Source organism: Methanosarcina sp. KYL-1, from assembly GCF_024372725.1.
Lineage (GTDB): Archaea > Halobacteriota > Methanosarcinia > Methanosarcinales > Methanosarcinaceae > Methanosarcina.
On record NZ_VOUA01000001.1, the window covers coordinates 113108 to 170778 of the forward strand.

The window sequence follows — 57671 nt, forward strand, 5'->3', positions numbered from 1 at the left end:
AAGGCGATTAAAAGCTTGAATGGGGATATTTAGCCTGAGTGGGATATTTATACCGGTAAAACGGGTCCTAAAACCCTTAGGAAAAGGTGATGATTGCTTGAATGGGAATAAAAGAAGGGTTTTGCAGTGGGCAAAACCTTTCAGTTCCCTTCTACAAGGTCTTCGATGCTGTGCTCCATATAAGGGGCATTGCTCCGGTTGATCAGTTCCTTGCAGACTTCGGTTGGCTCCCCGTCAATAACAAGGGCACCGTTTTCGATTAGCACTGCCCTGTGGGCGACTTCCCTGACAAAGTCCATGTGGTGGCTGACGAGGACGATTGTCGTGTTGAATTGTTCATTAATCCTTTTTAATGAGTTGGTAACATCCCTGAGGGTTACCGGGTCAAGGTCTCCGAATGGCTCGTCCAGCAGGAGGTACTGGGGGGAAGTTGCAAGGCTTAAGGCAATAAATGCCCTGACGTGCTCGCCTCCGCTGATCTGGTAGGGGGTCTTGTCCAGCACTTCCAGGGATAGGTCCAGGGCTTCAAATACGGGTTTTGCGTAGCTGTCCACGTCCGTTACCGGGATTGAGGGGAAGAGCTCGGAGTAAATCGTTTCCGGGAGGTTCATCTCCCTTAAGAAGGTGTCCCTTTCTTCCGATGGCATATCCGGCAGCCTGTATATGCTATCCAGGGTCTCGTCCGAAATGCCGATCTCTTTAGCCTTATCTCTTGCGTACTCAATTGCGCCTTTCCTTTTCATGCTCAGCCTGAAGCGGATCTGGTCCCTTACCGTGGAGTTCGGGGACATGGAGAACTCCTGGTTCATGATGCTCATGATCCTGCGCAGTTCCATGCGCTTCCTGCTGTACTGGGTTACGTCAACCCATTCCTCTCCGCAGAGGTATTCAACAGTACCGCTCTTCGGCCTGACCAGCCCTTCCATAAGCTTCATAAGTGTGGTCTTTCCGGCGCCTGAAGAACCTATGAAGGCGAGTATTTCCCCCCTGTGGACATCTAAAGAGAAATCCTTGATGTTCAGGACTTCTCCCATCCTGATGATGGAGTAGCGCTTTGAGATGCTCCTTGTCCTGATGCAGACCTCTTTATTTGCAGGTTCCGGAAGTCCTTCTTTTGGTTTCATGTCCTTCAGGAAGTTCCTCAGGACTTCCGTGGGCTTTCCTTCGGCTGCTATTTTCCCGTTTTCCAGGAAAATCAGCCTGTCGGCAAGGTACGCGTGGATTTCCGGGAGATGGGAGACCACGATGATCGGGATGTTCAGTTTCCCTCTTAAGCTCTTTATCACGTCAAGGACTTCCTGCTTGGTGTCCGGCCCTGTCATGGTTACGGGCTCGTCCAGGAGCAGGATTCTGGGCTTTGCGGCAAGCTGTCTTGCAATTACTACCCTCTGCTTTTCCCCGCCGCTCAGGAGGTTGGTGGAATGGAGGGCCTTGTGCTCCAGTCCCACGAGCTTCAGGTATTCCATTGCTTCTTCAAATAAATCGTCATAATCGCTGGTGTCATTGTATGGGAGGGCCTCATGCCCCATCTTCAGGTAATTGAGTTTCCTTATTATATTTTCAATTGCCGGGCCGTTCCAGAGCCCGAAATTCCGCTGGAGGTGGATTGCGGTCGCATTTTTCAGAAACCTTTCCCCTTCTTTCCCGGAGTCAGGGGCCACAACTTCCCCGTCCACTTCTATGGTCCCTTCCTGGAAGGGTTCTACCCCTCTGATGATGCGGAGCAGCGTTGATTTCCCGCTTCCGCTCCGGCCCGTGATCCCGAGGATTTCCCCATCTTCCACCGTGAGGTCGATATGGTCCAGTACTCTTATGTTTTCGGAACGCACCTCATAATCTTTTACCAGATTGGAAATTCTGAGCATAATCATACCTCTTAGTGTTGGTTGTAAGTTAATGTAGGTTGTAAGTTAACGCTGAGTCCCGGACGAATTCTGCAGGGTTATATATCATTTTGATTGACATTCTTTCAATCGAAGTTCTTTCAATCGAAGTTCTTTCAATCGAAGCTCTTTTCTTCCTGACGCATTTGCCTGTTCTGAACAGTCTCATTTTCCGGGTCCGTCCGCGTTAGTAGAATGTGATACTAAAATAGGAGTCAAGTATTACCTTTAAAACTATTTATTACAATCGGCTGCCGTAAATTGCTGCCAGTACATGCTTTAATATTTCAGGAGTTTAAGTAAGTATGGAAATAAGGAGCCTGGACAAAGAAAAGCTGGAAAAAATACTGACTAATAAATAAGATTTGATCTCTTTTAGTTCTCTTTTCCAAAATCAGGACAAGAAAGGGCTTAGAGCCCCGCCCTTTCAACCATTAATTCTGCCACATGTTTTGCATTTTTGAAAGGGAAATCCTTTTCAGTAATCAGGCTTTTCGCCTCTGCTGCGGTGACTTCAACATCCCCTATCCTGCATGTGGTGTCCAGCCCCTCGGGTAAGGCAGCAATCAACTCCTCAAGCGAATTTATGGGAAACTTTGCATCTTTGAGTATTGCAAGGATCTGTTCGTAGACTTCTTCCCTTACGTCCATTCCATCTTTCCCCTCAGATTTTTCCGGTTTTTACTTTTGCGTTTTCATGCTCTGGAAACATTGTTCCTTAAACTTTATTTGCCGTTCTTCGTTAAGCTCGTTATTTGGGTCCTCGTTGGTTTCATCATTGTTCACTTTATAGGTACCGCACTATACTAATTCTATTGTGGAACTGCACAAAAACTTTTAAAGTCATCCTATGTCATCTGGAGAGCGTTTTTTCATTTTTGGGGAAGCACCGTCAGGCAAGCTGGCGGGGGCACTTTTTAATGTTTGGATTGAAACGCGGTTTCCGTGATCCGGGGAGGTATTTCTCTGCCCAGGTTGGCAGGATGGCTACAGCTTTACCTGGTGTGGGTAATAAGGATTATGAATGTTCTACTTTCGGGTATTAGGAAAAATATCACTCGATTAGGTAAGGTGCAGGGCTTAATCTTAAGCTACTTTCCATCGTAATCTGGAAAAAAGAAGGCATAAGCTCTCGAAAAACAGTAACTAAAAAGTAAATAGGTCTTTTAAATACGGAAATTTAATAAAATTATTTAAAAGAACTGTAGGTTAAATAAACTCTTTTCTAACTTGAAGAGCAGGCAACACACCCTTAAACTGTCTTCTCAGGTGTTCAGCTTTTGATGGCTGATACCAGTTCTGCCACTTTTGCAGTTACGTCTTTTACTTCTTCAACAACCGTCCCCGTGACGATCATGTCCGCGCCTGCGGCAGCACAGAGTTTTGCGGTTTCCGGGTCCCGGATTCCGCCGCCTACTATCAGCTTGTTGTCTCCAAGGGCTCTTTTGACAGCTCCGATCATCTGCGGGCTGATCGGTGTATGGGCTCCGGACCCTGCCTCAAGGTAGGTGTAGTGCATGCCAAGGTACTTGCCTGCAAGGGCATATGCCACAGCAATTTCCGGTTTCTGCCTGGGGATCAGTTTTGCGTCCCCTACCCAGCCCACGGTGCCCCCTGGTTCGATCACGAGGTAAGCCATGGAAATAGGCTCGATTCCACTCCTGTATACAAGCGGAGCTCCGAGCACCTGGTTTGTGATGACGTACCCTATGTCCCTGGAGTTAAGGAGGCTCATGAAAAAGACAGCATCTGCATACTGGCTGAGCCCGGCCGAACTTCCCGGGAAAAGGATGGTAGGGACGTCTACCTTTTCCTTGATTTTTATGACGGTCTCGTCCAGGAGGGTCCCGGAAGCTCCTGTTGAGCCTCCGATCATGATGGCGTCAGTACCGCCCTTAGCCGCTGCAAGGGCGATTTCTGCGGCCCGCTCCGGCGCCTGGGACGCCGGGTCGATAAGGGTAAGATGAACTTTTCCGTCTCTTTCAATAATCTTCTGAAGGTGTGCTTCCACCTGCAAAAAAGATCATGCTCCCTTGGATTCCTTGGATTTCACGCGGAGGGCTGTGTAGCCGCATTTCCTGCAGCGGGTTGCCCTTACGGCGTTTCTGGCGTTGCATTTCATGCAGATCTTTTTGTTTAAGATCCTTTCTTCTGCTTCTGGAAATCTAGCCATTTTTGTCACCTGCTATTATTTTTTTGTTCTAGATAAGGTATATAGCCCGCTTAATAGTTGTTAAGGCATATAATGTTTTTCATAGATTGGAGTGCGGAAATGCTGGTGAATTTTCCTGTTTTTACGTGCTATTGGAATGAAAATTAAGCTGTTTCTCCTCTCCTGATAACTCAAAGTTTATTTATTGGTTATGCTGTTTATTTCCCCCTGCACTTTATGCTGAATTGAAGATTAAAGTAAATGATAGAGTTAACATTGAAATCACTTAAAGCTGAAATTCACTTAAGGTTATAACTTGTTTCAGGTAAAAACACACTGTTTAAAGTTTGCTGACGGTGAAAATAACTGTTAAAACCTGCTAAGGCGAAAAGTGATTCAAAACTTTCTTTAATTTCCTTTACTCCAGAATTGGTGATTGATGTGGCGATTCATCCTATAGAATACCGGTACGGTACACCGGAAATGAAGTATGTATGGAGCCAGGATAACCGGCTTTCAAAGATCCTGCAGACCGAGGCAGCCCTTGCCCGGGCCGAAGCTGATATGGGGCTGATCCCTGCGGAAGCAGCTGAAATCATATCCGAAAGCATTGCTTCTGTCAAGGCTGAAAGGGTTAACGAAATTGAGGACGAGATCCACCATGACATGATGGCGGTGGTCCTTGCGATTTCCGAGCAGTGCAGGGACGATGCAGGGAAGTGGGTACATTTCGGGGCCACTTCAAACGACATCCTTGACACTGCAACCGCACTCCAGATCAAGGACGCAATCGGGATCTTTGAAGATAAGCTGAAAAACCTGCTTAAAGTCCTGGTAAACCAGGCGGAGGCCCACAAAAACACGGTCTGCTGCGGCAGGACCCACGGGCAGATAGGGGTCCCCACAACTTACGGGCTCAGGTTTGCGATCTGGGCGTCCGAGATATCAAGGCACCTTGAGCGCCTGTACCAGCTGGCTCCCAGGGCCACGGTGGGGCAGATGACCGGGGCTGTCGGTACTCAGGCCGCATTTGGTAAATCCGGGATTCTGGTCCAGAAACTTACCATGCAGCACCTGGGAATCGGAGCTGTTGATGTTTCCAACCAGATCATCCAGAGAGACAGGCATGCCGAGTTCGTGATGTGGATGGCAAATACGGTTACGACACTGGACAAGATCGGAATCGAGATAAGGTCCCTCCAGCGCAGTGAGATTGCGGAAATCGAGGAAAGTTTCGGGAAAAAGCAGGTTGGTTCCTCCACAATGCCGCACAAGCGAAACCCCATTAAGTCCGAGCAGATCTGCGGGCTTGCAAGGATTGTTAGGGCAATGGTCGAGCCCGAACTTCTTAATAATACTCTCTGGGACGAAAGGGATCTGACAAACTCGTCCTGTGAAAGGGTGGTCTTCCCCGAGACCTGCGTGCTCACGGACCACATCCTGAAGCTCGGGATCAGTGTGCTTGAAAACCTCAGGTTCTACCCGGAAAACATTCGCAGGAACCTGGAACTGCTCCGGGGCCTGAATATGGGAGAAGCTATAATGATTGAGCTTGCAAAAAGAGGAGTAGGCCGCCAGGAAGCCCATGAACTCGTCCGGGCCTCCGCAATGAAAGCCCATGAAACCGGCCAGCACTTCAAAAACGTGCTCCTTGAGACTCCCGAGGTTTCGAGATACCTCAGTGTTGGAGATATTGAAAATCTTGTAAACCCGGACCGGTATATCGGGACTGCCGTGGAACAGGTCGAGGCCCTTGTTTTGAAGCTTCGGGAAACTTATTCCCTCTGACCTTTCCTTCTTTTTCTTTTTTTACCGGCCTTTCCGTATCCTGTCCTGAATATATGAAACTTCTCAATCAAAATATTTGTAACTGACTGTCCTGAAGATATGAGTGTTTCAAAAAAGTATTTCTAATAAAGTGTTTCACACTTTTATGTTCATCAATGTCTAAGTAAATGTCTCAAATTTTTATGTTCCTCAATGATTTTATTTATTCATAAACGGTTTCATGTCATCATTTTATTTATTCATATACGGTCTATATTATCGATTCATTCTTTTTATAAAATGTGATAAATATAAATGTTTATATGCAATGAAATCCATTTCTGACAAACTTTCTCAAAATAGGGTGTATCGAGGCATCTAAAAAAAGGCGTTGCGTAACTTAAAAGGTCTATTTGGGCTATATGTGGTAGATGATTTACGGTGTGAAAGTGGATTAGATGCCTCATTAACCCCTATGTAGAGGTTGTTTATAAATTTTGTGCTTGTCTTTTGCAAGTCATTACAATACAATTCTTTCTCCCCGTGTTCATTTTCTTACTATCGAGCTTCTGGTTTTTTCAGTCTCCTTTTTCTTTTTACGGAAACCTTTTTCCTTCTCTACTTTTTCTCTAAGTCCAGGTGTCTTCTTCTTATTTTTTCTCCTTTTTCTATGTTATTATTCCTGAATTCTTTTCTTTTTATTCCCTGGGGTGATGCCCTGACCGTAGAAACTCGATTATTTCCCGCATAAATGAAAAAAAGTTCTTTTTTGTTTATTGGGTCCCCGGTGTTTTCTGGGAGTTCAATGGGCGTTTTTGTACATAATTGCATCCTGCTGGCAAGGGAATCCTGGGTGTGCCAGTGGACTGCAGTTTTATTTTTTTAAATAAATATAAATCTTTATATATGATGATTCTATTTTCAAAAAAGCACTGTTTAGTAAATTGTATTGAGGCATCTTAAAAAGGCGTTGCGTAACTTAAAAGGTCTATTTGGGCTATATGTGGTAGATGATTTAAGGTGTGAAAGTGGACTAGATGCCTCAATAATCCTTAATGATTAAGTTGTTTATATAATTTGTGTTCAATATGTGCACAACCGTCCAAAACTCCTTTTCCGTTCTTATATATTGTCTTAATTGAATAATAATTGTCGATTTTTAATGTTGTTTTTTCTTTTTTCTGGAGCATTCCTTGCTTCATTTCCATTTAGGAACCGGTTAAGGATGCTTATTTTCAAGAGATTCCGGGCTACGGGCTCTTTTTTCTCTTTTCCTCATCAGAGTTAGGACTTGCCGAAATGTTTTTATATATCCTTTGAATTGCCCTGGGCCCGCTTGCTGCCTGGCCCCGAAAACAGGTCCTGCTTTTCATGGGTCGATGAGCTTCCAGACGCAGCAATCTGGTTTTATCGCTGCGTCCGGGCCCTTTATGCCGTATGTATTGGAGCGGCTGCCCATATCTTGAGTCATTCCTTCCTTTCCGACTCGGAGTTCTTCGGGCGGAGGGCTGTTCAAAGATTTCCAGTGTTCAAAGACTTCCGGTTTTCGGATATTTTTATTGTTCGAAGACTTTCAGGTTTGCCCAGTTGAATTTGTCTGGCGGGCAGGCCCTTATACATTTCTGGCAGTGTGCTCCTTCGCAGAGGTCGGTGCTTATCATAACCATATTGTTCTCGTCAATGCTGATGGCGTCATTGGGGCAAACTTTTATGCATTTCCGACACTCAGGGCAGTCCTCGACAACCATGCTCATGTAAGTCCCGACCCTTTCGAGCACATGCAGGCCTTCTTCTCCCAGCACCGGGATATCTCTTTCAACCCTTTTGTCGATTACAGGACTGCTGATCGGGTCGTCAAGGGCCGGCAGCCCTTTCTTTTTGAGATATTTCTTGAACATTTTGAAGGGCATTCCTTCTTCCCAGTACGCAAGTTCGAGAACATACGCGTCGCGGAATTCGGGGGCAGTTGCAAACATTATGTGAGTGCCTATTATTTCATTTGCAATATCCTGGAGTTCCCATAGCCTCTTCTCGGAAAGCAGGATCTCGCGGGCAACGGCAAGGGAGGTGTTTCCCAGCTGGCAAATCCTTCCTGTTGAATACGGGATAAGCCCGATTTTCTGGGCCTTTGCAGCGTCCATATAGGTTCCTGCGGCCCCTGCCATGTAGGCAGTGTCAATGTCCGAAAGTTCTATTCCCGCAGTTGAACAGAGCGTTATATGCCCTGCCCTAATCGCCCCTATGGCTTTTCCGGCTTCTTTCAGGTCATGTTCCGAGAAGAGGATGTTGTTCTGCAGGTGGATGAGCCCGTCAGGGGTTTTGACCTTCGGGAGTTCTACCAGCCCGTGAGCAATTGCTTTTTCTATCAGGGCTATAACTCCGGTACCTGTAATTCCTTTGGCTTTGATCTGCCCTTCTTCAAGCACTTCCCCGGTAGCAGGGTCCATAAGGTCTCCGGGGGTGGCTTTCATCTCTTGGCTCAGCACATAGTTTCGAAGAGCTCCGTCTTCGAATTCAAAGTCAGAGATGGTGTAAGGTGAAGCAAGGTTTCCGTGCTTGATCTGCTGTCCCTCGAGGGCTGGCCCGGCAGCTGCAGAGCCCGTATAAATAATATCCTTCACTTTAAGTGCCATCTCGGCATTTGTACCGTAGTCCGTTGCAATCGAAATTTCGTCTTTTTCAAGCATTCCGGATTTTATTATCAGGGCCAGGGCATCGGCTCCTACCTCGTGCTTTATTGCCGGGGGCACCACAACCTCACAGTCGAACTCCTCTAGCCCTGGAATTTCACTGCTTGGCACTATCCTTGCATTCCTTTCCTGTTCCTGGATATTGTACTTCTTTTTCTTCCGCTCCCCCGCATATGCCAGGTCCTCAATGGTAATTCCCTGAAAGATAGATAGCTGTATCGGGTTTCCGCAGATCGCAATCCTCTCAAGTTCCCCGCTTTCTACTCCCAGGGTCTGGAACAGGTTCTTTACGGCATTTACTGAAAGCCCGTGGGCAAGGTCCTGACCATAGTGGATTGCGAAGTCCATGTGGTCCATTACATTTGCTCCCGGAAGTGGGTTCCTGAGCGTGATCACCGTTCTTCTGATTTCTTCGGTCTCAAGGTCAATTTTCTGGGCTCTATACCCACTTGTTCCCAGGTCAATTGCAACTCCGTATCTCATTCAAACTCCCCTTTCTTGATTTCCGGCTTGCCTGGACTCGGCGTCCATTCGGTTTTGTCGGGCCCAGGTAGCTTTCTCAGATCTTTATATTATTTTTTAAGTCCTTGGATTTTTATATGATTATACTTTGAAAACCGGCATATAAATAAATAGGGGCATTTATCTGCCTTTTTATATATTTTTATACTACTGCGCGAGCCCTTTTCTGAAAATAAAGATTTTAAAGATATTTTTGTTTAATCCAGCTTTTTTTGTATCTATATTTCTTTAAAAATGGCTTTTTATGCTTTTTTTTCCTGCAGTTGGAGGAGGGTGGAATCTGTCAGATATATGGAAAAAATAAATATCGGCAGGGATACTTTTATAAATTACTAGTGTGTTGTATAGCTGATGAGCTAGTCCGGGTAGCCCGGCGTTACCTGTAACCCGAAATCGCCGATATGCGGGGGACGAAGCCAATGGAAGGTGCGACAGAGAGGTTCCAGCCTGGGATCTCAACTGAGAAGCCCCGTCCTGCTTGGATGATGCTGACATGAGGGCTTGCTGGAGAGCAGGTCCTCATCCTTAACTGCGGAAACCGGTCGAGGCCCGGAAGGGAGCAGACTTACCGTGGGCAGTCGTCGCTTGTGGGGTCGCGGGGTGGAGAAGAGGTGCCAGTCTACTGGGATTTCCGAGATGCATCAACCTGCAGCGTGCTCATCAATAAACATTTCAGGCCTGCATCTTTATAAAAATCTCTGGATGTGGGTAAAAGAAGCAGTTAACACAAACCCTTTTCTCCGGAAAAGGTTAAATATGTGAAATGCATTTAAGGGATCGCGTTTCTAGCATTTCGATGTGACGAGATAGCCAAGCCCGGTATGGCGCGGGATTGCTAATCCCGTGATGCCCTGCATCCCGGGGGTTCGAGTCCCCCTCTCGTCGCTTCTTTTTTTTCAATTTTTCAAGTAGTCTGGCTTACGGTTTGTAGGTTTTCAATTCTTCATTTTTACAAAAATTATTTTTATTTAACTAATTTTTAGGGGATGTTCGGGGTTCAAGATCGAACTGAGCCCCGGGCTTTTTCCTCTTATATGGTGTCGTTTTTCTCCTATTATCGTGCAGGAGCATCTTCTATTGCCGGATTTTTTGCATAACAGGACCTTTACGCTCAAATACATAAATCTGATTTCCATAAGTCGGCGGACCTGGCTTATTTTTCTGCCTTCTGAAGCTGCATTATAGTATGAGAATGTGCCTCAAATCTGTCTATTTTTAACAATCTCTATTTATTTTTACACATTTCTCAAAAATACTTATATAGATTTTTCTTCATAATGTCAATCTGTTCGTTTAGAAATCTAAAATTTCGTTCTGTATGGGGGATGTAATGTGCAATATAAATATCCAGTTCTTTTTATAGTGGTACTTACCGTAGTTGCAGCTATGGGATTGTCGGCGGGTGCGGAAAGTGCGGATGAGTCAAATCCCCTGCAGGGTCTTGAGGAAACTTTTTCTGAATCCAATGGGACCTTTGGGGCCTCAGGAATTGGCGGTTCCAATGGTTCAGCCAGTTCTGCTAGTTCCAATGGTTCAGTCAGTTCTGCTAGTTCCAATGGTTCAGTCAGTTCTGCTGGTTCCGTAGGTTCCAATGGTTCCTATAATGACGAAGGCTCTATTGGTTCTGATGGTTCAGATAGTTTCTTTGATTCTGGGGGTTCTGAAGGTTCCGGTATTTCTGAAAGTTCCGATGAGTTTGAAGAAGATCATGGGGGCCAGCAGGGCTCCAGCGGAATGGCTAACTCAGGTGGAAAGGGCGGTTCTTTGTTGAAAGGGGGGCCCAGGTGGAGTTTCTCAGGCTTGAGCAACGGACCCTGGTGGAAATACTTACAATCTTTCAGTTCGGACCTTTCTTTCGGGGCCGGAAACTCCGGTCAGAAAGGAGGCCCTGGCAGTAAGGGCGGTTCCGGTGGTTCCGATAGTTCCGGTGGAAGTGATGACTCTGGAAGTTGTAGCGGTTCCGATGGTTCTGATGGTTCCGATGGTTCTGGCGGAAAAGGTGGAAAAGGAGGAAATGGCGGAAGCGGTGGTTCTGACGGCTCCGGCGGTTGTGGCGGTTCTGAAGAGTCCGAGAGTTCCGGCGAGGGCGGAGAATCCAGCGAACATGGGAAAGGTGCAACAGCAACCATTTCTGCTTACGATGAAGCCGGAAACCTTATAGATAGCTTCGAGGGTGAACCCGCTAACTGGGGAGAATACCAGCAGTTGTTTGCCAGTTCAGGCACTCCTTCTAAAATCAGCTCTGTACGCCTCTCTGCTAATTCTCGTAAGGGGAAAGTAAGGTATGATGACCTCACGTTCAAGTGTGGTTCCGGGAATACAAAGGAGATTTCCTTCGATGAAGATGAGCTGGTTTCCGGTACTGCTATTAAGGGCCATTATAATTGGGTGAACTTCTCAAATGAAGCAAAAGTCTATTCCTCGGAAGGTGCTCGATCGGGCAATAACTTTTTGAGAAACCACCCGAAAGAGGGCCAGGCTATTGTAATCAATTTTAAAAATACGGTTTCTGAGGTAAGTATCTGGTACACCTTCCAGCAGGGATCGAATAAACCTTCCGGTGAAGGTGGTTCCGGTGGTCCCGGTGGTCCCGGTGGTGAAGGCGGTTCCGGCGGTGAAGGCGGTTCCGGCGGCGATGAAGGTGGATGCGGTGGTTCTGATGGTGAAGGCGGTTCCGGTGGTCCCGGCGGTGAAGGTGGTTCCGGTGGTCCCGGCGGTGAAGGCGGTTCCGAAAACTCTTCTCCCGAGCCTATGATCATCCAGCCGGTTTCAGGCAGTTTGGTCAGTGGTGTTGTTAAGGTAGAGGCAGAAGAAAAGGAGGCTCATGATCTCGAATCTGCTGTTTTTGAATACTCTGCGGACGAAGGGGTCAACTGGGTGAATATCGGTACGGATACCGATGGATCCGATTTTTGGGGAGTGCAGTGGGATACTTCCTCAGTCTCCAATGGAAACCGTCTGCTGCGTGTGACGATGATAGATAAATCCGGGAGAGAAGGAACAGCTCAGGTTGAAGTAATGGTAAAAAATGCCTTATCTGGTCCTAATGTCAAGGTCCTAAGTCCGCGCAATGGGGAAACTGTTCGCCTTTTAAAGGTTGCCATGGCATCGGCGGACCCGGAGGTTACAAAAGTCATTTTCCAGGGTTCAATTGACGGTGTTACCTGGGTTGACCTGGCCACGGACTCATATAAAAAAGACGGATGGTGGGCTTCTATTAATTTCAGCAAATTGCCAGATGGGGCATATTACTTCAGAGCTGCGGGGGTGACATCCGAGGGGGATACAGGTTATTCTCAGACGGTCAGGGTTAATGTGTTAAATAAATGAAATGCGGGTTAAGGCAGCAAAGGCAATTCCCTTTGCTTTTCCTTTTTTGTCTTTTCTTGTTTCTGATGTTTTTGCAGTTTTTTGATTTTTTGTTCCAGGGGTTTCCTAACCTCTTGCCCATGCTTGAGGTGTTTTTTCATGTTTTTGGGGATTTTTTTCTTGATCAATCAGGTAAATTTTAGGGTGGAATCTTCCTCTGGATTTTTAAGCGATTTAGGAGGATTTGTGGAATTTCTTCATATCGAGGTATTTTTTGAAGTTTGGCATGTAATATTTTATATAAGATTTCACATTATACGTGTATATAAAAATTCGACAGCAACTTTCGTTCTTTAAGAGCGTACATTGCTCAACTTTTATATACTTCATTTGGATATTATTCTCCTCTCAAAGGGAGATTCTACTGTGAGCGGGCCACATAGTCTTTCTCACTCTTCAGGCGTTATTTAATCACATTCGTGGTTTAAAAAATTCAATCTTACAAGGAAAAGGTTGCAGCAGAGAAATGGACCGTATCTCATCAGGTATAAACGAACTGGACGAAAGGCTGGGTGGCGGATACCCGGCGGGCAGGGTTCTCCTTGTTACCGGAGGCACAGGGACCGGAAAGTCCATCTTCGGGCTTCATTTCCTGCACCGGGCCTGCAGGGACGGCAAGAAATGCGTGCTCATCGCAACCGAAGAGCTCCCTGAAGATATCATTCAACAGTCCGAAATGCTGGGGATCGGGCTTTCAAGATATTATGAACATGGGCAGCTAGTTATTGAAAAGGCTTTCCAGAACCGTTCCGAGAAAGTCCAGACTTCCAAATTCGGCTTCACTCCCGAAGGTCTGGAGATTGAATTGCCGACACTTGTCGATTATGTGCCCGATGGGACCGATGTTGTGGTTATTGACAATATCGGGGTCTTCACTTTACGCCTCTCTATTCAGGATTTCAGGGACCAGTTTGACGCCCTTAACTTTGTCCTGAGCACCAAAGAAGGATGTACTGCCATGTTCATCATGGACGATACCGCATGCAAGATGACCCAGAACCTTGCAGAGTACTCGGCCAGCGCCTCTCTTCGCCTTATGGTGACGGAAAACCCCTATACCGGCAATATGGAACGTTTTCTCAAGATCCCTAAAATGCGAAGGACTTTTATCGGTTTGGACATGATCCGGTTTGAAATAACTTTGCAGGGAGTTAAACTGCTTTAAACATTAACCTGCTTTAAGTCATGCTTCAATTGCATTTTTTTCCTTAGGGCTATTCATTTTTCTTCAGTTTCCCTTTTTTCTTCACTCTACTATTTTTGTTCTTACATTCACTTTCTTTCCACTTGATTTCTTTATTTCGACATCTCTTTCTCCATGCCACTAATTCTTTCAATAGTTTACACTCTAAGAAAGTTAAACTATTTATGCGATTATGGATATAAACCTTAAAAAATAATTCTAATCTTATTTCCCTTATATCCCTTATAATCGGATAATAAGAGTTTTTGATTCAGGTACAAAAGGAATAAATATTATGAAATGAAGAATGTTTAATCAAAAAATGTTGTAACAGTTGTACGATCAGATTTTGCGATCTATTTGCATATTTCTGAAGTGTGAGGGGTACAGGTAACTGGCGGAAACAATTTTAATGGGTATTAAAAACGGAAATTTTTTGAAAGACTCTGAAGCCTCATATCGGATACCTTATGGAAATGCTGCCGGAAAACGTTTCCGGGAGAATAATTCCAATAGTGCAAAGTAAGGACGAAATATTTCCTGAACAGGGAGCTTCGTGCATGCTTCATGAATAAATTAGAGTGGATAAAATTGGGTGGGGATGTCTCTAAAAACGGAAAGACCTGTGAGGATGAAGGTTTCAGGGACTGAAAGGCAGACCTGGCTGATGAGGAACTCAAGGCTGAAAACTGGATGGGAAATTCATGCTTGACAATTTAAATAATTCGGAGTTTTCTCCGGAGCTACAAACCGGGGAGCATTTTGTAAAAGATCCGGAATCGGAAACTTCTGAAGTCTGGGAAAAGGACGGGGAAAAGGGGGATATCTTTTTAGGGGAAGAAGGGGGCCTGGATGCAGATCCGGAAACAGGCCTGGATATGAACCCGGATGCGGACTCGGAAACAGATCCTGATGCGGAATTGTCTCCTTCTGAAGGTCCGGGTCATGAAAAGAAAGTCAATATTATTCTGGAAACCGAAAGCACAGGCATTTTTCCTCCGAAAGAGGAAATCGAGAGTAAAAAACTAAGGGACCTTGGGGGGGGTACGGAGGAGCCAGAAGTTTCTCTGCCCGAAAATGGGATACAGAATATTGCTAGCTCTGCTGAACTTAAAAAAGTTTCCTTAAAAACTGATAAAAAGAAAAAAGCCGGTTTTTCGGGAAATATGAAGGGACTGATTTATGATATTGCCGGAATAAAGTCGGGGGAAAAACTGGGAGACAAGGTGAAGGAATTCCTGAAAGATGTGAAAACTCCGGAGGGTGCAAAACAGAAGTTTGCCGAAATCATGCGGAAACTGAATGAAGAAGAAATCAGGATCCTTCCCCCTTACGATCCGGAAACCTATGGTCCCCTTCTCGAATACGAAATTCCGGCAGGGTTCATCGAAGTCGAACGTTACTGGGTGGAGGAACCTTACGCTTTTGTGAGCATAATCGAAAACATGGAGATGAAGTTTTACTATACTGTGGAACCCACTCTCTCCGCGTACGAGAAGTCCATCCTCGAGCGGGTGCGGGACAATCTGGAAGACACCCTGACCCAGGAAGACATGAATTCCGGAAGTGAAAAGGAAATCATCCTCACAAATAAGGCTTTGCGCCTTCTTGACCAGTATTACAGCACCCTTGAACTGCCTTCTCTCCACAAGATAATGTATTTCCTCAAGAGGAATTTCATCGGGTACGAACGGATCAACCCTCTTATCCTTGACCCTAACATCGAAGATATTTCCTGCTCAGGGGTTGAGATCCCCATTTACCTCTACCACCGGAAACACAACAACATCGTGACAAACATCCTTTTTGGGGAAAAGGAACTCGATTCCCTTGTTGTCAAACTCTGCCAGAGGAGCGGAAAGCACATCTCCATCGGAGAACCAATCGTAGACGCCACCCTTCCGGATGGGTCGAGAATCCAGGCAACCCTGGGCAGGGAAGTGACCACAAGGGGCAGTTCCTACACGATCCGGAAGTTTAAGGGAGACCCCATAACTCCCATCGACCTGCTCAAATACGGGACCTGCAGCATTGAAATGATGGCTTACTACTGGATTGCCATCGAAAACAACATAAGCGTGCTCCTGGCAGGCGGAACGGCTTCCGGTAAGACTTCTCTTATGAATGCAATTTCCCTTTTCATCCCGAGGCTTTCTAAGATCGTGTCCATCGAAGATACCAGGGAAATCATGCTCCACCATGAAAACTGGATTGCAGGAGCAACCCGCAAGTCCTTTACCGTGGGCGGTACCGGGGAAGTGTCCATGTATGAGCTCCTGAAGGCAGCTCTTAGGCAGCGCCCTGAATACATCATCGTGGGAGAAGTGCGAGGAAAAGAAGCCCTTACCCTCTTCCAGGCTATGTCTACGGGGCATACTACATATTCCACCATGCATGCGAGCGACGTGCAGACTGTGGTAAACAGGCTTGAAAACGAGCCCATCAATGTCCCGCATGTGATGATGCAGGCCCTCGGGGTAATAGCCATCCAGATGCAGACCTATGTAGACGAGGTCAGGGTCCGCAGGACCAAGACCATTGTGGAAATTACCGGGCTCGACGCAAGGACAGGAAGCCTCAGGATCAATGAACTTTACCGCTGGGAACCCCAGTATGACAATTTCAAGCGCGCGGGTGACTCTTACGTGCTTAACGAGATCATGAGGGCAAGGGGATGGAACCCGGACAAGCTCTTTATCGAGTTCAAGAACCGGGAAAAGATCCTTGCATACATGGCTGAAAGGCAGATTCGGGATTATGTCAGTGTCTCTCTGATAGTGCATATGTACGCTACGAATCCGCAGCTTGTGATGGAAGCGGTTGGAAACGATACCCTGCGAAATATGGTCCAGCATCACAGTTTATGAGGGAGCGCCATGAACGCTATAGATACGCTTGCTTTCAGGATTTTCGGAGACAAAATTCTTGAAAATGAAGAAAAGTTTTCCATGTTCAGGATAAAGCTCCGCCAGGCCCAGATCCCTCTCCCCGTGGAGCAGTATGTGTCGACTGCGGTTTTAATTTCCCTGCTTGCGGGAATTTTCGGGGGTCTTTTTGGTTTACTTGTGGGAAGGCAGATTTTCCGGGGCATTACTCCTGAAATTATTGTTTCAACTCTGGGTATCTCCAGGAGAGTGACCCGGGCAGTTGATACCCCGGGTTTTGTTGAAGCGCACCTCCCTCTTCTTCTCACACTGGTAGGAGGGGTCCTGCTCTTTACAATGATTGCTGCCCTAACCTATGGGCTAATAATGGCTTACCCTCCCATGAAAGCCGACAACAGGAAAAGGGCAATTAACGAAAATATGCCGCATGCAACTGCTTTCCTCTATGTTCTTCAGAGGGGAGGCGGGATGACGATCTTCGATATCATAAAGTCGCTTGGTGGGTATTCTCACCTTTACGGGACAACTTCCAGGGAGTTCGGGAACATTGTCCGGGATATCGAGTATTTCGGAAAAGACCTGAAGGACGCCCTCTGGGATGCAGCCGACAGGACCCCTTCCGAACATTTCAAGGACCTGGTTGACGGGATGATATCTATTGTATCAAGCGGAGGGGACATTACCCTCTACCTGAAGAACAAAACCGACCTTTACAAGTCCAATGCAAATAAAGAACATAAGCGCTTCCTCGAAACCCTCGGGCTCCTTGCGGAGGTTTACATCACCGTGTTTGTCGTGGGTCCCCTTTTCCTGATGGTGATCCTTGTTGTGATGAACATGATCGACAACAGCGGCCCAACAAACCTCTACCTCCTTGTATACGGGGCAGTTCCCTTCGGGACAGCTATTTTCCTTATATTCCTGGACATGCTCACAGGGGACTCCGAAAAGATGCCGGAGGAAAAAATCTTCAGGATCAGGCCTGATTCGTTCAGCGACGTCAGGGTAAGACCCGAAACTGAAGAAGACCTTGAGCTGATAAAGAAAATTGATTTTTTTGAAAAGGTCTCAAGGGTCAAAAAAATACTTTTTCATCCGATCAGGGCCATGCTCGACAGGCCTGTATATGCTTTTGTAGTGGGTGCTCCGGTGGCCCTTGGCTATTTCGTTTCCTCATTCCTGGATAACGGGCCTTACTACGGAGGCTTCGTCGAAACTGCACAGGTCCTTGACGACTATATTTTCTTCAGCCTTCTCCTCCTTTTCATTCCCTTTATCATCTTCCATGAACTGGAAGTCCGGAAAATCAAACAGATAGAGGACCAGGTGCCCGAGTTCCTCAAGAGGCTTGCAAGTATCAACGGGACCGGGATCTTACTGGCCGATGCTATTGCCATAACCGCCCAGTCAAACATGGGAAGGCTGAAGCCCGAAATCAAAAGGACGGTCGAGGACATCCGCTGGAATTCCAACCTTGTGGAGGCCCTGAAACGCTTTGAGGCCAGGATCCGGACCAACATGACCCGGCGCAGCATGACCCTTATCGCCAAGGCTAGCGAGTCCACCGGAGATATCCACCAGGTTATCAGCACAGTTGCAGACGACGCCGACATCGAGAAAAACCTGAATAAAGAGCGTTCTGCCGAGATGTTTATCTATGTTTTCATCATCTTTGTAACGTTCTGTGTCTTCCTGATTATCGTGTACGTGCTCGCCGCCTTCTTCCTCCCCGCCCTTGACGGGTCCAGTAACCCGGCAATGTCCATGGGCGGTTTTAACCTGGCGGAGTACACTATGCTCTTCTTCCATGCAGCCCTTCTCCAGGGCTTCGGTTCAGGGCTTGTGGCCGGGAAAATGGGTTCGGGAAATGTGTCTTCAGGGCTCAAGCACTCCCTTGCCATGATGGCGGTATCATATGTACTGTTCATCGTGTTTATCTGAGTATTCGGTTTCCGGGGTTTAAAAAATTAGTTTAAAACCCCGGGTCCCTTTTCTTTTTCAGGTTTTTCCGGTTTTATTCAGGTCCTTGAAACCTTCATTTCTTTATCCCTTTGTTCCGTTTCTTTTATAAGGTGTATGTCCGATCTTATAAATATGGAAAAAGATGCAAAAATGAAAAAGATACTTCCGGGTATCCTTATCCTGGCAGTAGTCCTTTCTTCCTTTTTTGTTCTGGATTTCAAGGCAGCAAAGAGCGAGACCAGGACAAATTCCATGATTAGTGCCCATTCCACACACGAACCTGAAATTGATTTTCCGGGCAGGATTTATCTTTATGTCGAAGGCGATGAGGCCCTTTCAGAGCCCCTCGGGGAGTATCTCCGGGCCGAACTGGAAAAAGCAGGAATGGAAGTGTCAGTTTCCCGGACCTTTGAGGAAAAGTATGATTCTCAGGCCCTTCTGGTGAATATTGCGGAACCTGAGGGGCTGTATACGCCCGTTTATGCTTCTTCAAGCCTTAACCTGATGTTTTTCTATACTTCCACCGGAGAAGACACTCTTTATTTCGAAAAATTCAAGGAGGGAAACGTGACCGTAGACTTTAGGGGTTCCCGGAAAGGAGAAAAGCTAATTGACGGGGAACTGGAACTTCAGGATTCTACCAGGGGCCTGGTCTCGCTAAAAGCTTACAGGGAACACCTTGCTTCCGAGGCTGCAAAGAAGACAGTAGAGCAACTTCAAGAGCAAATAAGAGATATTCCTTAAATATATCATGTAAGTCCTCTTACCTGCCGGGACTCTATCCGTGCCTCTATCCTTCCGTCTTCCATGACGTTTATATCAATTAGAATTTTAATTCATATTCGATGGCATCGGAAATTCTCAGGGACCTTTTGATAATATTCGGGCTTTCCATTCCGGTTGTTTTTACGTTTTCCAGGTTGAGGATAGCTCCTCTTGTGGGTTTTTTGCTTGCGGGCATCCTTGCCGGGCCTTTTGGCCTCGGGCTTATCTCCGAGGGGGAAGAAATTGAACTGCTGGCTGAAATAGGAGTAGTGCTCCTTCTTTTTACTATCGGGATAGAGTTTTCCTTAAAAGAGCTCCTGAAGCTCCGGAGAATAGTACTTCTTGGGGGAGGGCTCCAGCTTTCCATTACTGCCATAGCTGTTGCTTTTTTCTTCTTCTGGCTGGGAAATTCCTGGGAGAATTCGGTTTTTATGGGGCTTTTAGTCGCGCTCAGCAGCACGGCAATTGTCCTTAAGCTCCTGCAGGAAAGAGGTGAAATTTACAGTGCCCACGGGAGGACTTCTCTCGGGATCCTTATTTTCCAGGACGTGGCTGCAGTCCTGATTATCATTTTTATCCCTCTCCTTGCCGGGACTCCCGGGGAGGATACGGTTTTTTTTGAACTCATCCTCAAAGGAGCGGGGCTTATCGTCCTTACCCTTTTCAGCGCCAGGTATGCGGTGCCTTTCCTTATGTACCAGATAGCCAGGACGCGTAACAGTGAACTCTTCCTTCTGAGTGTTGTGGTTATCGGGCTTTCCGTTGCCTGGCTGACCTCCATGGCCGGGCTTTCCCTTGCCCTTGGGGCTTTCCTGGCCGGGTTGATCATCTCGGAATCCGAATATTCGGTCCAGGCCCTGGGCAATGTAATCCCTTTCAGGGACATGTTCATGAGCATTTTCTTTATTTCCATAGGGATGCTGCTTGACCTGGACATCCTGAGAGAGCACTTATTACTTATCCTGGCTGCCACCTTTACCGTCCTTTGCATCAAGGTTCTGGTAAATGCTCTGTGCACTTTCCTCATCGGCTTTCCCCTTAACACAATGGTCCTTGTGGGCTTTTCTCTCTCCCAGGTAGGAGAGTTTTCCCTGATTCTCGCTGGCGTGGGGTTTGCAAGCGGGCTTATGTCTTCTGCAATCTATCAGGAATTCCTTGACGTGGCCGTGCTTTCCATGGTGCTTACCCCGTTTATCATGGGTGTGGGGTACCGCACTGCGGCTTTTGCCCAGAACCTTCCACTCCCTCGGATTTTGAAATCTGGCTGGTATGGGAAATTTCACGAACCGCCGGAAAAAGGGCCTGAAAACCACCTTATCATAGTGGGTTACGGGGTCAACGGGAGAAATGTCGCAACCGCTGCCAGGGCAGCTATGATTCCCTACCGTGTAATCGATATCAACCCGGAAACCGTGAGGCAGGAAAAACTGAAAGGGACTCCCATTTTCTACGGGGATGCTGCCCAAAAAGACGTGCTCGAACATGCCGGGATCAGGGCTGCAAAATCAGTCGTAGTGACTGCAGGCGACCCTGTCAGTGCTAGGAGGATTATTGAAGCGGCCAGGAGGCTGAACCCTTCCGCCCACATCATTGCAAGAACGCATTTCCTCAGTGAACTTGACCAGCTTTATTCTATCGGGGCAAACGAAGTCATCTCGGATGAGTTTGAAAGTTCCATAGAACTCTTTGCCAGGGTGCTTCACAGCTACCTGGTCCCGGGAAACGAGATCGACTTACTGAGTACAGAACTCCGGGCAGATAATTACCGGATCCTTCGCAGTCCTGAAATTCGTCGGAAAATGGTCTGTGAACTCGCCCTTGACTTTGCCGATGTGGAGGTCCAGAGCATGAGGGTTGTAAAAAATTCGAAGGCCTCAGGAAAAACCCTGGGGGAACTTGAAATCCGGAAACAATACGGGGTTACGGTACTTGCAATCTCCCGGAGCCATAAGCTTATATCCGAAATGAGGGCAGAAACCGAACTTTATCCCGATGACCTTCTGCTCCTGATCGGCTCCCCTGAAAGAATTGAAGAAATCAAAGGCCTGTTTGCAGAAGAGATGACTTTTGAAGGCGAGAAAACTGTTACAGAAGAGGAGACTGTTTAAGGAGAGCTTTAACAGGTCGCCGGTATATCAGAGTCTTTTATAAATATCGAGTCAACAGAAAAATTAAATTTATTAATTAGCCGTCAATATTAGTTTCATCTCTCATAAGATTATTACATATAAATTCTTCTATTCTATTCAAAATTTGGGGTTTATATACCTTGCATTCTAGGGGTAAATTCCGGAAACCTTGACCGCCTTAATTTGGTGAAAACACTAAACGAAGGCCGATTCTGCATGTGTCGATATATAGGATCAGTAAACCCCATTATTTTCTTGACAGTTGTTTTATTAACAGAGTCTAAAAATATATATAATATCTTTCTAAAAAATCAAAACATATTTATCCCCTCTTACTATCTCAAATAACGGATATCGATGAAATCTAAATTAAGCCACTATTTTTCGTCTGTAACCTTGCTGTCAGGCTTTCTTCTGGCGTTAGCAGGTATCGCTTATGCCCTATCTGTAAATCTTACTCGAAGATCTGACCCGGGAGAGATAGCCATTACCTACAGTTTCATCGGTTTAGGGTTATCCCTCATCCTTACGGGCATTAACCTGATGATCAAGCACCCAAAAGAATACCACTACTATGTGGTGGGAGCAGGCCTCGTGCTTAACTTACTCGGGCTGGGGGCTGTTCTTCTGATCTATCCAAGAGGTGGGTGGGTGTATCCCAATGTTACTTACATTGTTGTCACCTATGCCGCCGGGGTCTGCCTGCTCGCAGGAAATGCCTTCGCAAACACGGTTTTGAACCAGATTGAAGAGAGGGCAAGGCAGCTTTTCGAGAATGAGTCTGAAGACACAAAAAAACATAGTGAAGATGATATCGAAAAAGAGGTCCAGAGGACCATTGACCGAGCTTTTACAGAAGAGGACAGTTTTTCGAGATTCAGTCTTGGGTTAAACGAATCTAATTATGATTTCGTTCTCGGAAAGGCGTTTTTGGAATCGGAAGAGAAAAAAACTGTTGTTCAGGATAATATTTCTGAAGTTGAAAGCTTAAGACTTGCAAGGAGCGGAAAGCTGGAAGTCTGTGACGATGGGCTCGATTCGACATCACTGTTACTTGCCCAGGCCATAAGCACGGACTCCGGAAGCAGAAAAACCAAAGGGATATTTGACAATAAAATGAAGTTGTTCAAGAGGCACAAAAATGGCTAAAGGACTTGACGTAGGAACAATGAACATTATCAGTGCAACCAAAGGGGAAGGTTCAATCTCCTTCGCACAGCAGAGAAATGCATTCCTTGAGATGGAAGCTAACGACCTGACGCAGCACATGCTTGATAATGCAAAAGTGCTGTACACTCAGAGAGGCAGCAACCTGAATGTGCTCGGGGAGGATGCATTTAAATTCTCCAATGTGTTTAACAAATCCATCAGGAGACCCATGAAGCAGGGGATCATCAGCCCTGATGAAAAGGAGTCCATCCCGATGATCAAGGTCATCATCGAGAGGGTTATCGGAGCCCCTGAAAAGAAGGACGAGGTTCTGTTTGTTTCCGTCCCTGCAAACCCTGTGGACAACAAGCTCAATGTGCTTTACCACAGCAAGACTGTGGAAGCCCTTGCAAAGAAACTCGGGTACAACACATTCACGATTGACGAAGGGCTTTCCGTTGTGTATTCCGAACTAAGCGACTCCAACTTCACCGGTGTCGGTGTCAGTATCGGGGCAGGGATGACAAACGTAACCGTTGCTTACATGGCCACTCCAATCGTTTCCTTTAGCATTGCCCGTGGAGGAGACTGGATTGACGAGCAGGTCTCAGTTGCAACCGGCATGGCAAAAGAGAGGATTACCGCAATCAAGGAATCGGACTTCTCCATCGGCTCCGAATACGAGCTCGGAAGCGTCCAGGGTGCCCTTGCCGTTTACTATGATGCCCTTTTAACATATGTCCTCCAGCACCTCAAGCGCAAGCTCTCGGAAACCGCTCCTCCCGATGCCGAATTCCAGGTGGCAATTGCAGGCGGAAGCACCAGGGCTAAAGGTTTTGTGGAGATGTTTGAAAAGAGGCTGAAGGAAACCAACCTGCCCATCAGGATTTCCAGTGTCAAGAAGGCCAGGTTCGTAAGCCCCTCAGGTTCGGACTCCAGAGACCCCCTCTACGCCATTGCCAGGGGATGCCTTATCGCAGCCCTCACAAAAGAGGCAAGCCTGTATCCGGAAGCCCAGGTCCAAACCTCAGCAATGACAGAGGCCGTAGGCGCTGAAGAAGAGGACTGAACAACCAGGCCTGACTAAATGCATCCGAAGGAGGGTAAAACCCCTTCTTCAACTCCTTTTTCAATCCTCTTTTTCAATCCTCTTTTTCAACCCTCTGTCCTCTTTTCTGTCCCCTCTGTTTCTTCTCTCAGGGCAGGCTTCAGGACCTTGTGTATATAAACATCTCCGCACACCTTGCATTTTTTCTCCCATTTTTCGAAAATTCTCGTCTTTTGTCTTTTTTTCCAAGTAAAATTTGCTTTCCCGGATGTCCGTACGCAATTAAACCTGAAAATAAAGTGGATATAAAAACCACCCTATTCTCCCGGGAAAACGGCAGCCTGCATGGTAGGCTGCCTGGAATGCAGTTAAGTAAACCTTCTCCGGGCCTGAGGGCGGCGGCGCATTCCGAAAATCAAATTTAGTTTTTAAACAAATTTATAAGGAATGAAGAGGATACTTAAAATAACTGGCACCTGCGGATTTAATGACGGTGCTTTTTAGAATAACATGTAATATACAGGAGTAAAAACGTGATGCAGTCATTTATAGTGGAACATTATCTTAACAAGGCCGTAGATGTCTACTGTGGCGGACCTGACGTATTCAAGGGAACAATAGAGGCCTGTGCCGATAATGTCCTTACCCTTAACAAGGAAGGAAAGCTTACCCATATAGCTATTGACAGGATTATAGCCATGTGGGCTCAGTGATCTCAAAAGCAAAAAACGCCTACAGATGCTGAGAGCGCAGATATAGTTCTGAGAGCCGAAAACGGATCGGAAACGGGTACATTGAAGAAATATTTTGAGGTGTAAAGCAATGCAGTCCTTTATAGTTGAACACCATCTCGGTGAAAACATTGATGTCTACTGCGGCGGGCCTGACATTTTCACCGGAAAAGTCGAAGCCTGTGCAGACAACGTGCTCACTCTTGCAAAAGATGGAAAGTACACCCACATTGCCATCGATAAGATCATAGCCCTCTGGCGTTCATGATCCTACCGGAATGTGTTAGAATGTGTTAAGACCTGAAGCAAGTGGTGAAAAGATTGCTTAAACGGAAATTCCTTGCAGGCAGCAGATGAATATTTTGTGCTTGCAACCGGAAATTTCTTACGCAATAGAAAAATTCAGTAAAATGGAAAAGTCTTGAAGTCCTATGCTTCGTTCTTTTCCACCGGTTTTCAAATTTGGGCCCAAGGCCCTCATAAAAACCTTTTTTCGTTAAACTTCTTTCCGTTTAAACCATTTTTTTCGTTAAAACCTTTTCAGTCATTTCTGTGAGCTGTCGCGTGGGAGGCGATAAACTCTCTCATGATTTTTGCCCCTAGCATGGCCGTTTGCCCGGAATCGTATTCAGGGGCTATTTCCATGATGTCAAAAGCCATTGAGAAGGGGGCAAGGGTCCGGACTGCTGTCCTGACATCCCGGGCGCTCAGGCCGAAAGGTTCGGGGGTGCCGAGGCCGGGGGCGTAAGCCGGGTCTATGGCGTCCATGTCCAGGGAGAGATAGAGCTGGCTGCAGTCCAGCCATTCGAGCGCTTCTTTGAGGACTTCGACAATGCCTATGGCTTCCACATCATCGGCGGTGTAGTATTTCAGCTTATTTTCCCTGGCAAAGACCCATTCTTCCTCCGGTCCGCTCCTGATCCCGATCGAGACCAGGTTTTTAGTGATCTCGGAGAGGATGTTTCTGGACACGCAGGCGTGGTTATTTTTTAAGCCCCTGTACCCGTCCCTGAGGTCGAAGTGCGCGTCTAAGACCAGGACTCCGAAGTCGTCTCCTGCAAGCTCCGCACAGGCCTTGACCGTAGCGAAGGTCAGGGAGTGTTCGCCTCCCAGCATGATGGGGAGCTTCCCGTCGTCCAGAAGCTCTTTTGCTGCTTCGTAGAGGTCCCTCAGGGTCTCATCAACCGAGGCTGAAGTCTCCAGGTTTCCTGCGTCATGGATGGGCAGGTCTACGAGGTCGATGTCGAAGACGGGGTTGTAGCTCTCAAAATTTGCAGAGGCCTGTCGCATGGCATCCGGGGCCCAGCGGCTGCCTGCCCTGTACGAGGATGTGTTGTCAAAGGGTACGCCGAAAATCACGTAGCGTGCAGCCTCATAATCCGAAAGGGCATCTATAAATGAATTAGGTAAAAACATGCTCTGACCTGATTTGAATTAATTTAAATAAAAAAGAGGGGGCTCAGGCTGTTAACCTGAAGCTTTTTATCAGTCTGTTCGGGACTTTATGTCCTTATGTCGAGCTTTATCTTGCCGAGGGCTGTGATGTAGGAAACTTCTTCTCCTTCTTTGACCCTGTCTTTGTATTCATCAGGGATTGTGATTTCAAAGGTTGAGAAATCTCCCATGTCCATAAGCTGGGCAACGTCTCCGGTGATTGAGATGATTTGTGCGCTCTTCCTTTCCACAATGGGGACGTAGACCTTGTTTGCAACCGAGCCGATGTATGAACGCTTCTGGTTGTCAAAGAGGCCGATAGCTTCGACCCTGGCCTTTGCAGCTCCGTGTTTCCCGGGCTTGGACTTGGAAATGCTCTTTATGACGCATGCTTCATCGTCAATGATGACGTATTTCCCTTCTTTAAGCTCCTTAACTTCTACCTGCTGTTTCATAACGATTCTCCCTTACGTTTTAAAGACGTATATCAATAAGCTGTAAATGCCAGTTCCTGATTCCCGGGCAGGGGGCCCGGTTCCATCTGGCGGAGTAGTATTAGAAGGCTGTTTTAATTTTTAAGCCTGCCTCTTCTTTTATCCATATCTTGCTTAAGTTCTTTTATATATACGCCGCTTAAGCGCTCTTTATATATACGTTGCCTGAATGCTTTTTATATATACGCTGCTTAAGTGCTTTCTATATAAGTATTTTATACAATTCTCTGTATGAAAAACTGTAAAGCAATTACTGGACCTTGGGTTGCCTGCAGACTCCATCTACAGATCGAGAACTAATACGATTAATTATTCTAGACTATATAATGCTTATGCGAGATTCTGGCTTTTAGCCCGTTTTTTTGAACAAAATCCGGAGCTTTTCGGGGAATTTCAGGCCCATCTCTTTGTTTCAGGGCAGAATTTCTAGCTCCTGCAGCTTTTTTGTAGAGGGTGCCCCTTCCTCGTCCCAGCCCCTGAAATGATAGTATTCCGAAAGGGCGGCTTCGAATTCCTGCCTGGAAATCCCTCCTTTATTTGCCTCACCGCTGTTTTCAAAGAGCCTGCCCGGAAGGGTGTCGTCTCTCCCTGTGAAGCCTGCTCTCAGGTTATAAATTCTCTCGAGGTTCCAGATCCGCTCTCCCGTTTTAAGAAGTCCCGCAGGAGACACCTTCATCCCTGCACCTGCAAGCAGGAGGGAAGAGCAGAGTTCCTCGTTCAGGGCAAAGATCGAAAACGGGCAGAGAACAAGAGAATCAAAAGCTGCGGCCATGTTTTCGAAGACCTGCAGGATGCCGGCTTTTCCTTTCAGGCCCATGCGGTCAAGGCCAAGGGGTTTTCCGAGCACCTCGGGCCCTACCATAAAGGCTGTCAGGTAGTCTCCCCCGTGTGGTGAGGTCGCATAAGCAAGGGCCTGCCCCCTGATTCCCCGGGGGTCGAAACCTGCAAGTTCGAGGCCTTTTACGTCCATGCTGAGTTCCTCTCTCCCGCGGCTTGAAAGGTATTTCCGTGCCCCGTTTCCAGGCACGTTCCCTTCCCCTATTCCCATAAGGAAAGCCTCTATTTCTCCTGCTTCTAACTTTCTTGCTTCCAGTTCGGCATAAGCCCCGAGCACGGAACCTGCAGAAACCGGGTCGAGCCCGTAGTCCGTGCAAATCCGGTTTGCCCTGAGCACGGAAGCGAAATCCGGGTTTTCCAGGTTCAGCCCGAAGGCCCAGAGGGCATCGTAGTCCGGGACCATCTGCCCGGTATCCTTTATCCTCTGCTTGCAGCCCAGGGGACAGGCCGGACAGCTTTCTTTTTCAAGTTCAAAAGTAGTTTTGATATACTCTCCCGAGAGTTTTCCTGCGGCTTTGCTTCCTCTTTTCGAGAAATTCCTGCAGGGAATGAGGCCGAAGTAATCGAGAAGTTTCACAAGCACGGGAGTACCGTAGTTTCCAAGTCCTTTGGAGAGTACGGGGTTTGCATCAAAAAGCTTCAGGACCTTTGTTTCAAACTCTACAAACCTTTCCGGGTCTGCGGGCTTTAGTTTTTTTTCCCCTTTTACAAGCACGGCTTTTAATAGTTTTGAACCTGCAACAGCCCCCAGCCCTCCTCTTCCGGTATGAGCCGAATCAATAACAAAGGAAGAGATAAGTGCCTGTTTTTCCCCTGCCCTGCCAATGCAGGCAACGCTCCCTTTCTCACGCAGGGCAGCGGTGCATTCCTCCGTATTTTTGCCCCATAGCCTGTCTGCAGGTTTGATTTCTGCATTTCTTCCCTTCAGTTCCACATAGGAAGGCTCTTTTGCTTTTCCGGTGATCACCAGGGCATCTATCCCTGCCCTTTTCATTTCCCCCCCGAAGCCTCCCCCTGCGTTCCAGCTGAACACGGTACCCGTGAGGGGAGATTTCGACGTAAGGACCACTCCTCCCGCCATGGGGGCAAGCCCGGTAAGGGGGCCCACTGTGAAAACCAGGGGGTTTTCGGGGCCAAGGGGGTCCGTGCCAGGGTCTGAAAGCTCGAAAAGCATTTTTACTCCAAGCCCCCTGCCGCCCAGGTATCTGCGAATTAACGTTTCGTCGGTCCCGGTTACGTTAACTGATTCGGAACTCAGGTCCACATATACGGTTTTTCCTGTCCAGCCAGTCATATTGGATTCCCGGTTTTTTTATTTCTTTTCCCTTATTCTGATTTCTTTTCTCTTATTCTGATTTCTTTTCTCTTATTCTGATTTCTTTTCCCTTATTCTGATTTTTTATCATTGTCCTGTTTTTGCCTGTTTACTCTTCGGTTTCACTCCAATATACCCTTCCAGCTTAAAAGCGTGTTTCAAACCCCGGAGTTGCTTTTTGTGGATGTGGGAAAATATTTTCGAGTAAATTTTACTTTGTAAGTATATTTATTGAGCTCGCATTTAAGGCATTGAAGCTTTAAATATTAGGGTATGACGCTTAAGAAACCTTACATCGTTTCGGTCTATGCCCTTATCCGGAATGAGAAAGGAGAATTTCTGCTGCTCAGGCGTTCGGAATATTCCCGAACGAATCCGGGGAAATGGGACCTTCCGGGGGGAAAGGTTGGCCTCCGTGAGCCTCTTGAAGAAGCAGTTGTCCGGGAGGTCTGGGAGGAAACCGGGATTTCAATCGTTCTCGGTGGGATAGCAGGGGAGGTCACGTTTGAGCTTCCTGCAAAAAAAGTGATTGCTGTTGTGTATGACGGGGGATATGTTATGTCAGATATACAGTTGAGTTCCGAGCACAAAGAGTACGCCTGGACTTCGCTTGAAAAAATTCTGGAAATGAAATCCCTTCCTCTTTACTTCAGGGATTTTTTCAAAGAATTCTCCCTGGAAAGTGTGGAAACTTCCGGAGCTCCGGTTTAACCTTTTCTCTCCATTTTAACTTTTTCGCCTGCAGTTCCATCCACTTATCCGGAACTTTCGCTGTCCTCAGATTTTTCTTTCTCTGGAGATTTTTGCTTTCCTCAGGTTTTCTTTTTCCGGAGATTTTTTCCCCTCAGGTTTTTTCTTCTTCATTTAGGTATCTGTCTTCAAGGGCTTTCCTTTTCTTTTTGCTGAGCTTCCAGCTTATGCCGATGAACAGGAGAACAATCATGGACGCAAAAGCTGCTATGCGCAGCAAAGGCCCGTATCTGCTCAGGAGAAGAGGGTTTACGTCTTCCCTTAGTTCGTATTCCGGGTACATGATGTCTCCCGGGTCACCGCTATGCCCGAGCCCCAGGGCGTGCCCGAGTTCATGCTTTGAGATTGCGAGCATTGTTGCGTCCCCGTACTGGCGCCAGACCTTGCCCTGGTAGTTGCCCACTTCCAGGACGATGTCCACCCTCTCAAAACGGTCGTTGACAACATATGGTCTTGCGTAACCTGCAACTCCCGGGGGGGCTCCTTCGATTTTCTCAAGGTTTTCGACCCACCTGATACGGATATCCGCTTCTTCTGAGTCCGTGAGTTCAAATACAGGCGTATATTCCAGATTTCCGTTGCCTCCCTCCTCCCAGTATGTCAGGGCTTTTTCCACCTGTTCGTAATAGGTCGGGCTGTAGTGGGGGGGTACATTTTTATTGTCAACATAAACAGTGATTGGGGTATGGTCCCAGGGATCCCCGAAGGGCCTTTCGGAGTCCAGGGCGGATGCTGCAGGGTTTACAGGTAAAAATAGAATCATAAGCAGCATTGCAGCAATTAAATTCTTTCCGGACATAATATTTCTGTTTATACAGATGAGTCTACGCAATAAATAATTGATTGAACAATAATTGATTGAACAATAATTGATTGAACAATAATTGATTGAACAATAATTGATTGAACAATAATTGATTGAACAGCAAAGCTGGCTGCAGCAATTTCAAAAAAGAACTTTTGAAGGCAGCTTATTGTCCTGTAAGCTTATTTCAGGTTGGCTCCGGAGATGTTACAGATGTCGCAGTTCGGGTCGCAGCACTGGCCCTTTTCGTCCTCTTTTTCGTCATCCGGAAACTCGGAAGCTAGAGCTCTCGTGCTTTCGGCAAGCACTGCTGCATTTGAAAGGGAAGCCCCTATCATGATGGCATAAAAGATGCTCTCTTTTGGGATATCCTTTCGTTTTGCTATCCTTATGTGCATCTTAAGGCAGTGGTCGCAGCGGAGGGCGGAAGCCACACCTATGGAAATGAGCTCCACGGTCTCTGGGTCGAGGTTCTTGAATTCCCTCATGATGGAGTTATCATAAAGGGTTTTCGGGATGAAGATCTCCGGGAGGTCCTTCATGAAGTTCATGATGTACGGGATTTCACCGTACTGTTTCCGGACATCCTCCAGGAGTTCCGGAACGGCTTTATCGGGGTCCTTTTTTAAAATTTCCACAATTTCTTCAAGTTCCATAAGAAACCACCAGCATATTTTAAGTGTGGAAACCGGATTTTTGATGCCGTTTGCCGGCCTGGGCTTTACAATTTAAAAGGATCAGATTAAAGCAAAATCCAGGTAAAAATGTAAAGTGGAGAAAATCCGGGTCAGATCGCAAAACCAACGTCTGATTTAGATTTGATTTTTATCAATATATAATTTTTCATTTTTGACCTGGAAATGTTTGCAAGCTCGGAAAGGACCACTCCTTCGTCAAATTCCAGTTTTTCAATTTTTTCGTGGTATCTGTCATAAGGCAGTTTGACCCTGAGCCCGTCCAGTTGCAGGGTAATCGGAGCCGGAGAGAGCACCCTGTTAATTTCAGGGACCTGGTTTTCAATCTCTTTCATAATCCTGGCCGGAATCACGGCAAGCGGGTCTTTTGCCAGCTGTTTGCGCACTCCGTCCACGATCTTTGCAACCCCTTCATTGAGCTTGTCCAGGGCGTCTACTTCTTCTTTCCTTCTCAATCTGTGGGAGACCCTCCCGATGTTTCCTACATAAAGGTCTGCTCCCGAGACTTCTTCGGTTTTCAGGTCAGGTCCGCCTGTGACCACGATGGGGATCTCGATGCCCTCAAAGAGCTTGGGCTTTTTGTTTATTATGCAGTCGCTGAAGGACCCGAAGGTAAAAACAGCAATGTCATGTTCGTTGATTAGCCTCCTTTCGTAGTCCATGGACAGGGAGACCCTGCGTCCCATTCCCCTGGCAAGCCCGATCATGTTGGTGTTTGCCCCCGGGTGGCGGAGGTATTCTGCAACGTCGCAGGCCGAATGAGGGAGGTGGTGCGAGGCAAGGGTCGGAGAAACTACTGCAATTTCAACCCCGGTCAGGGGAGCCTCTATCAGGATGCCGAGCAGTTCCGCTGCAAGTTCTTTTACCAGCCCCACGTCCTTTTCAGGGATAAGCATAATCATGTTGACTTCGGTGCCAGTTACGACTTTCTGGATTATGTACCCTCCAAGGTCTTCCAGCAATTCGATCAGAAGCCCGTGCTTATAGACCCCTCCGGTGTAAAGGTAGGGTAGGAGTACGGCGGTCATTTTGTTTTCCCTCCTTCCAGCAGTTCTTTGAGCATTGCTCCTGCCTCTTCGATCCATTCCTGCTTCATGGCTTCCTCGGAGGCCACAAAGACAAAATGGTTGCCTTTAAATAGGTGATAGCGGACCCTGAACCCCTCTGGCGTTACCCTGATAGCAAAGTCTACGAGGTTTTCGTGAAGGGTGTGCCTGGGGTCGGCAACTACCATCTTTTCGATGAACTCCGCTTCTTGCAGGGGCCTGTCCGTGCTTATAGCCACAGTCCAGCGGTCCGGCTGCCTTATGTTTGCTTTCCCGTAACGTTCCCAGAGTTTTATGAGCAGGTCGGAGAGATACTGTTCTTTCTTGATTGAAATTATTATCTCACTGGCAACAGGCTTTGCTTCCACATCGGCCATTTCGATTGTAGACAGCTTCGTGCCTACTTCCCTGAGGACGATTGCCATCTGGAAGAGAGAGTCTTCCGGCCGCAGCACCACCTTGATTCTCCCGATGGCCGGGGCAAGCTTGAGACTGGAGATGTTATCCTCGATGATTTTCTTGTAAAACTCTGTTTCCGAATCGATTGCAGACTCAACAATAAAGGTCTCAAGCGCTTCCATTTCAGCTCACTCCTCCACATATCCTGAAGCAAGCAGAGCTGCCCCTACCGCTCCTATCAGGTGTGAGTTTCTGGGCACAAGGACCTTGATCTTCAGGAGTTCTTCCAGGGCTTTTGGGACTCCTTCGATAAGGGAGGACCCGCCCACGAGGATCAGGGGCTCTTTTACGTCTACTTCCTGAAGCTGCTGCTCAAAGATCTGTTCGACCACACTGTAACAGGCTGCCGCTGCTACGTCTTCCGGAGCAGACCCCTTGGCAAGGGAGTTTACCAGGGACTGGATCCCGAAGACTATGCAGTAACTGTTCATGGTTACCTTTTCCTGCATGCCTTTGACTGCCAGGGCCCCGAGTTCCGTGATTTCCACACCAAGGCGCTTTGAGATCATCTCAAAGAAACGCCCGGAAGCTCCTGCGCAGATCCCTCCCATGGTAAACATGCCAGGAATCCCGTCTTCAACGGAGATTGCTTTGTTGTCCATCCCGCCGATGTCAATGACCGTGGCCGGGCCTTTCTGGCGGTCTGCCAGGTAGACAGCTCCTTTGGAGTTGACCGTGATCTCTTCCTGAATAAGCTGGGCATTGAAGTGTTTTCCTATCAGGAAGCGCCCGTACCCGGTGGTTCCGAGGGCCTGGACTTCTTCCCTGGAGACCCCGGCTTCTTTGAGGGCTCTTGAATACGCTTCTTCAGCGCTTTCAAGCACCTTTATGGTGGGGACCCAGCCTGTGCCTATGATCCTGTTATCCTTCATGACCACTGCTTTTGTGGTGGTGGATCCCGAATCGATTCCCGCGGTCAGCCCGGTCTGTACTTCCCTTGCAAGGAGGTGCCTGCGCCTGGCAACGGTAGTCAGGGCTTCCAGGCGGGTGAGTAGGGTTCCCGCACTGGTTCTTTCGGTGAAGGAATAGCTGATTACAGGGATGTTCGAGTGTTTGTGGATATACCTTCTTACCTCGTTTCGGACAATGGCACCTTCGGCGCAGCGGAAACAGGTAGTTATAAAGACCCCGTCCACATGGGTTATGCCTTCAACAACGGCTTTTGCCCGGGCCATCATGAGCCTAAGGTCCCCGCTTGCAACCTCGAGCCCGAATTCCTTGCCGATGTTGTCAATAGACGCAATATCTATTTCGGGGAACACGAATTTCGCATTTACCCTGGCTGCAGCTTCCTCAAACTCAGGCTGGACCCCGGAATACTCGGAGCCGCAGGAAACCAGCGCGATTTTGACTATTCCGGCTTCTTCAGCGCTCATTGTTCTTCCTCCTGCCCTTCAGCCTTTTCTTCCTCTACCTTTTCCTCGCCTTTCTTTTCTCCAACTTTATCTTTTTCCTTCGGGAGTGACTCGAGGAAAGCTGCAATTTTGTACACAAACTCCCTTGCGTCCTCTTCGGATTCCGGGTATACGACCTCAAGGGTCGGGACTTCCTTCTCACGGACAAGGTATTTCATAAGTTCGTTTGTGCGGTTGCAGCCCACGCAGCCGAAGTTTGTGGGGGGATTTTCGACAATGATCGCAGCTTCCGTTTCTTCAATCAGGGGGCCTATGAGGGCCATCCTGCCCCGGACCCCGGGAGGCACTTCCACTGCAGCATAGCGAAGCCCGATTTTCGGGTCTTCGGGGGTGATATTGACCGGGGGAGAGTCCAGGCTGATGTTCGTAACTTTTTCACGTACCTGGTTCATCACAGCAAGGGGTTTGTGCCCGTAGCGTTCCACCAGGTCAGCCAGGATAAGGCTGTTTACAGGGTAAATGAAAACCTTTGCCAAAAAAGCTCACCTCGCAAGTTCCGCTTCAATAATCCTCTCTAAATCAGATACCTTAAGCTTGCCTTTGCCCTCGGTTTTTTCCTTTAAGGGTTCTTTTTCCTCCAGTTCATCAAGTGCGGCTCCGATAGCAGGGAGCATCTTTACCTCTTCCCTGAGGAAATGGAAGCCAGGCCTCGGCCCTCCGCCCCGGCTTGCCCGGCAGCGCCTCTCATCCCCTGCAGGGAATCCCCTGTCCTTTACAAAAATATGATTTTTGTCAAGTTGCCGGATATTTTCCACAACTTCCAGGACATCATCCGCCGGCCCTGTCACGATAAGTCCGAAGCAGGTCTCCTTAACCGTAACAGGAAATTCTGATTCGTAGATCTTCATGGCTGCGTCCACAGGCAGCACTTTATCCGAGCTGATAACAATGACCTTTGTAATCTCTTCTTGTTTTGTTTCCGTCATCTTTCGTCTCTCCTTAGCTGCGGGAGACTTCACCTGCGATAAATTTTCACGTGTGAATCCACTCAAGCATATTGCATCCGGTATAATCGCATTTATGGATGAGTTCACTTGCGCAATACTTCAGTTATATATATTGCGTCTCCTTCCCGGATGCCTTTCAACTTCTCCGGCTGAAGGATCCTACCTATGATGTTCGTTGAGGAGAATTTCTCTCCGGTCGGGCCGAAAAGGTCGTCGTCCTCGAGCTTGACTCCGATGTTTCCCATCCTTTTTGCCGCCTGGTTCGTAATCCCTATTTCTCCGGCAAGGATTTTGTTTGTCGGACTGTTCTCTGGCATGACTTCTTTATACTTTACGGCCTCTTTTTCGGGCTTGAAGAGGTATGTATTTTCATATACCATGCTGACAGGCAGTTTTCCCACAGGTTTTGTCTTGAGTTCGAGGGAGTGGCGGAAGAAGTCTACAGACTTCGGAGCCTTTTCGGGGTAAAGTTCCACTTCTATAAGTTTTGAGGCAGGCACCGCAAAGGCAGTCACCTTCGCCTCCCCGAAAATTTCCAGGGTGGTCGCGGGGCTCTGGCTGACAATAACCGAGTCCTTTTCGGTGTACCCTTCCTTTACCAGTTCCACTCCTATAGAGGAGAGCACGGGCTCCACTTCATCAAAACTATGTCCCAGAAGGATGAGCTGGGGGGGGAGACTTTCTACTGTAAGGTTCTGTCCTTGTTCGGCGAGTTTGACGAGTTCCAGTCCCCTTGTAACGCTGCCCACAACAGAGTGCACAAGGCTCGATGGCCGGTCTTCCCTGGAGATGTAGGCCCTTCCGGTCCCATACCCTATGGTCCTGAAAGAGATGGCACCCGCTGCCCTTGGTTCAAAATTTTCGTAAGGGGTGATTTCTCCTTTCAGGGCGTCATCCGAGATAAAAGAGCTGGCAACAAAGTTTATATTAAAGGTCCCTTCCCGGGTCAGGGCATAAAAATGTTCTGCCCCTACAGGAGAGTTCCTGGAAAGTTCAACTTCAAAATAAGTGAAAATGCTGGCTCCGTCCTCAAGCGGCGTCGAAAGGTCTGCAGTACAGGCTTTTTCTGCAAGCTGTTCCCATTCGATAATCGGCTCTATATTCAGGATAGAGTCTCCCCTGGAAAGCTTGAGTAATACGCTTTTTCCGCTTATGATTTTTGCAAAAACCCCGTCGTCAGGGGTTCCGTATTCTGCAGCGTGTCTTTTTCTGGAAATGATCAGGTGGGTGTTTGCGGAGTCAAACCCCCCTGCTCCGAAAAGGATGTCAAATGCTTCAAAATTTCTTATTCCACGTTCGGGTTTCAATTCGGCTTCAAAAGGCCCGAAAGCCAGAGCTTCCTGACCTGTCCAGTGAACGGGTGCTCCTTCATATTCTTTAAAGTGTTCAGCCCATATTTTTCCGGAGGGGGAATCCAAAGTTTCGATTTCTATCTTGAATTCCCCTTTTGATGTGTTGATAGCGTATTCAGTGATTTTTTCCGTTTTCTTTTCAGCGGTCTTTTTCAGAATCCCTATCGCCGTACCGGCTCTGTATGGGGCGCTGGAAACTTTAAGGGCATCTCTCAGGGTAGAGCCTGCGGGCAGACTCCACTGGTGCCCGTTCACTTCTACGCTTATCTCTTTACTCGTAATCGGCACCTCATCTAGTATTTTTCAATACTAAGAGGTGGCAGCATGTTTATATTTCTTCTGCAGCCTGGATCCGTTCTTCTTCCGTAAGCTGCGCAAGTACGGTCTTGGGCTTTCCGAGGTCCACAATCTTCCCATTGCGCATGAGGGCAACGCGGTCACATATCTCATTCACAAAGTCCATGTCGTGGGAAACTACGACAAAGGTCTCCCCAACTTCTTCTCTGGCTTTAAGGATTGAATTCGTAACTGATACCTTGGTTATGGGGTCCATTGTCCCGGTGGGTTCGTCCATGATCACGATTCTCGGCTCCTTGATAAGGACCTGGGCAAGTGCGATCCTGTGTCTCTCCCCTTCACTCATTTCATCGGTCATTTTGGGGAGAATGGCTTTTGCCTTATCCTCTTCAAAACCGGCAGCCTTAAGCGTCATTAACGCCTTCCGGACCCCAAGTTCAAAGGGCAGGTCCAGGCTGATGGATTCCGTAAGGTTATCTATGACGGAACTGTGGGTGTAGAGCCCGTATTCCTGGTGCAGGAATCCCATGTACTTGGTTGCCCTACCTTTGTTTTCCACTCCTAACTTTGTCATATCCACCCATTCGTCTCCTACCCGGACTTCCACTTCCCCGGCTGTCGGGGGTAAAATTCCCATAAGGATCTTTGAGGTTGTGGTCTTGCCAGCCCCGCTTACTCCTACAAGCCCGAAGATTTCTCCTTCTTTTACGTCAAAAGAGATGTCGTCTACGGCCCTGACCACTCCGCGGTCAACCGAGATGTAGCGTTTTGCGAGGTTCCTGACCCGGATAATCGGCTCTCCTACTACTACGTCCTTTTCCCGCCTTACCATGGAGGCGCTCTGCATAAATATTGCAGATACCTCAAGTGGGTCCCCTTCCTTGATTATTTCGCCGTTTTCAAGCAAGATTGCCTTGTCTGCCAGCTGCTCGATGACATCAGGCCAGTGGGATGTCAGGACCATGCTCATGTTATAACTCTTAACGGCCCGGATGATGGCTTCATGGACCAGCTTTGCAGTCATCGGATCGAGGGTTCCCGTGGGCTCATCTGCGAGTAAAAGCAGGGGGTTTCTTACAAGCTGCCTGGCAAGCACCACTCTCTGTTTTTCTCCTCCGGAAAGCTCCCTTGCAACGTGCATCATACGGTGGTTCAGGTTGACTTCTTCTAAGAGTTCCACGGCCTTTTTCATGGCGTCATCTCCTCTGTATCCGATTTCATTTAAGGAATTGATGACGTTTACAAGGACCCTTTCGTCCCCGTAGAGGGCAAATGTCCTCTGGAGCATGATTGCAATGCGTTTGGCGATGTCTTTCCTTATAGGGTCGTAAAGAGAGAGCTTTATGAAATCCGCTTCATAGGCTTCGAGCGTCTCGCCGCAGACCGGACATTTCTGGCCTACCTTGCTGGGGCGTTCGATATATCCGCACTTCTCGCAGTGGGCAAGGTGGAAGATTACTTCTCCGGAGATGTTTTCAAAAGACTCGGTCCCGCGTAACACATGCATAAGGATTGTTTTCCCTGACCCGCTTCTCCCGAGGATCCCTACGACTTCCCCTTCTCCTATGGTAAGATTTACATTTTTCAGGGCTTTGACACCGTCGAAATCCACGGTTAGGTTTTTAATTTCAATAAACACTGGCATGAATTTTCCTCCGCAAATTATGAGCTGCAAGTTCCTTTCTGGTGAATTTTTTCCGCCTACCCGGGGCATATTTCACAAGTGTGAAAATATCTACTTTAATGCACCTGGACTTTGACTTTATGTAATTGATAAACTGATATTAACAACAAATTTCACACATATGGGCAACAACTACATAAGAATAAACATTACATAAACATAACGCATTATTTTGTCACTGTGAACTTCCATAATCAGGATCAATAGGCAAATTTGTCCTTTTTTGTATCTTCTTTATAGTCCCTTTACCACGTCCACGACTTTTATAATGTCGTCCAGCACCACATCGGCTGCTTCCCTGAGTTTTTCAGGCCTTTCATCTCCCTGCTGGACCGTCATGATCCCTATGTCTGCTGCTCTGAGGGCCAGGATGTCGTTGATGCCGTCCCCTACCATGACCACCTTCTCATAACTTTTTTTAAGTTCAAGCACGACCTGTTCCTTAGCCCGGGTGGTAGCGAGGGCAAAGACCCTTTCCGGTGGGATTTCTATGTACTCTGCAAGCTGCAGGAGGGTTCGCATGCTGTCTCCTGATGCTATGTATATGTCCACTTCCATAGCCTTGAGGGCCTGGACGGTCTTAAGGGTTGTGTTAAATACCTGTCCTCCCGTGCTGAGCACGTAGGGCACATTTTTTGCCTCCGAATCAATGATCAGTCCTGCGGCAAGGTAGAATATGTCAGGGCAGCGGGAAGAGACAGCCTGCAGCACATCGTGCACGTCTCCAACCCTGAGGCTCGTTTCCTTTATGATTTCACAGGCTGTTTCCGTTAAAAATTCCCCTCTGGAGCAGCTAATCCCGAGCGGAACTCTATAATATCTTATAAATTCAAACAGGGGCATTTCTTCCCTGGAATGGAGAATCACCTCATTTTCTACGTTCAGGACTACAAGCCCGCATCCATTTTTTTTTGCGACAATGGCGGTACTCTCAACGTTTTCAAGAATGCGGCCCGTACTGGCTTCTTTTGCAACCCGGTACATGTGGAGGAGGGTTCCGGCGCTGTCGAAGACCACGGCTATTTTTCTGGCCATAGGAAGTGATTAACTGTAAAATAAAAAAATCTTTTCGAAAACCCGGGGAAATGCCCGGGTACAAAAATATATAAAAATAACTGAAGTGGAAGGGGGGCGAATGCCCTGCTCATATAATTGATGAACCTGAGAGCAGGACTCCTGTGAAAAAACCGAGGATTACCCCGGTATTCAGGAACGGAAGGCCTGCCTGGGGTTTTCCCTTCATGACAAGGGCTGAAAGCACCAGGTATCCTGCAAGGGTCCCGATCATGGCCCCAAGTACGGGGTAGGAGAAGATTCCCTCGTTTTCCAGGAAGACACTTGCCGAGACTACCAGCAGTGTGGGCATGACGGCATCCCCGAGCCCCATGAAAAAAGCTTCCCTTTCTTCTCCTTCCCGGAAACTTTCCCGCAGGAATGAATAACTGCGGCTCTTCGGGATTATGAACAGGATGGGGAGTTTCAGGTCCATGATCCCTTCGGCCATGGTAATCATGTGTTTTGTCTTGTAGACGGAGATGGCATCATAGATCGCAAGGAGTAGCAGAAGGACAACTACCGGGATGATGGAGAGGGATATCCCTATAAGGGCACTGACACCGCCTGCGATGCAGATTCCCACAAGGTCAATAACATACCATTCCGGGTACTTGTAAAGCAGCGCTGTCAGCCCTGTAGAGAGCAGAGCCGAAGCTATGGCCTCACGCCCTGCCAGGGCCGGGGAGAGGGTGAACAGGGCGAAAAATACGTAGTAAAGGGTACTTAACACCGCAAAGTAAATGAAGAGGGTGATTACCCACTTCATATTCTTTTTTATCGCTATCAGGACAAGCAGGGTAAATACCAGGATCAGCACAATGTAATATATGGAATTGGACACCTGAGTGGGGTCCTCGAAAGCCTGCATTTCGTTGACTTCCATGGGCGTGGACAAAAAAAGTGCAAGGATTTGCACAATCAGGATTAGCCCTGCCATGGAAAGTAAGGGTAAATATGCTCTGAGTGATTGTTTACTTGAACTCAAGTGTACCTAAACTCCTTAATTCTTAAAACTATGCCTTTCTATTCCTTTATATACTTAGTGTATTCCACAAAGCCCTGCCGCTCCTAAATTCCCATAGCCTTTTCCCTCTAAAGCTTTTTTGCTTTTCCCCCTAAAGCTTTTTTGCTTTTCCCCTCTAAAGCTCTTTTTGTCCTTTCTCTCTAAACTTTTTCCTCTCTGCAGCTTTAAGTCACTTTTTTTGAACAGTGGGTCGAATTATCTTTAATCTCTACACATTTTAACCACGAATTTAAACCCACACTGGGACTAATTTCCCTACTTTGAGTAGCCGTCCTACTTTTTTCATTCCTTTAATACATATTTTTTAAGTGACTTCGGCTTAAGAAATCCCGTTTTGAGTAACTCCCACTTTGTTGTATGTTTTCCTTCGGGGATGGGTCTTCGATCAGAGTGGAAAGGAATATCCTGAATTTGGATAACTGGATTCGGGCACCCGGATAAGTTGCTTGATTCAGGTAGCCTGATAAGTTTCTTGATTCGGGTAACCGGATTAAAGGGATGGTAATTTATTGCCTGTCCGGCTCTTATGGTAAAATCTTGAAGGGAATATTCCCGGGAATAAGGGGTAAAGAGTTCGGAAATAGAAGGAACATAAATAGTTTGTGCAAAAAAATAAATAGCATATCTGTATAAAAAATAAGCACAAATAGAATTGTACTAAAACTAGTAAATACTTCTCAGAAGTATCCCCCACAGATTTTTGAAACATTTGAACATTATCCCGGAAATCGTGGTATCACAGAGGATTTCCATAATAAGTGTTAGAGGTATACAATGGAGTCAAGAGATACGGTATTTTTTGTAGTGATGGTCCTGTCGTCCTTCCTCTTATCCTTTGAATGGCTAAGAAGGTTCACATATCGGCCCACAAATCCCCTCATCATCATCTCGGCTATGATCCTCATAGGGACTTTAGCTTTCATGCTTATCTCTATCAACAACAGGCTCCAGCAGCTTGAAGATAAGATGGAAGCAAAGGATCGTTCCCTCAGGGTTAATATACAGAGCACCGAAACAACCATGGAAGACAGGATGAACGAACTTATTACCAAAGTTGATAACGCTATATATGAATTCAACCGCAGAAAATATCACTGATTTCTGCAAAATATCAACACTATTTTTTTGGAATTTTTTCCAAAAGCCCGTTTCTATCTTTCAAATCTTTGATAGGGATGCTGGTAATTTTTATCCGGATAGTTAATCAAATATTTGAAACTGTTTATCCCATTATATTTTGCCTGCCGCGAGCTGTTAAAACTGAACATTTTACTCAAAACTGCTAATTATTATTTTTTAGGGTGAGCTGTTTACAAAGATGACGCCGCTTTAAAGAAATGGTTGACTATTTAATACGACAATAATTATTAAAAGCGATGCTAATTATTAAAAAATACTAATTATTAAAAAAGATAAAAATTATTAAAATATCTATTAATACTTAAACAGCTATTTTCTATTGTACTGGCTTGTTTCCCCTTCTACGGTCTTTCTACCGTAAAAAATATATCTTAGTTCTCATGTATACGGGGAACGTCTGGATTTATGATCTTTGAAATTATATATTTTCAAAGATATTTTGTATCGTAAGCTATTATTACTCATAGTTAGTATTAATTGAATTTGGTGTAAATTAAAGAAGGAAAGCTGATATGCGCCTTAGTCTGGAGCCGATCGGTATCATCAAAAGGGCTGCAAATAAGTCGGAGATTTTGATCTATTCCGATTTTGAGCAGGTTATACGAAACATTGTTTCCAAAATTGGGGATGGGGCTGAATTTGGACAGAAGCTTCTGGTGATTCATAAAACTAATGGTAAAAAACAGGAAGATGGGCACCAGGTTCAGGTCACCAAGACGACATTGCTGGAGAGAAAAGGCAACCTGCTTACAGTCTCAAAGATAGAGGCAAGCGAAGATTCCGTTATTGACGTCCGGCTTGATGTTGCCGCCTGACCGTTTTCGAGGGGACTGCCGGACACTTAAGGCCCTTATTTCATACTTTTCATAGATTTTTTCTTTCCTGGTCTGGGCCCGGGTCAGCTTTTCGGGAGAGTTGAACTTGGGAAGTGAACTGAAAACAGTAGGGGTCACGGTAGTTCTCCTCATTCTTCTTATTCCGGGGAGCGGCTGCCTTGAAGACGGAATAAACCCCGATCCCAGGGCAGACTCCGGAAATGAAGTTCATCCTGCCGCAGGAGAGCCGGAGGCAGGGCAGTCAAAGCTCCAGCTCTCCACCCTTGTTGCCGTATACATGGTAGGGAGCGACCTGGAGTCCGAAAGCGGGTATGCCAGCCGGGATATCTTCGAAATCCTTGATGGGGCAGCTTTGGGCATGGAGGGTGCCGAAGTCGTGCTGGCGTACGGGGGGGCCGACCTCAAAGGCTGGAAAGGTATGACGATCGCAGACCTGGAAGACCTTGAAAGGGATGGCGGTGACGGGGTCATAGGCAATGAGGCTTTTCACCGGAAAGTATATAGGTATGCAAATATGGGCGACTCCGATAGTCTGGAAACTTTCCTTTCTTACATCCGGGACAATTATGAAAGTGAAAAAGTCCTGCTCATTTTCTGGGACCACGGGGACGCCTACCGGGGGGTTTGTTTTGATGAGAACCGGGGGTATGACCGGCTTGAACTTTCCGAAATCGAAAGTGCCCTTGAAGGTTCCGGAATGCACTTTGACATTATAGGTTTTGATGCCTGCCTCATGGCAAGCCTCGAACTTGCAAAAGCAATCAAAAATTCGGGCGACTACATGCTTGCCTCCGAGACCATCGAGCCCACTCACGGCTGGGACTATACAGCTTTAGTGGGCTATGTGGGAGGGCATCCCGGGGCTTCTCCCGAGGATATAGGAAAAGTAGTCATTGACAGCTACCTGGAAAACCAGGAGCATGTGCCTCCCCGGACCCTTTCCCTTCTTGACCTTTCCAGGACTGATTCCGTGCTGGAAAGTGTTGACCTGCTTGTGGCAGGCCTGGACCCCAAAGTTGCAAATTCCCGGAGTTACTGCGGGCTTGGGGCTTCTTTTACAAAAGCCCGGAAGTTCGGGGCCGAGCCCCGGCAGGAGGCCGAAATCTCCATGGACCTGCAGAGTTTTGCCCTGGGGGTAAGGGAGGAGATCCCCGAACTTGCCGGGAATGCCGATGCCCTGCTTGCAGAGCTTGAAGAGTTTGTGGTCTATAAACGGCAGGACGGCACGGTGCCGGGCTCCTACGGCGTGTCCGTGTATTCTCCCCAGGCTTCGGAAAGCTATTACAGGGACTACGGGAAAGTCTCCCTCTCGGAGGCCTGGTATGGCTTCCTTGGAGGATATATGGAAAGGACTTGTGCGGATTTCACGGATCCCGAGATTTCAAAATCCGGGAATTCTTTTGCTGTGGAAGACGATTCGGGGCTGGCTTCTGTGGAACAGGTCTATTTCATGAATTCTTCCGGAGGAATGGCCCTCCTGGGAAAGACCCCGGTTGGCTGTTCCGAAGAGGGCTCCTACGGCCTTCCTGCCTGGGACGGGAAATGGGTCTACCTTCAGGACCCCGGCACAGGAGAGGCTTCTCTTGTGTATGCAACGTGCGGAGGGGAAACTGAGGATGGGGAGAGGATTCTGACAACGGAACTCGGGCTTCTCAGGAACGGCAGGTTCAGGCCCTGCCTGGGGCATTTTTATCTTGACCCTCAAAAAGGGACTTTGAAAGCGTATATGAACCCTTACGAGGTCTTGAAAGCCGGAGATGTTCTTTTTTCAAGGGAAGTGCTTGAGCTAAAAGCCGGTGACTCCGTCACCTCGTATGCCCCGCTTTACGGGGAGGGCGGGGTGCGGCAGTGGACAGAGCTTGGCACGATAACTGTGGGAAAAGATGCGGCTTTTGTTTATGACTACTTGCCGGAAGGGACTTACTATACCGCGCTTTATGCCGAGGACTACCGCTCAAACTTCAATATCAGTGAACCTGTGGAGCTTGTTCTTGATTAATTTTCTGAAGCTTGTTCACATTTTACCCGTTTTCTTCTTTTTCAGGAACACGGCTAATGAGGCGGTAAGCATAAAGTCTCAGTATGCCTAAAATGTATTGAAACACTTGGACGATTAAACTCCTAAAAACATTGAAACAATTCAATCCCTTAAAACATTGAAACAATTCAAACCCCTAAAAACACTTAAACGATTAAACTCCGAAAGAAGCGCCAGGTGCGCTCTGCCGGAATACCAGAAGATACCCCGAGGGAAAACATGGGCACAGATATCGGAGACCTGCTCCAGAAAAGAAAGGTTGAACTCTCAGACCTTGCAAACAGGATAGTTGCAATTGATGCATTTAATACCCTGCACCAGTTTCTAAGCATTATCCGCCAGCGGGATGGCAGTCCCCTGGTAGACTCAAATGGAAAGGTGACATCTCACCTTTCAGGCCTGCTCTACCGGACAGCAAGCCTTGTTGAGGCCGGCATCAGGCCGGTTTTTGTTTTTGACGGCAAGCCTCCAGACCTGAAGGCCGGGACCCTGAACAAAAGAAAGGAAGTCCGGGAATCTGCCTGGGAAAAGTGGGAAACCGCAAAAGCTGAAGGGGACATGGAAGCTGCTTACAAATATGCCCAGGCTTCCTCAAAGGTCGACCACGAAATCGTTGAAGATGCTAAATACCTCCTGGAAATCATGGGCATTCCCTGGGTGCAGGCCCCTTCCGAAGGGGAGGCCCAGGCTGCCCACATGGTCCTTAAAAAAGATGCGGACTATGTTGCTTCCCAGGACTATGACTCCTTCCTTTTCGGAGCCCCGGCAGTTGTCCGGAACCTGGCTGTCACGGGAAAGCGCAAGCTTCCGGGCAAGAACGTATACGTGGATGTCGAACTCGAACTGATCGAGCTGGGGGAGACCCTCGGGGAGCTAGGTGTCAACAGGGAGCAGCTTATTGACATTGCAATCTGCGTGGGTACTGACTATAACAAAGGCCTTGAAAAAGTGGGGCCTAAAACGGCCCTTAAACTGGTTAAAAAGCACGGGGACATCCACGCCGTGCTCCGGGAAAAAGGAGGGGAAATCGAAGCCCTTGAGAGGATCCGGGAGTTTTTTTCCCGGCCTGAGGTCACCGACGACTATGAGCTCAAATGGGGCAAACCGGACCGGGAGAAGCTTGTTGAATTCCTCTGCGAAAAACACGGTTTTTCACGGGACCGGGTGGAAAAAGCTTTCGAACGCCTTAATGCAGCTTCAGGAGGCAGGCAGCAGACCCTTGACAGGTGGTTTTAAGCAGGTAAGGAGGTTGTAAACTGGCAAATTCAGGGCCCGGGCATTTCCAGAGCAAGCGTTCTCATGGCCATACCCATGGGGCTGCAGACCCTGAGCTTCTTTCCACGGAAAGGGGGCTCTATGCGGTCAAGTGGTCTTTTGCAGGCCTTATGCTTACCGCACTTTTCCAGATCGCCGTTGTCTGGGTTTCCGGAAGCGTGGCCCTGCTTGCCGATACTATCCACAACTTCGGGGATGCCGCAACCGCAGTTCCCCTGGGTTTTGCCTTTCTCCTTTCCCGGAAAATGCCCAACAAAAGTTTTACCTACGGCTATGGCAGGGCCGAAGACCTGGCGGGGTTATTTGTCGTTTTTTTAATTCTTTTCAGTGCTGTTGTCGCTGCCTATGAGTCTTTTTCCAGGCTTTTCTCCCCCCGGCCCGTGGAGTTCCTGGGGGCTGTTGTTGCTGCGTCCCTGATCGGTTTTTCAGGGAATGAACTGGTGGCCCGTTTCAGGATTAAGGTTGGAATGGAAATCGGAAGTGCCGCCCTTGTTGCCGACGGCTACCACGCAAGGGTTGATGGCTTTACCAGCCTTGCCGTGCTTGTCGGGGCACTGGGGGTCTGGCTTGGCTATCCTCTTTCAGATCCTATTATCGGGCTTCTTATCACTGCTGCAATCCTCCGCATCGTATGGGACGCGGGCAAAATCGTCCTTTCCCGCATGCTCGACGGGGTGGACCCCGGAGTCGTGGACGAAATCCTGCAGGAAGTTAGCCGGGTAAATGGGGTGAAGGAAGTTTCAGAAGTCCGGGTGCGCTGGCTCGGGCACAGGCTGCATGCCGAGGTGAACATTGCTGTTGACCCTGAACTTTCGGTTGAAGAAGGGCATGCAATTGCTGTTGAAGTGAGGCATGGGCTGCTGCATGGACTGGGCTACCTTTCAAATGCCCTTATCCACGTGGACCCCCTCGGGTCTTCTGGAGAGGAATTCCACCGGTTTCCGGAACATGAACATGACAGCCTGCCTCCCCACTCCCACTGAGTTTTCAGGCCAGGCTGTTTTTCTATAGTATTTTCAGCTTTTGAATAAGGTTTTCAGCTTTTGAATAAGGTTTTCAGCTTTTGAATAAGGTTTTCAGCTTTTGAATAAGGTTTTCAGCTTTTGAATAAAGTTTTCAGTTTCAGAGCCCGATTTCCGACTCAGGTCCTGGAGATCTCTGCACCTCTATTTTTTGCTTTTGTCATGAAGACTTTTCCGCCCACCGACTCATCGAGCATTTTCTGGACCTCAGCCTGGAGTTCCCTGCCCTGCGCCCGGTTGTCCACAAGGGAGTAGACCACAGGCCCAAAGGAGCTTACTCCGGCTCCGTAACTGCGGCTGCGCATGAATGAGGCAATGTTTTTCACAAAATCGGGCCAGATCAGGCTTTCCCGTTTGTTGAAGCCCACGGTCTGGACGTGGTTTACGGCAGCCCCGAAGTTCTCTATGTCTTTTTCGATCACTGAGGTCATCATCTGCATGAGTACCACATGGGCAACTTCCCTTACCTCTTCTATCGGGAGGGGGCAGAATTCCTTGAAGATGTTGATCTCATCCTCGTCGTGCATCCCTTTGTCGTTTGGGACCGCGACCACTATGTCCCAATCAGGAAAGTCCTCCCTGAAAAGCACGGGCCCGGGAGGCACCCTGCTGGCAGCTGAAGGCAGGAAGGCTCCCTTGTCCTTAAACCTGTGCCCTCCGTCCACAATGAAACCGCCCTTTTCAAAAGCCGTTACCCCTATTCCCGAGGTCCCTCCTCGCCGCACTGCAGATGCAAGCTCACGCACGCTTTTCCCAAGCCCGTAAAGCTCGTTCACGGCTGCCGCAGCAGCAAGGGATGACTGGGTTCCGGACCCAAAACCGACATGGGCAGGGATAAGCTCTTCCACAAGGATCCTCACCCCTTTTCCCTCGGGAAGCAGGGATTCCGCGGCTTTTTCCATTCGTTCGGTAAATCCCTGTCCTCCCTCGATCCGGATCCCTTCTGCTTCTTCTGCCGTGAGCCTGACATTTGGGGAGGAAAGGGTCAGCCCAGCTCCTCCGTCTACTCTTCCGATCTCAGCGTTCATATCGATAAGGGTCAGGTGAAGTCGGCAAGGAGTTGTTATTTTGATCATTCCTTATACATCCCGGGAATATTCATTCGATATATATAAAAAATTTAGTATGTGCCTTCTCTTATTGTTGTTGCTGCTATTTAAGCTTTCTAAAAATATCATACTTCTTCATACAGAATTTTATGAGGGGGGCTTCGGGAAGCTTCAGAAAACCTGAAGGCGATGAGAAATAAGTGAATAAAATGAAAAAAAAGAGAAAAGCCTAAATATTCCCTTAATTGCCGGCTTTTCTTACGATCAACGACTTTCCCGTCATTTCTGTGGGCTTAGGGATCTCCAGAAGGTCAAGTATGGTCGGGGCAAGGTCGCAGAGCTTTCCGTCCTTCAGGGCTTCGACTTCTTCGTTTCCTGCGTAGATGCACTTTACGGGGTTTGAGGTATGTGCTGTGTGGGCATCTCCTGTATCCGGGTTTGCCATCTGTTCGGCATTTCCGTGGTCTGCGGTAACTATTGCCACTCCTCCTGCCTTACGAAGGGCTTCTACAATCCTTCCCACGCAGGTATCTACGGTTTCCACTGCTGTAACGGCAGCATCGAAAATCCCTGTGTGCCCCACCATGTCCATGTTGGCGAAATTCAGGATGATCACGTCGTACTTTCCGGACTCTATGCGTTTGATTACCTCATCCGTAACCTCGTAGGCGCTCATCTCGGGCTGAAGGTCGTATGTCGGGACCTTTGGGGAGGGGACAAGGCAGCGGTCTTCTCCTTCATAGCTTTTCTCGACTCCTCCGTTCAGGAAAAAAGTTACGTGGGCGTATTTTTCGGTTTCTGCAATGCGTAGCTGGGTTTTACCATGTTTGCTCAGCACTTCTCCAAGCACGTTTTCCAGGTTTTCGGGGGGGTATGCGATTGGTACGTCCAGGGTCTCGTCGTACTGGGCCATGCAGACATAGTGGACTTTTGGGCGCACTTCCCTCGGAAAGCCGTCAAAGTCCTCGTTTAAAATAGCCCATGTCAGCTGCCGGGCCCGGTCAGGCCTGAAATTGAAGAATATTACGGAATCATTGTCCCGGATTGTTGCCCTTGCTGCGCCTGTTGAGTCAGTTATCACAGTCGGTTTTATGAACTCGTCGTTTTCTCCCCTGGCGTAGGCCTCGGCTACCGCAGTTGCCGCATCAGGTGCTTCAAAGGGAGCAACTCCCAGCGTCAGGGCATCATAAGCAAGTTTTGTCCTTTCCCAGCGCTTATCCCGGTCCATTGCGTAATAACGCCCTGAAACGGTTGCAATCTCTGCAACTCCGCTTTCCTTGCAAAAGGCTTTGAGCTCCTTAATGTCTTCAAGAGCAGCCCTGGGAGGCACATCCCTGCCGTCCAGAAAAGCATGTATATACACTTTTTTGAGTCCCCGGGCCTTTGCCAGCCGGATAAGGGCGTGGAGGTGGGTCATGTGGCTGTGCACGCCCCCGTAAGAGACAAGCCCCATGAGGTGAAGGCTGGAGTCATGGGCTTTCACATTAGAAACCGCATCCAGAAGGGCCCCGTTTTCAAAAAAGTCCCCTTCCCTTATGGAGAGGTTGATCCGGGTCAGGTCCTGGTATACGACGCGCCCTGCCCCTATGTTCAGGTGCCCTACTTCCGAGTTTCCCATCTGGCCTTCGGGCAGCCCCACAGCTTCTCCCGATGCCTCAAAGAAGCAGGAAGGGTATTTTTCCAGCAGGCTGTTGAGATTAGGGGTTCTGGCTGCCAGAATTGCATTTCCTTCTCCATCGAGCCGGTATCCCCAGCCGTCCAGGATCATGAGCATGAGAGGTCTTCTTGCCTGAGTCATATGCAGGGAATTTCCTCATCTGCTAATAAAAAGCTTCTTATGAATTTCTATATAATATATTTATGTTGTTTTGAAAATATATTAACTGTCCTTAAATATAAGTATTAATAATTACATAATTCACCAAAAGTAAAAAAAGAGGCGTAAAACAGGCATGTAGCCTCTCTTAACACCTATAAAAATTTAAGTCTGACTCTCCGGGTAACAGGCAAGAAGGATTGGACCTTAGGATTGTTTGGAGGACTGATTATTATGAGTGAGGAAATTCACGATATTATGAACATTACGCACGTAAAAGTCCAGGACTTTACTGCGAACCCGGCTCCTCTGGGGCTGATGGGTTTCGGAATGACCACGGTGCTTTTGAATATACACAATGCCGGCTACTATAACCTTGGAGCGATGATCCTTTCCATGGGCTTCTTCTACGGTGGGCTGGCCCAGGTGATTGCAGGAATCGAGGAATGGAGGAAAGGAAATACCTTCGGGGCTACGGCTTTCACTTCTTACGGGCTTTTCTGGCTCACCCTTGTAGGTATTGTCATTCTCCCTAAATTTGAATGGGCTGCAGGCCTGGCACCGGCCAAGACGGCTTTTGCTGCATATCTCTTTATGTGGGGCCTGTTCACTTTATTCATGTTCATAGGTACTCTGAAAGCCAACAGGGCCCTGCAGGTCGTTTTCCTTACCCTTACGATCCTGTTTTTCCTGCTTGCTGCAGGAAACTACCTGGGCAGTGCATCAATACTCAGGATTGCCGGGTTTGAAGGGATCTTCTGCGGCTTTACTGCCATTTATGCCGCCATTGGCCAGGTATTGAACGAAATGTACGGGAAAAAGATGTTCCCACTCTGAGTTTACGCAAAAAGGTGGTTTCACTCTAAATATTCAATTTCCCTTGTTGGGATCATTTTCCGGGCACAATGCCCGGCCCTCTTTTTTAAGGCTTCTCTTCTTAATTTCTCTACATTTTATCTGTATTTTCTTTACATTTCTCTGTATTTTTTAGGATTTTTTTTGGGAACTTATTTATTTGTTAATACTTATCTATCTATTTGTATTACTGCAGGTGGGTTTCAAAGGGGGGAGGACGAGGAAATATTATGGATGTAAAAATTGACTGGAATGAAGTCTGGAAGGAAAGAATGGAGGCCCAGAGAAAGGCCAGCCTCAATACCGACTGCGCAAGCATATGGCATAAAAAGGAAAATGCCAGGCGCTTCTGGGAGATGTCCCGGGAAAATGGGGTCAGGATCGAAAAAACCCTTGGAGGAATGGCCCTCACCTCTGAGTCAAGGGTCCTTGACATAGGGGCTGGCCCCGGAAGCCTTGCAATCCCCATTGCAGAGAGGGTAGCGCACGTAACAGCAGTCGAACCTGCCGAGGGAATGATGAGTGTCCTTACTGAGAATATAGAAACTTACGGGCTCAAGAACATTGACTGCGTCTATAAGGACTGGGAGGTGGTTGATGTGGATTCTGACCTCTGCCCCCCTTATGACGTGGTTTTTGCTTCTTATTCTCTGGGCATGAAGGATATCAGCGCCTCAATCCGGAAAATGGTAGAAGCTTCTTCAGGGTACATTTACCTCTACTGGTTTGCAGGGGAGACTTCCTGGGACATGCACTCAAGGAAGCTCTGGCCCTTCCTGCACAACTGTGAGTACCAATCGGGCCCCAAAGTTGATGTTCTCTATAATGTACTCTATGATATGGGGATTTATCCCAATGTCACCGTCTTTCCCTTCGAGCACACAAACCGTTTCGGAAGCCTTGAAGAAGCGGTTGAGCACTTCAGGTCCCATTATGCCGTGGAGTCAGAGGTGCAGGAAGAGATCCTTAGGGCCTACCTTGATGAGTTGCTCGAAGAAGAGGGAGGTACCTTTGTCCATCGGGGCTGGAGCACAAGAGTAAAAATGTGGTGGAAAAACATAACTTAAAAGCATATAGAAAAGGTGAGTTCCTGAAGGTTTGTACTTTTTTGAATGTATACCTTTGGAAATGTATACTTTTTGAATGGGATAAACTGCTGGCTGGTTCCGTGTCAACTGAAGTTAACTATATTGTGGGTCAATGTCAAGGTCCTCTCACTTCAGGTTCTGGCCAGTCCTTCTTCTGTTTTTTCGGTGGAACAGGTTTTTTCAATAGTTTTTTCACATTTTTTCAATGGTTTTGTTCAGTGATCAGGGCCACGGTTCAGGGGCTTTCAATTAAGTCAGGCTTTTCTGTGAGTCCAGCTCCTTCCGTGAAGTGTGAGAATGGCAGAAAGCTCCGCTTTTTCTCGTCTTTTCCGTAGTTCTCTTTCTCCGGGCAGTTATCATTCCCGATAAATTTCCCTTCCTTTTCCTGTGATTCCTGTAATTCTCGTGATAAGTCCTGGTTCAAGGAAGAAGTTTGTTTGCCCTCAAACAGAAATGGGGCGAGCATGGGGGCCGTAGTGTACAGTTCCTCTTTTTTTGCAAGGACTTCGCGGGAGACCAGCACGTCCAGGATACGGGCCGTAAGTGTGGGGTCGGTTCCGAGTTCCTCTGCAAGTGCTTTAGCACTTCTGGGCTCGATAAGCTTTGTGAAAATGCCAACCTCGACGGCCGTATTGAAAATCTGGCCTGCTTCAAAGTTCGGTGCAATTTCCCGGAGGAATTTCCCGCTATCTGCGGGAGATAGCATCCTCTCAGTGAGTTTTCCCGAATTCAATCCTACCTACCACCTGGTTTTATACGTTTTTGGGAATTCTGATCTGCGGATGGGGGATTTTCCGCAGTTTTTTCCCTTCCAAGATTACTTCGATTATTCAAAATTTTTCAGCAAAGATTTTGCTGGGGGAAATAGAGTATTGTGTGGTTCCGCTCCACATTATCTAAATTATGACCTATGTTCTAATTTTTTTTATCGTGTGTGCCATGAAATTAGACTTTGTCAAAGATAAAACTTTCGGAGTACTATATTGTTTATATATAATCTTAAGGTGTTGCTCTCCCATAAGAAGACAAGAGGGCAACCCTACCGGTACAGTACGTATAATTTTTTTCATCCGGGTCCTATTTTTTACTGCAGCCACCCTAAAAATAAGTCCGATGTCTGTTTAGATGTCTGCTTATAGGTATTTCCCCTTCGGCACAAAGAAAGGGGGTCATTATTGCCGGAATGATGGCTACCACCAGGTATATCTCCTTCAGCACAAAGATAGGGCGAGAAGTGCTATGGTTATACTGACGTCTCTGAACTTTCTGCTCCCTGCTTGATTGCCGTGCAGGAGATTATGCCACCATACAATCCCTTATGCATATGCCTAACATGTTTTTGCGGAATTTATTTTGAAATAAAATCTTTATAAAAATAATTATTAGTCTATTCTTCTAACCATTATAAGAATTATATTCTTATTAGCTCACAGCTCTCTGATTTTGTTTATCCTATTCATGTTATACAGGTCTCCCAATGTTCTATTCGATTAATAATATCGAACAGTGATGCAGTATTAGTTTTATGAACTCAAATGAATTTTTTGGAAGTTATGAAAGGGTTTTCAGGCACCGAAAGACGAACAGTTCCGGATACAGGGAAAGAAATGCTACCCTTGAACTCTTGAAGAGTTCTATTCTTGTTGCGTTTTCCGGGGCGCTTCGGATCCATATCGCATTCCTTCTTCTCCAAATTCAGTCAAGTTTGCTAACCTGTATTGCAGGGGGGCTTATTATCTATACTGTCTATACCCTTGACAGGGCTCTGGAGTCCGAGGAAGATACTGTAAACCGCAAGGAATTAAACGGGTCAAGACGGGAAGTCGCGCTTGTTGTTTCCCTGCTGGCCTTTGCAGCCGGGACTTACATCCTGGCAAAAGAGGGGTTAATAGCACTTGCATTCGTGCCTTTCTTAACCGGATACCTGTACAGTAAAGGGATAAAAATCGGCAAATTCGCTTTGAAACTCAAAGGCGGACTCGGAGTTAAAAATCTTGTAGTGGGGGTTACCTGGGGCACTTTTATCGCAGGGCTTGCTGGAAGCAGCTGTGTACATCTTCTGCCTATTCTTCTGGTCTTTTCCTTCTTCGGAATCAAACTCTTCATAAACTCTGCTATCTACGACTTCAAGGACATTAAGGGAGACACCCTTGCAGGCATCAAGACCCTTCCTGTAAGCCTCGGGGCACGGAACACACGCTACCTTCTCACCACCATGCACATGATCGTCCACCTGGTGCTCGGCATCGCTCTGATCGAGGGAATCCTTGCATTCGAGCCCCTTATTGTCCTGTACAGTTTCGTGTGTGGGATGTTGTGCATCCAGAGCTACACCAGGGTTGCTGACGAAGAGCTTCCTTTCCAGAAACTCGAAAGGACCTTCCTTGTGGACGGGGAATCCACTTCAATCGTCGGGTTGAGGCTGTTTGCAAGTGCTCTGCTATCATGAAATTTCATACCGGTAAAGGTATATTCTGAGTATGGTACTTTCCATACAGGAAAAAAAGTGGAAGCAAACCACAAAAGTGGAAATAAGCCACTATAAAATGTAAAATGGGGGGATGGAAGGTCAGAGCGGTTTCTGATTCCCACCTTTCTATTCTACCTTTCTATTCTCTTGGTGTCCTGGGATCTATACAGAAAAAAGATTTAAATGTTTTTTATCTCAATTGAATTTTCTTTGTAGTGTTTGAAGAGTTCTTCTCCCCATTTAACTGAGGAAGTGTCAAAGCCCACCAGGTCATTTCGAGGATCAAATGTCCCATTTTTGAAGAACAGGGAAAGGGAGAGGAAACGGTCTGTTACGACAAAAGCAATTTTTGCGTTGTCATAGACATGAAAACTCGTATGTTTGTACTCCAGAAATTCTTCGATTTCACTGTTGTGTTCGCTTTTTATCTTGAAGAACACATTTGGAGTAACAATTATAGAAACCGGGATATTCTTGCGTGCCATTTGCACGAACATCGTAGGGTAGTTGGGCAGGAATATAGAAGAAAAACCCATGAAACGGGTGGAGGACTGGACATTCTCAAGAAATGTTTTGTGGGAGTCATAGATGTGTTCGTGTTCATCCTTTATTACCCTGCATTCTCTGAGTTCCTGAATCCTGTTTAATAGGGGTTCGGGGATTGCTGTCAGGTCGTGTTCTTTCCAGAATTTCTCGTTCGCTTCTATTGCAGTCAGGGTGTCGAGGAAAGGCTTATAGTAAATGGCTGAAACCTTTCCAAGTGGGGTCAGCCTATACAGCCCCTCCTGCCTCATGATTAGATTGGCGTTTTCCATTTCTTTCAGGCGGGGCAGAATCTCCGGTGACCTTACGTCGAAGTAGTCTTTTATTTCGGAAAGGGTTCTTGGATTTTCCTGAAGTAGAAAGAGCAGGTCCTTTCGTTTTTCAGAAAAAGTAAGGATACTTAAAAGTCCGCTTGATTTCACTTTGATCAACCCGTTATTTTTTCGATATATATGGGGTGAATGATTTTTCATTCCAGGAATATGAGCTATTATGGGGCTGGTTCATAATCCGATAAAATTTGATCTCTTTCATATTTCCATTTTTCTGTATGTTGGGTGGCATTTAGATTTGGATGATATAGCATTACTAGAATGATATACGAATTCAATATATATTATCTTTTTTAAGAGTAACAATGATTTCATGGCACTTTCAGGTTATTTCGCTATGCTCTGGTTCAGTCTTCTGAAAATGCCTTTCCTCATTTAAAAAACTATCTGCCGGGTGTAAAATAATATTGGTATGTTAATGGTATCCTGTTATTTTACTGAAATACACTTTCAAAGCTAAAAATATATCTAAAGATAAAATAAGTCTGCAGCTAAAACAATGTAGTTAAAACCTTCTCTGCAGTTGATTCATCGCAGCTGAATGATATATTTGTAGCTAACCTGCCGCAGCTAATAGGAAAAAACCGAATCTTAAACTAGAGTAATTTACGAGACTAACTTAAACTGTAGCAAACGAGAGTAGCTGCGAATGGTATGACTATAAACGGGTAGTTCTACACTCAAGAGAGTCTTCGATAGAATGAACTTCTTTGTGAGGATCAGGTTCTTTGCGAGAGCCTTGCCGACAGGAGATTAAAAATCCACGTTTCTACTTACAATGGCCGGAGTCCCGCTGAAAAGAGACGTTCCCCGCCGATTGAGGCAGGGTCGACTTGATATTGTTTTCCGGGGCTTCCGGTTTTTGAGTTTTTCTGCTCTCTTCGCTTTTTCAGTGGAAGAAATGCCGCATGCCTGTGAAGATCAGGGCTACGCCAAGTCTGTTTGCGGTGGCGATAACTTCGGCGTCCCTTATGGAACCTCCGGGAGAAACGATATAGCGGATGTTGCTCTCTGCGGCATGGACTATGCTGTCGTCAAAGGGGAAGAAAGCATCTGAGGCCATAACGCATTCGGACATGATCGTCCTGCAGTATTCCTCAAAGGTTATTCCGGGCTGTTCGCGCTCATAGATCAGCTTCAGGTTTTCGACGGCTTTCGTGGCTGCCAGTTTGCGGATGGAGTCAACGCGGTTGGGCTGTCCGGCTCCCATTCCCAGCACCATGAAACAACCTGGGTCATATTCGTAGGCAAGGATCACAGCGTTTGATTTCGTGGCTTTGCAGGCTTTCAGGCAGAACTCCGAGAGGGCGCGTTTCTTTTCCGGGTAGGGGGCTTCGGTGACGGATTCCCATTTTTCGTAGATTCCTATGTCCCTGCTCTGCTTGAGCATGCCTCCTATGAGGTATTTGTAAGTGCAGTTTGTTCCAAAGCCGGCCCTTAGTTCTGGAAGTTTCAGGAGCCTGAGGTTTTCACTCTTGTTTTTCAGGTATTCGAGGGCATCAGGCTTGAAGTCCGGGGCAAGGATAATTTCCACGAATTTCCCGTTCAGGAAGTGGGCAGCTTCGAGGTCGAAGACTTCATTTGTGCAGATGATGCTGCCGTAAGCCGAGATCGGATCCCCGTCCCAGGCAGCCTGCAGCGCTTGCAAGAGCGTGTTTCCTGTGGCAAGCCCGCAGGGGTTGTTGTGCTTTACGATGGCAACTGCAGGGGAAGCATTCCCGAGTTCCTTTACAGTCTGGAGGGCGTTGTCAGCGTCAACATAATTATTATAGGAAAGCTCTTTCCCGTGAAGCTGGAGGGTTTTTGAGAGGCTCGGACCTTCAATTTCAGGCTCTTTGTAAAAATAGGCTTCCTGGTGCCAGTTTTCCCCATAACGGAGTTTTACGCCATCCCTGAACTTAAGGCGGAGCACTTCTTCTCCTAAAAGGGCCTTGCTAAGATATGTGTCTATGGCTGCGTCGTAGTTTGCGGTGTGCCTGAAGGCTTTGACAGCAAGTTCGGCCCGGGTCTGCTCTGAGACTACCCCTGTGGAGCGCAGTTCTTTCAGGACCCGCCCGTAGTCCGCAGGGTTGGAGAGCACTGTCACTGAACGGTAATTTTTGGCTGCAGACCTGAGCAGTGTGGGCCCTCCTATGTCGATGTTTTCGATGGCCTCTTCGAGTTCCACTCCTTCTTTAGAAACCGTGACCTCAAACGGATAGAGGTTTACGGCCACCATATCAAGAAGGGAGATATCTTCCTTTGAAGCCTCTTCCATGTGCTCTTTACTTTCCCTCAGGCACAGGAGGCCCCCGTGGATCCTCGGGTGGAGGGTCTTGACTCTTCCTCCCATCATTTCAGGAAAACCTGTTACTTCCGAGACATCTGTAACTTCGATGCCGGCTTCGCGAATGATTTTCGCTGTTCCGCCGGTTGAGATAATCTTTACGCCAAGAGCTTCGAGCCCGCGGGCGAGTTCTACGATTCCTGTCTTATCAGAGACGCTGAGCAGTGCCCTTTTTACCAAAAAATCACCAATATACTTGGTTTAAAAATTCCTGGCTATATACCTTATGGTCAACAGTTTTTATATAATATATTTCGAGCTTCACAGAGAAGAATCAGACTATAAAACCATTGAATTTTTTTTTCGTTAACGTGATGTTCCGAAAAGCGGTGGTTTATGTATATTTAAAGTTTTTTGTAATTTTCCTCTCCGAATCTTCCGGCTCTTAGAACAAGGAACATTTTTCCGAAAAAAGGATCAGGTGAAATACTTATTGTTTAGGGCAAGAGAGATTATGGGGTATATCCTCAGGGTTTTTCTTTACGGAGGATTAAAGCAGGGGAAAGGGGAGACGGATGGAAAGGGAATACGATATAGTAATCATCGGGACAGGGGTAGCCGGTACAACCCTTGCGCACCAGGTAGGGTATTCGGGCCTGAATATTGCAGTTATCGACTCAAGGGAGTATGGGGGGACCTGCCCGCTAAGGGGATGTGACCCAAAAAAAGCGCTTGCCAGCGCATCCGAAGCCGCGGACTGGAACAATAGGCTGATAGGCAGGGGTGCGGGGACTGAAAGCCCTTTACGGATTGACTGGCCCTCTCTCATCGAATTCAAGAGGACTTTTACGGAGGACTACCCCCGGAAAATAGAAAAGAGCCTTTTTGAAATGGGAATTGATACCTATCACGGAAGGGCTTATTTTGAGGATGAAAACACAGTGGCCGTCGGAGAGGATAAACTCAAGGGAGTTTACATTTTCATTGCGGCAGGGGCAAGGCCGAGAAAACTCGGAATCCCTGGGGAGGAATACCTCACAAGCAGTGAAGAGTTCATGGAAACGGAAAAGCTCCCCGAAAGAATTGTTTTTGTCGG

The 57671-nt window shown here is 47.3% G+C and carries 48 protein-coding genes, 1 tRNA gene and 1 other RNA gene (2 of these 50 running past the window's edge); 24 read left to right on the top strand and 26 right to left on the bottom strand.

Features of this window, described 5'->3' with window-relative positions; all coding sequences use genetic code 11:
• A protein-coding gene (locus FTO70_RS00585; protein ID WP_255333747.1) for a flavodoxin family protein crosses the window boundary here: on the top strand, positions 1–11 show its final stretch. 718 nt of this gene lie to the left of the window's left edge; only the last 11 of its 729 coding nucleotides appear in the window; its start codon lies beyond the left edge, outside the window; the stop codon is at positions 9–11.
• 129 nt (positions 12–140) lie between these two features.
• Here FTO70_RS00585 and FTO70_RS00590 read toward each other — a convergent pair whose 3' ends face one another.
• The 4 genes from FTO70_RS00590 to FTO70_RS00605 form a co-directional block, all read right to left on the bottom strand.
• Positions 141–1865 carry an ABC transporter ATP-binding protein gene (locus FTO70_RS00590; protein WP_255333748.1) on the bottom strand — a complete coding sequence of 575 codons (1725 nt, stop codon included), beginning with the start codon at positions 1863–1865 and terminating at the stop codon, positions 141–143.
• A gap of 429 nt (positions 1866–2294) precedes the next feature.
• Positions 2295–2534 (bottom strand): MTH865 family protein, encoded by a 240-nt coding sequence (locus tag FTO70_RS00595; RefSeq protein WP_255333749.1) that lies wholly within the window; start codon positions 2532–2534, stop codon positions 2295–2297.
• A gap of 622 nt (positions 2535–3156) precedes the next feature.
• On the bottom strand, positions 3157–3900 hold the full coding sequence (locus FTO70_RS00600; RefSeq protein WP_255333750.1) for a geranylgeranylglyceryl/heptaprenylglyceryl phosphate synthase: 744 nt from the start codon (positions 3898–3900) through the stop codon (positions 3157–3159).
• 6 nt (positions 3901–3906) lie between these two features.
• Positions 3907–4056, bottom strand: coding sequence for a 50S ribosomal protein L40e (locus tag FTO70_RS00605; RefSeq protein WP_255333751.1), 150 nt, complete (start codon positions 4054–4056; stop codon positions 3907–3909).
• A 420-nt stretch (positions 4057–4476) separates the two neighbouring features.
• On the opposite strand from FTO70_RS00605, the gene purB reads away from it, so the two are divergent.
• Positions 4477–5823 carry an adenylosuccinate lyase gene (purB, locus tag FTO70_RS00610; RefSeq protein ID WP_255334023.1) on the top strand — a complete coding sequence of 449 codons (1347 nt, stop codon included), beginning with the start codon at positions 4477–4479 and terminating at the stop codon, positions 5821–5823.
• Positions 5824–7171: 1348 nt separating this feature from the next.
• Here the strand turns inward: purB and FTO70_RS00615 are convergent.
• Positions 7172–7318, bottom strand: coding sequence for a hypothetical protein (locus FTO70_RS00615; protein ID WP_255333752.1), 147 nt, complete (start codon positions 7316–7318; stop codon positions 7172–7174).
• 40 nt (positions 7319–7358) lie between these two features.
• Positions 7359–8975: a methylamine methyltransferase corrinoid protein reductive activase gene (locus tag FTO70_RS00620; protein ID WP_255333753.1), complete on the bottom strand. Its 1617-nt coding sequence runs from the start codon at positions 8973–8975 to the stop codon at positions 7359–7361.
• Between the two features lie 388 nt (positions 8976–9363).
• Between FTO70_RS00620 and ffs the strand changes: the two genes are divergently transcribed.
• The 10 genes from ffs to FTO70_RS00670 all read left to right on the top strand — a co-directional run bounded on the left by ffs (position 9364) and on the right by FTO70_RS00670 (position 23525).
• Positions 9364–9677, top strand: an RNA gene (gene ffs, locus FTO70_RS00625) — signal recognition particle sRNA.
• Between the two features lie 137 nt (positions 9678–9814).
• Positions 9815–9899, top strand: a tRNA-Ser gene (locus FTO70_RS00630).
• A gap of 501 nt (positions 9900–10400) precedes the next feature.
• Positions 10401–12344 carry a hypothetical protein gene (locus FTO70_RS00635; RefSeq protein ID WP_255333754.1) on the top strand — a complete coding sequence of 648 codons (1944 nt, stop codon included), beginning with the start codon at positions 10401–10403 and terminating at the stop codon, positions 12342–12344.
• Positions 12345–12819: 475 nt separating this feature from the next.
• The gene (locus FTO70_RS00640; RefSeq protein WP_255334024.1) at positions 12820–13548 is read left to right on the top strand and encodes an RAD55 family ATPase; all 729 of its coding nucleotides are present in this window, start codon (positions 12820–12822) and stop codon (positions 13546–13548) included.
• A 722-nt stretch (positions 13549–14270) separates the two neighbouring features.
• Positions 14271–16433 (top strand): type II/IV secretion system ATPase subunit, encoded by a 2163-nt coding sequence (locus FTO70_RS00645; RefSeq protein WP_255333755.1) that lies wholly within the window; start codon positions 14271–14273, stop codon positions 16431–16433.
• 9 nt (positions 16434–16442) lie between these two features.
• Entirely contained in the window at positions 16443–18392 is a 1950-nt protein-coding gene (locus tag FTO70_RS00650; protein WP_255333756.1) for a type II secretion system F family protein, read from the top strand.
• Between the two features lie 171 nt (positions 18393–18563).
• Complete coding sequence (locus FTO70_RS00655) at positions 18564–19157, top strand: hypothetical protein (protein WP_255333757.1); 594 nt, start codon at positions 18564–18566, stop codon at positions 19155–19157.
• 101 nt (positions 19158–19258) lie between these two features.
• Positions 19259–21286 (top strand): monovalent cation:proton antiporter family protein, encoded by a 2028-nt coding sequence (locus FTO70_RS00660; RefSeq protein WP_255333758.1) that lies wholly within the window; start codon positions 19259–19261, stop codon positions 21284–21286.
• A 378-nt stretch (positions 21287–21664) separates the two neighbouring features.
• Positions 21665–22456: a hypothetical protein gene (locus FTO70_RS00665; protein WP_255333759.1), complete on the top strand. Its 792-nt coding sequence runs from the start codon at positions 21665–21667 to the stop codon at positions 22454–22456.
• Positions 22449–23525, top strand: coding sequence for a rod shape-determining protein (locus FTO70_RS00670; protein ID WP_255333760.1), 1077 nt, complete (start codon positions 22449–22451; stop codon positions 23523–23525). The genes FTO70_RS00665 and FTO70_RS00670 overlap by 8 nt, the downstream gene beginning before the upstream one ends.
• 60 nt (positions 23526–23585) lie before the next feature.
• On the opposite strand, the gene FTO70_RS00675 is transcribed toward FTO70_RS00670, so the two are convergent.
• Positions 23586–23753 (bottom strand): hypothetical protein, encoded by a 168-nt coding sequence (locus tag FTO70_RS00675; RefSeq protein WP_255333761.1) that lies wholly within the window; start codon positions 23751–23753, stop codon positions 23586–23588.
• 287 nt (positions 23754–24040) lie between these two features.
• On the opposite strand from FTO70_RS00675, the gene FTO70_RS00680 reads away from it, so the two are divergent.
• Both FTO70_RS00680 and FTO70_RS00685 read left to right on the top strand, forming a co-directional pair.
• The gene (locus FTO70_RS00680; protein WP_304364364.1) at positions 24041–24217 is read left to right on the top strand and encodes an MM0924 family protein; all 177 of its coding nucleotides are present in this window, start codon (positions 24041–24043) and stop codon (positions 24215–24217) included.
• 109 nt (positions 24218–24326) lie between these two features.
• Positions 24327–24503: an MM0924 family protein gene (locus FTO70_RS00685; RefSeq protein WP_255333762.1), complete on the top strand. Its 177-nt coding sequence runs from the start codon at positions 24327–24329 to the stop codon at positions 24501–24503.
• Between the two features lie 272 nt (positions 24504–24775).
• On the opposite strand, the gene speB is transcribed toward FTO70_RS00685, so the two are convergent.
• From speB to FTO70_RS00700, 3 genes are all read right to left on the bottom strand, one after another.
• On the bottom strand, positions 24776–25651 hold the full coding sequence (gene speB, locus FTO70_RS00690) for an agmatinase (protein ID WP_255333763.1): 876 nt from the start codon (positions 25649–25651) through the stop codon (positions 24776–24778).
• A gap of 86 nt (positions 25652–25737) precedes the next feature.
• A complete protein-coding gene (locus FTO70_RS00695) occupies positions 25738–26124 on the bottom strand; it encodes a translation initiation factor IF-5A (protein WP_255333764.1) in 387 nt (128 codons plus the stop codon).
• Between the two features lie 451 nt (positions 26125–26575).
• The gene (locus tag FTO70_RS00700) at positions 26576–28294 is read right to left on the bottom strand and encodes an aldehyde ferredoxin oxidoreductase family protein (protein ID WP_255333765.1); all 1719 of its coding nucleotides are present in this window, start codon (positions 28292–28294) and stop codon (positions 26576–26578) included.
• A gap of 294 nt (positions 28295–28588) precedes the next feature.
• Between FTO70_RS00700 and FTO70_RS00705 the strand changes: the two genes are divergently transcribed.
• Positions 28589–29026 (top strand): NUDIX domain-containing protein, encoded by a 438-nt coding sequence (locus FTO70_RS00705; protein ID WP_255333766.1) that lies wholly within the window; start codon positions 28589–28591, stop codon positions 29024–29026.
• A 133-nt stretch (positions 29027–29159) separates the two neighbouring features.
• Here the strand turns inward: FTO70_RS00705 and FTO70_RS00710 are convergent, their stop codons facing one another.
• From FTO70_RS00710 to FTO70_RS00760, 11 genes are all read right to left on the bottom strand, one after another.
• Positions 29160–29837, bottom strand: coding sequence for a matrixin family metalloprotease (locus FTO70_RS00710; protein WP_255333767.1), 678 nt, complete (start codon positions 29835–29837; stop codon positions 29160–29162).
• Positions 29838–30052: 215 nt separating this feature from the next.
• The gene (locus FTO70_RS00715; protein WP_255333768.1) at positions 30053–30526 is read right to left on the bottom strand and encodes a carboxymuconolactone decarboxylase family protein; all 474 of its coding nucleotides are present in this window, start codon (positions 30524–30526) and stop codon (positions 30053–30055) included.
• Between the two features lie 131 nt (positions 30527–30657).
• The gene (locus FTO70_RS00720; RefSeq protein WP_255333769.1) at positions 30658–31593 is read right to left on the bottom strand and encodes a methanogenesis marker 7 protein; all 936 of its coding nucleotides are present in this window, start codon (positions 31591–31593) and stop codon (positions 30658–30660) included.
• Positions 31590–32192 carry a methanogenesis marker 17 protein gene (locus tag FTO70_RS00725; protein WP_255333770.1) on the bottom strand — a complete coding sequence of 201 codons (603 nt, stop codon included), beginning with the start codon at positions 32190–32192 and terminating at the stop codon, positions 31590–31592. The genes FTO70_RS00720 and FTO70_RS00725 overlap by 4 nt, the downstream gene beginning before the upstream one ends.
• Before the next feature lie 6 nt (positions 32193–32198).
• A complete protein-coding gene (locus tag FTO70_RS00730) occupies positions 32199–33446 on the bottom strand; it encodes a methanogenesis marker 15 protein (protein ID WP_255333772.1) in 1248 nt (415 codons plus the stop codon).
• A complete protein-coding gene (locus FTO70_RS00735; RefSeq protein WP_255333774.1) occupies positions 33443–33961 on the bottom strand; it encodes a methanogenesis marker 5 protein in 519 nt (172 codons plus the stop codon). Before FTO70_RS00735 ends, FTO70_RS00730 begins: the two co-directional genes overlap by 4 nt.
• Before the next feature lie 6 nt (positions 33962–33967).
• Entirely contained in the window at positions 33968–34411 is a 444-nt protein-coding gene (locus tag FTO70_RS00740) for a methanogenesis marker 6 protein (RefSeq protein ID WP_255333775.1), read from the bottom strand.
• 104 nt (positions 34412–34515) lie between these two features.
• Positions 34516–36072, bottom strand: a complete 1557-nt coding sequence (locus FTO70_RS00745; RefSeq protein ID WP_255333776.1) for a methanogenesis marker 3 protein — start codon at positions 36070–36072, stop codon at positions 34516–34518.
• Positions 36073–36112: 40 nt separating this feature from the next.
• Complete coding sequence (atwA, locus tag FTO70_RS00750; protein WP_255333777.1) at positions 36113–37726, bottom strand: methyl coenzyme M reductase system, component A2; 1614 nt, start codon at positions 37724–37726, stop codon at positions 36113–36115.
• A gap of 273 nt (positions 37727–37999) precedes the next feature.
• Positions 38000–38800, bottom strand: a complete 801-nt coding sequence (locus FTO70_RS00755) for an HAD family hydrolase (RefSeq protein ID WP_255333778.1) — start codon at positions 38798–38800, stop codon at positions 38000–38002.
• Positions 38801–38909: 109 nt separating this feature from the next.
• Complete coding sequence (locus FTO70_RS00760) at positions 38910–39806, bottom strand: presenilin family intramembrane aspartyl protease PSH (protein WP_255333779.1); 897 nt, start codon at positions 39804–39806, stop codon at positions 38910–38912.
• Positions 39807–40619: 813 nt separating this feature from the next.
• On the opposite strand from FTO70_RS00760, the gene FTO70_RS00765 reads away from it, so the two are divergent.
• From FTO70_RS00765 to FTO70_RS00785, 5 genes are all read left to right on the top strand, one after another.
• Positions 40620–40943, top strand: coding sequence for a hypothetical protein (locus FTO70_RS00765; RefSeq protein WP_255333780.1), 324 nt, complete (start codon positions 40620–40622; stop codon positions 40941–40943).
• A 554-nt stretch (positions 40944–41497) separates the two neighbouring features.
• Complete coding sequence (locus FTO70_RS00770; RefSeq protein WP_255333781.1) at positions 41498–41800, top strand: hypothetical protein; 303 nt, start codon at positions 41498–41500, stop codon at positions 41798–41800.
• Between the two features lie 106 nt (positions 41801–41906).
• A complete protein-coding gene (locus FTO70_RS00775; RefSeq protein WP_255333782.1) occupies positions 41907–43820 on the top strand; it encodes a clostripain-related cysteine peptidase in 1914 nt (637 codons plus the stop codon).
• Between the two features lie 258 nt (positions 43821–44078).
• Entirely contained in the window at positions 44079–45095 is a 1017-nt protein-coding gene (fen, locus tag FTO70_RS00780) for a flap endonuclease-1 (protein WP_255334025.1), read from the top strand.
• Positions 45096–45115: 20 nt separating this feature from the next.
• Complete coding sequence (locus FTO70_RS00785) at positions 45116–46117, top strand: cation diffusion facilitator family transporter (RefSeq protein WP_255334026.1); 1002 nt, start codon at positions 45116–45118, stop codon at positions 46115–46117.
• 158 nt (positions 46118–46275) lie between these two features.
• Here the strand turns inward: FTO70_RS00785 and FTO70_RS00790 are convergent, their stop codons facing one another.
• On the bottom strand, positions 46276–47232 hold the full coding sequence (locus FTO70_RS00790; protein ID WP_255333783.1) for a beta-ribofuranosylaminobenzene 5'-phosphate synthase: 957 nt from the start codon (positions 47230–47232) through the stop codon (positions 46276–46278).
• A 214-nt stretch (positions 47233–47446) separates the two neighbouring features.
• Entirely contained in the window at positions 47447–49003 is a 1557-nt protein-coding gene (gene gpmI, locus FTO70_RS00795) for a 2,3-bisphosphoglycerate-independent phosphoglycerate mutase (protein WP_255333784.1), read from the bottom strand.
• A 252-nt stretch (positions 49004–49255) separates the two neighbouring features.
• Here gpmI and FTO70_RS00800 point away from each other — a divergent pair, with 252 nt between their 5' ends.
• Together FTO70_RS00800 and FTO70_RS00805 are read left to right on the top strand one after the other, a co-directional pair.
• Positions 49256–49858, top strand: a complete 603-nt coding sequence (locus tag FTO70_RS00800) for an acetate uptake transporter (RefSeq protein ID WP_255333785.1) — start codon at positions 49256–49258, stop codon at positions 49856–49858.
• 248 nt (positions 49859–50106) lie between these two features.
• Positions 50107–50943 (top strand): class I SAM-dependent methyltransferase, encoded by an 837-nt coding sequence (locus FTO70_RS00805; protein WP_255333786.1) that lies wholly within the window; start codon positions 50107–50109, stop codon positions 50941–50943.
• Between the two features lie 256 nt (positions 50944–51199).
• On the opposite strand, the gene FTO70_RS00810 is transcribed toward FTO70_RS00805, so the two are convergent.
• A complete protein-coding gene (locus tag FTO70_RS00810) occupies positions 51200–51697 on the bottom strand; it encodes a methyltransferase dimerization domain-containing protein (protein ID WP_255333787.1) in 498 nt (165 codons plus the stop codon).
• A gap of 792 nt (positions 51698–52489) precedes the next feature.
• Between FTO70_RS00810 and FTO70_RS00815 the strand changes: the two genes are divergently transcribed.
• The gene (locus FTO70_RS00815; RefSeq protein WP_255333788.1) at positions 52490–53413 is read left to right on the top strand and encodes a UbiA family prenyltransferase; all 924 of its coding nucleotides are present in this window, start codon (positions 52490–52492) and stop codon (positions 53411–53413) included.
• Positions 53414–53613: 200 nt separating this feature from the next.
• Here FTO70_RS00815 and FTO70_RS00820 read toward each other — a convergent pair whose 3' ends face one another.
• Together FTO70_RS00820 and purH are read right to left on the bottom strand one after the other, a co-directional pair.
• Positions 53614–54399: a winged helix-turn-helix domain-containing protein gene (locus tag FTO70_RS00820; protein ID WP_255333789.1), complete on the bottom strand. Its 786-nt coding sequence runs from the start codon at positions 54397–54399 to the stop codon at positions 53614–53616.
• A gap of 799 nt (positions 54400–55198) precedes the next feature.
• Complete coding sequence (purH, locus tag FTO70_RS00825) at positions 55199–56815, bottom strand: bifunctional phosphoribosylaminoimidazolecarboxamide formyltransferase/IMP cyclohydrolase (RefSeq protein WP_255333790.1); 1617 nt, start codon at positions 56813–56815, stop codon at positions 55199–55201.
• Positions 56816–57150: 335 nt separating this feature from the next.
• Between purH and FTO70_RS00830 the strand changes: the two genes are divergently transcribed.
• Positions 57151–57671: the beginning of an NAD(P)/FAD-dependent oxidoreductase gene (locus tag FTO70_RS00830; RefSeq protein ID WP_255333791.1), read on the top strand. It continues 832 nt past the right edge of the window; 521 of the gene's 1353 nt are visible here — the first part of the coding sequence; the start codon lies at positions 57151–57153; the stop codon falls past the right edge of the window.

Bases quoted from the DNA above. Each gene is read 5' to 3' on its own strand.
- FTO70_RS00590 (WP_255333748.1), bottom strand. From the start codon at position 1,865: ATGCTCAGAATTTCCAATCTGGTAAAAGATTATGAGGTGCGTTCCGAA.
- FTO70_RS00595 (WP_255333749.1), bottom strand. From the start codon at position 2,534: ATGGACGTAAGGGAAGAAGTCTACGAACAGATCCTTGCAATACTCAAA.
- FTO70_RS00605 (WP_255333751.1), bottom strand. From the start codon at position 4,056: ATGGCTAGATTTCCAGAAGCAGAAGAAAGGATCTTAAACAAAAAGATC.
- FTO70_RS00620 (WP_255333753.1), bottom strand. From the start codon at position 8,975: ATGAGATACGGAGTTGCAATTGACCTGGGAACAAGTGGGTATAGAGCC.
- FTO70_RS00635 (WP_255333754.1), top strand. From the start codon at position 10,401: ATGGGATTGTCGGCGGGTGCGGAAAGTGCGGATGAGTCAAATCCCCTG.
- FTO70_RS00645 (WP_255333755.1), top strand. From the start codon at position 14,271: ATGCTTGACAATTTAAATAATTCGGAGTTTTCTCCGGAGCTACAAACC.
- FTO70_RS00650 (WP_255333756.1), top strand. From the start codon at position 16,443: ATGAACGCTATAGATACGCTTGCTTTCAGGATTTTCGGAGACAAAATT.
- FTO70_RS00655 (WP_255333757.1), top strand. From the start codon at position 18,564: ATGAAAAAGATACTTCCGGGTATCCTTATCCTGGCAGTAGTCCTTTCT.
- FTO70_RS00660 (WP_255333758.1), top strand. From the start codon at position 19,259: ATGGCATCGGAAATTCTCAGGGACCTTTTGATAATATTCGGGCTTTCC.
- FTO70_RS00665 (WP_255333759.1), top strand. From the start codon at position 21,665: ATGAAATCTAAATTAAGCCACTATTTTTCGTCTGTAACCTTGCTGTCA.
- FTO70_RS00670 (WP_255333760.1), top strand. From the start codon at position 22,449: ATGGCTAAAGGACTTGACGTAGGAACAATGAACATTATCAGTGCAACC.
- FTO70_RS00680 (WP_304364364.1), top strand. From the start codon at position 24,041: ATGCAGTCATTTATAGTGGAACATTATCTTAACAAGGCCGTAGATGTC.
- FTO70_RS00685 (WP_255333762.1), top strand. From the start codon at position 24,327: ATGCAGTCCTTTATAGTTGAACACCATCTCGGTGAAAACATTGATGTC.
- speB (WP_255333763.1), bottom strand. From the start codon at position 25,651: ATGTTTTTACCTAATTCATTTATAGATGCCCTTTCGGATTATGAGGCT.
- FTO70_RS00695 (WP_255333764.1), bottom strand. From the start codon at position 26,124: ATGAAACAGCAGGTAGAAGTTAAGGAGCTTAAAGAAGGGAAATACGTC.
- FTO70_RS00700 (WP_255333765.1), bottom strand. From the start codon at position 28,294: ATGACTGGCTGGACAGGAAAAACCGTATATGTGGACCTGAGTTCCGAA.
- FTO70_RS00705 (WP_255333766.1), top strand. From the start codon at position 28,589: ATGACGCTTAAGAAACCTTACATCGTTTCGGTCTATGCCCTTATCCGG.
- FTO70_RS00710 (WP_255333767.1), bottom strand. From the start codon at position 29,837: ATGCTGCTTATGATTCTATTTTTACCTGTAAACCCTGCAGCATCCGCC.
- FTO70_RS00715 (WP_255333768.1), bottom strand. From the start codon at position 30,526: ATGGAACTTGAAGAAATTGTGGAAATTTTAAAAAAGGACCCCGATAAA.
- FTO70_RS00720 (WP_255333769.1), bottom strand. From the start codon at position 31,593: ATGACCGCCGTACTCCTACCCTACCTTTACACCGGAGGGGTCTATAAG.
- FTO70_RS00725 (WP_255333770.1), bottom strand. From the start codon at position 32,192: ATGGAAGCGCTTGAGACCTTTATTGTTGAGTCTGCAATCGATTCGGAA.
- FTO70_RS00730 (WP_255333772.1), bottom strand. From the start codon at position 33,446: ATGAGCGCTGAAGAAGCCGGAATAGTCAAAATCGCGCTGGTTTCCTGC.
- FTO70_RS00740 (WP_255333775.1), bottom strand. From the start codon at position 34,411: ATGACGGAAACAAAACAAGAAGAGATTACAAAGGTCATTGTTATCAGC.
- atwA (WP_255333777.1), bottom strand. From the start codon at position 37,726: ATGCCAGTGTTTATTGAAATTAAAAACCTAACCGTGGATTTCGACGGT.
- FTO70_RS00755 (WP_255333778.1), bottom strand. From the start codon at position 38,800: ATGGCCAGAAAAATAGCCGTGGTCTTCGACAGCGCCGGAACCCTCCTC.
- FTO70_RS00765 (WP_255333780.1), top strand. From the start codon at position 40,620: ATGGAGTCAAGAGATACGGTATTTTTTGTAGTGATGGTCCTGTCGTCC.
- FTO70_RS00770 (WP_255333781.1), top strand. From the start codon at position 41,498: ATGCGCCTTAGTCTGGAGCCGATCGGTATCATCAAAAGGGCTGCAAAT.
- fen (WP_255334025.1), top strand. From the start codon at position 44,079: ATGGGCACAGATATCGGAGACCTGCTCCAGAAAAGAAAGGTTGAACTC.
- FTO70_RS00790 (WP_255333783.1), bottom strand. From the start codon at position 47,232: ATGATCAAAATAACAACTCCTTGCCGACTTCACCTGACCCTTATCGAT.
- gpmI (WP_255333784.1), bottom strand. From the start codon at position 49,003: ATGACTCAGGCAAGAAGACCTCTCATGCTCATGATCCTGGACGGCTGG.
- FTO70_RS00800 (WP_255333785.1), top strand. From the start codon at position 49,256: ATGAGTGAGGAAATTCACGATATTATGAACATTACGCACGTAAAAGTC.
- FTO70_RS00805 (WP_255333786.1), top strand. From the start codon at position 50,107: ATGGATGTAAAAATTGACTGGAATGAAGTCTGGAAGGAAAGAATGGAG.
- FTO70_RS00815 (WP_255333788.1), top strand. From the start codon at position 52,490: ATGAACTCAAATGAATTTTTTGGAAGTTATGAAAGGGTTTTCAGGCAC.